This is a genomic window from Mycolicibacterium sp. 624, assembly GCF_040548615.1.
In the GTDB taxonomy this organism is placed as follows: Bacteria; Actinomycetota; Actinomycetes; order Mycobacteriales; family Mycobacteriaceae; genus Mycobacterium.
Genome location: NZ_JBEPRZ010000001.1, coordinates 228,975 through 286,645 on the forward strand (window position 1 = coordinate 228,975; position 57,671 = coordinate 286,645).

Genomic DNA, 57,671 nt, shown 5'->3' on the forward strand with positions numbered 1-57,671 from the left:
CGGCGCGACCGACGAGTGGGACCCGTTTCCCGAGTTCCTCGACGAGCTTCGCGCCGCAGGCGCCGAGGTGGTGCCGATCCGCGTGTACCGATGGCATCCGCCCGCGCGCAACGGCGACTTCGACCAGATGGTGCTCGACATCGCCGCCCGCAAGTTCGACGCCGTCAGCTTCACCTCGGCGCCCGCCGTGGCCTCGATGTTGATGCGCGCCGCCGAACTCGGCGTCGAGGAGCAGCTGCTGTCCGCGCTGCGGACCGATGTCCACGCCATGTGTGTGGGCCCCGTGACGGCGCGGCCGCTGGTGCGTCTCGGCGTGCCGACGTCGGCACCGGAGCGGATGCGTCTCGGCGCGCTGGCTCGGCACATCACAGACGAGCTTCCCGTGCTGCTGTCCCGCAGCCTTCGGGTCGCCGGCCACGAGATGGACATCCGTGGCACGTGCGTGCTGGTCGACGGGGTGGTCAAGGATCTCTCGCCTGCCGGTATGGCTGCCATACGGGCACTGGCCCTGCGGCCCGGCACCGTGGTCAGCCGCCACGATCTGCTCCGCGCGCTGCCCGGCGGCGGCACCGACACCCACGCCGTCGAGACAGCGGTACTGCGACTGCGAACTGCATTGGGCGACAAGCGAATGGTGTCGACCGTGGTGAAGCGCGGCTATCGACTCGCCGTCGACGACACCCCGCCGGGAGCCGAGTGATCCCGATCCTGGTCGCACACGGCACCCGCAAGGCCGAGGGTGTCGCGATGGTGGGCGACCTCGCCGAGCGTGTCGGCCACACCCTCGGGCGCCACGTGCGCACCGCCTTCGTCGACGTCCTCGGACCGTCACCGGCCGAGGTCCTGGGATCAGTCACCGGCACCGCCGTGGTCGTGCCGGCGTTTCTGGCCCACGGCTACCACGTGCGCGTTGACATTCCGTCCTTCGTGACCGCGAGCGGACATCCCGACGTCATCGTCACCGACGCGCTCGGACCGTCCCCGCAGATGGTGCGGGTGCTGACCGACCGGCTCGTCGAATGCGGCTGGCGGGTCGGTGATTCCGTCGTGATGGCCGCGGCCGGGACATCGGACCTCGGCGCTCAGCGGGACCTACGAATCGCCGCGGCGATGCTGTCGGCGGCCATCGGTGACCGTGTCGAGCTGGCGTTCGCCGCGACGGGGGAACCCAAGGTCGCCGACGCTGTCGCAGGACTGCGCGCCCGCGGTGCGCGTCGAGTGGTCGTCGCCTCGTACCTGTTGGCCGAGGGGCTGTTTCAGGAACGTCTGCGCGCGTCAGGTGCCGACGCCGTGACCGCACCACTGGGCCTGCATCCCGGGGTGGTGCGTCTGGTGGCGAGCCGCTTTCGACGCGCGCGGCTACCCATCGCGGCCTGACGCGGTCACCTACGCGCCCAAAGCCCCGTCAACTCACTCGTTTGTGAGTCTGACGACGTTTCAGGCCATTCTGCGTCGTGACGTTCACACTCGAGCCGCGGCGACCTCGACGATGCCGTCATCGGTGACGCGGGTGCGGTACACCGGCAGCGCGACGTCGGCGGCGTCCAGACACTGACCGTCATCCAAGGCGAAGGCCTGCTTCTTGATCGGGGTCTGCACGCACGCCCGGCCGGCACGGTCACCGACGATGCCACGCGATATCACCGCCGCACCCGAGAACGGGTCGACGTTGCCGACCGCGTGCAGTGACCCGTCGTCGAGCCGGAACAGTGCCACCTGAGCGCCATCGGGCAGCAGCACACCCACCCCGCGACAGGGGGTCAGCCGCGCGTAGTCACACGCCGTCGTCCACACCACAACGTCATTGCGGTCATCGGTCACTGTCATGAGAACTCCTGTCAGAGGCCGATCTTGGGCATGCCGATGGACACGGTGGAGGGGACCTTGCGGCCGGATCGCTGCTCGAACTCGACCGTGGGGTCGGCGACGCCGGGCGCGTTGACGAACGAGACGAACCGCGACAGCTTGTCCGGGTCGTCCAACACGCCCTTCCACTCGCAGGCGTAGCCGGTGACATGCCGCTCGATGGCGGCCTCGAACTCCTCCGCCAGACCCAGCGAGTCGTCGCAGACGACATCACGCAGATGGTCCAGGCCGCCGGGCAGGCCCTCAACCCAGGGTGCGGTGCGCTGCAACCGATCTGCCGTGCGGATGTAGAACATCAGGAAGCGGTCGATGTAGCGGATCAGCGTCTCGTCGTCGAGGTCGCCCGCCAGCAGCTCGGCGTGCCGCGGCGTCATGCCGCCGTTGCCTCCCACATAGAGATTCCAGCCGTTCTCGGTCGCGATGACACCGACGTCCTTGCCGCGGGCCTCCGCGCACTCGCGGGCGCAGCCCGACACACCCATCTTGATCTTGTGGGGAGCACGCAGCCCGCGGTAACGCAGTTCGAGGTCGATGGCCATCTGCACCGAGTCCTGCTGCCCGTAGCGGCACCAGTCACTGCCGACACAGCTCTTCACCGTGCGCAGCGACTTGCCGTAGGCGTGCCCGGACTCCATGCCGCCCTCGACCAGCCGGCGCCAGATCTCCGGCAGCTGGTCCACCCGAGCGCCGAACATATCGATGCGCTGACCGCCGGTGATCTTGGTGTACAGGTCGAAATCCCGTGCAATCTCGCCGATTAGGATCAGATGCTCGGGCGCGATGTCACCTCCGGGCACCCGCGGCACCACGGAGTAGCTGCCGTTGCGCTGAATGTTGGCCAGGAAGTGATCGTTGGAGTCCTGCAGGGATGCCGTCTCACCCTCGAGCACGTGATCGGAACTGGTGGACGCCAGGATCGACGCGACGGTGGGCTTGCAGATATCGCAGCCCTTGCCGGTGCCGAATCGCTCGATCAGCCCGGAGAAGGTGCGGATCTCGGTGGCACCGATGATCTCGAACAGCTCGGCGCGCGACTGGCCGAAGTGCTCACACAGCGCCTTGCTCTGCTGGACGCCCTCAGCCTCGAGCAGCTGCTTGAGCAGCGGAACACACGACCCGCACGACGTGCCAGCGAGCGTGCACTTCTTCAGACCGGGCACATCGGTGCAGCCCCCGCAGATGGCCTCCCGCAGATCGCCCTTCGTCACGTTGTTGCACGAGCAGATCTGTGCGATGTCCGGCAGCGCACCGACCCCCAGACCCGGTGCGGTTCCGTCCTGGACCGGTGCGATCAACGACAGCGGGTCACCGGGCAGCTCGCTGGCGACCATCGGGCGCAGCACCCCGTAGGCAGACGCGTCGCCGACCAGAATGCCGCCGAGTAGCGTCTTGGCGTCATCGGAGAGGACCAGTTTGGCGTAGGTCTGCTTCACCGGATCGTTGACGACGACATCCAGGCAGTTGGGCGTCCGCCCCTGGGCATCGCCGAAGCTGGCCACATCCACGCCGAGCAGCTTGAGCTTGGTGGACATATCGGCCTCACCGAACTCGGCCTCACCGCCGAGCAACCGGTCGGCGGCCACCTCGGCACTGGTGTAGCCGGGGCCGACCAGGCCGTAGCAACGACCCTCGATGGCGGCCACCTCGCCAATCGCATAGATGCTCGGATCGCTTGTGACGCAGGTCAAGTCGGTCAGCACGCCACCACGCTGCGCGATGTCAAGGCCGGCCTCACGCGCCAGTTCGTCGCGCGGACGCACACCCGCAGCGAAGACCACAACACCGGCGTCGATGCTGGTGCCGTCATTGAGCGACAGCCGCACCGAGTCGTCGTTGTCGGATTTCCGCAGCGGCTTGTTCTTCTGCGCCGGTTGGATTGTCTCGGTGCCGACTCCGGTGTGCACCTCGATGCCGAGACCCCGGACCATCCGGTTCAGCAGGGCGCCGCTGGCCCCGTCGAGCTGGGCAGCCATGAGATGCGGTGACATCTCCAGGACGTGGGTGCTCAACCCGAACGTGCGCAGCGCGTTGGCGGCTTCCAGGCCGAGCAGACCTCCGCCGATCACCACGCCGACCGGCGTCCTCGAGCCGACCGCGGCCAGCGCGCCGGCCCGGATGGCGTCTAGATCGTCGAGCGTGCGATAGACGTGACAGTGCGGCAGGTCGTGTCCCGGGACCGGCGGGACGAACGCGTACGAGCCGGTGGCCAGCACGAGGGCGTCGTAGGGGATGCGACGGCCAAGCGTCGTCGTGACGTGTTTCGCGGTGCGGTCGATGTGGGTCACGCTGTCGCGAAGGATGAGCTCGACATTGTCGTCACCGGCGTACTCGTTACCGGCCAGCGCCAACTGTGCGCGGTCCCAGTGCTCGGTGTAGCCGGTGAGCCCCACACGGTCGTAGGCGGCGTCGGCCTCCTCCCCGAGGACCACCACATACCAGGAGCCGTCGCCGTCGCGGGAGCGCAGCGCTTCGACGAAGCGGTGCCCGACCATGCCGTGTCCCACGACCACGACACGTTTCTGAGAGGACATGCGACGAAGGCTAGGGAGCCGATATTGCGGCCGTGTCGCGTCGTGTGAAGCGGTCATCACGGTGTCCTCACCGCCTCAGGACATGCGGTGTGAGCGCGCCTCCTGTAACAGCGGCCACTGCGGAAACGATGACACCGTCAATAACATGAACATCATCTGTCTCTAGGCCACGGAGGACTCATGCGTTGGAGAACCGCTGTCGGGGCGGCGGCACTCGCCTTTGCGATGCTCTTCAGTGACGCCCTACCTGCCGGTTGGACCTCGGTGGCTCACGCCGAGCCCGCGGTCGCAGGCAAGGACTTCAGCAAGCCGGCGATCGTGATCCTGGGTTACGGCCTGGAGCCGAGCGGCGCCATGCGTCCCATCCTGCGCCGCCGGGTGCTCACCGGGCTCACCGTCGCGCAGTTCTACCCGCAGTCACCGATCATCGTCACCGGCGGCAACCCGCGCAACGGTCGAACCGAGGCCGCCGCGATGCGAAACATGCTGATGCTGCTCGGATTCCCCGCCAACAGGATCATCCTGGAGGACCGCGCCAACAGCACCGTTCAGAACGCCGCGTTCTCCGTGCCGCTGGCCAAGAAGGCAGGCACGACGGGCATCATCCTGGTGACATCCTCAACCCATCAGGACAGAGCCGACGGCAACTTCGCTGACGCCGGTGGCAATGTGCTGGCCACGGTCAGCTTCCCCGACGGCGACCCGGCCACCAACATCGCGCAGCTGGTGCGCGATGTGATGAGCCCGGTCACCAACATCGGCTAGGCGGCGATCAGCTTGACCGGCAGCGATGAGTGCCGGCGGATGATGTTGTTCAGTGCCCAGACCGGGGTCGCCGTCAGTTCGATGCGGTCCACCCGCTCGACGAGTGCGCGCAGCATCGCCTGCGTCTCCAGGCGCGCGAGCCCCTGCCCGGCACACGCATGGGCGCCATTGCCGAAGCCGAGCTGACGGGTCGCGTCATTGCGGATGTCGAACACGTCCGGCTCATCCCATTCGAGTTCGTCGCGGTTCGCGGACGCGTAGATCACCAGCACCCTGGCTCCGCCCGGCACCACGACGCCGCCGACCTCGACGTCGCGACGTGCCTTTCGTGTGAACGCGCGTAGCGGAGACGAGTACCGGATGATCTCGTTGACCGCGTTCGGGAGCAGCTCGGGCTGACGCTTGAGTAGCTCGAACTGTTCGGGGTGGGTGGCGAACAGGTGTACGCCGTTGGCGATCGCGCTGATGGTGGTGTCCAGCGACGGGACGATGTAGTCGATCATCAGCGACGCGCAGTCGGCGTCCGACAGTTCACCGTTGTCGGCAGCGAGCAGGACGTCGTGCCCCAGGCTGCCGTCGAGGACCGAGCGGTTCTTGACGACTCGGCGAGCGAAGCGAAGCATCCGCGCGGAGTCCGGGAGAGCCCGCGCCGCACGCCGGTTGAAGGGCCCGAGTAGGTCGAAAGTGGCTCCTCCCCATGCCATCAGGTCGGCTCGCTGGGCCCGCGGCCAACCAACCAGGTCGGGGACGACCGCCAGCGGCAATGCCGACGCGATGTCGTCGATGCCGTCCACCGACCCCTTGGCGACGGCCCGGTCAACGATCTCGTCCGCCAAGCGGTCGACGTCGTCGGCCATCGAGCGCAGGGCGCGTGGGAGCAGGCGGTGGGCGACGAGCTTGCGGCGCTCGTCGTGGGCCACCCCATCGCTGGTGAGGGTGGTGCCCTTCGAGAAGGTGTTCGGGATCGGGTTCAGCGCGACCCCGTCGCCCGAGATGAAGGTCTTGTCATCGCGCAGGATCGACTTGCACTCGGCGTAGCGGGGGATTGCGTACGCCCGGTGCCGGGTGAGTCGCACGACGGGCCCGAGCGCGCGCAGCCGCGCGTAATGCGGGTAGGGATCGACGATCGCCGCGGTCGAGTAGATGTCGGAGCGGTAGTCGGGAATACGGTTGCCCGTCTGCGTCATTGGGGAGTTTTCACTTTCCGGATGGTTCCGCCGCAAGACCTGGGGAGGGCGTCGAACAGGGTGGCCAGATCCCGGCCCGCGCGCATGACGGTGCGGTCGGGCCGGATGATGGCGGCGTCGGCGCGACCGCGGCACAGCCAGCTCGCGAGTTCGGAACCCGGAGCGGCGAGGTGGACGACGGCGCCGCGCTCGTCGGCGACGGCGCGCTCGGCTGCACTTGGCGCGGTGCGGGTGATGACGGCGAAGCCGTTCCCGAGTTCGGTGTCGAGACGTGCCCCGCTCACCACCAACGGATTCGGGCAGAGTCTTCCGGCGAGTTGCCTGGGCACCCTGGTCTTGCGAACGAGCGCCGTTCGATGCAACGCCGGCGTTTCGCTGTCGACGAGATTGGTGCTCAGTCCCGGCAACCAGTGCAGTCGCGGCACCACCATCCGACGGATCAGGTTCCCGAACTCGCCGCCCGCCGTCATCGCTCGGCCGACCGCCAGGGCCAGCCGGATCATGTGCTGGGCATGCGGCTTCCGCTCCTGCTCATAGGTTTCCAGGACGTCGCTGGGCAAGGTCCCGGTCAGTACTCCGGCGAGCTTCCAGGCGAGGTTCATCGCGTCGCGCAGGCCGGCGCCCATGCCCTGTCCGATGAACGGCGGCGTGAGGTGGGCGGCGTCGCCGAGCAGGAAGATCCGGCCCCGCCGCCAACGGTCGGCAAGCTGTGCACGAAAGGTGTACTCGGTGACGCGCACCAGTTCCAGATCGGCACGCGAAACATGGTCAACCCAGGGACGAATCAGCGGTCCGAGTGCATCGAGAGTGGCGAAGTCGGCGGCGGTCTCGCCGGCCAGCAGTTGGAACTCCCACCGGTAGCGGGTCTCGCCGATCCGCATGTACGTGCCGGCCCGGTCTGGGTCGCAGACCTGGTCGACGCCCTCCCAGTGCGCCAGATCCGTCGCGGTGGCGACATCGACGACGAGCCAGCGTTGCTCGAATCCGAGATCCTCCATCCGGGAATCGATCCGGGACCGCACGATGCTGTTGGCGCCGTCGCAGCCGAGCACGTAATCCGCCTCGATGATGTGTTCGCTGCCGTCGGTGCGGTCGGCGTAGGTGACGCAGACCCGGCCGCGCGCATCGTCGGCGAGGTCGGTGACCTCGACGTCGCCGCGTAGTTCCGCGTGCGACTGACGTGCCAGGTTGGCCCGCAGCACGGCCTCGAACTCAGGCTGGTCGAACATGTTTGCCTGGGGAAACCCGTTGCGGCTCAGCGCGGTATCGCGTCTGAACTCGGCGAGCGTGTGCATCGATCGGTCGAGCAACCGCAGCCCCAGCGTGGGGCGCGAGATCGCCGCGAACTCGTCGGCGATGCCGAGCCGGGCCACGATGCGGAAGATCTCGTCGTCCAGGTGCACGGCCCGTGGTTGCGGATACACCTGCGCCCAGCGGTCGAGAACCAGGCAGTCGACGCCGAACTGCGCGAGCAGAGTGGCTGCCGTCACCCCGGTTGGCCCCGCCCCGATGACGACGACGGGGACGTGCGACACCGCTGTCATGCGAAGCGGACCACCGCGCGTTGGGTGCCCAGATCCACCACCTTGTCATCGGTTGCCACACTGGCCTCCACGACGTCGCCGTCCTGCAGGTACTTCGTGTTCTTGGCCTGGGCCTTGAAGAACGCCTTCCACTTCAGCACGGGCGGCAGCAGCGCGCCGATGATCTCGATCGGCTTGGGCGGTGCACTCAACGCGGTCCCGACGGGGGTACCCGTCAGCAGCAGATCGCCGACGTCCATCCGCTGGAATCGCGTCAGCTCCTGCAGGGCACGCAGCGGAAGGTAGATCATGTCGCCGGCCACCTTGGCGTCCTGTCGAAGATCGCCGTTGACCCGCAGCTGGAGGCGCAGGTCGCCGAAGCGCTTGAGTTCATCGGCGTCGAGCAGCACCAGCGCCGGTCCGACGGGCGTGAACGTTGGATACGACTTGGCTTCGTAGAACTGAGTTTTCGGCAGCTGGATGTCACGGGCCGACACGTCGTTGGTGACGACGAGCCCGGCGATGTAGGTGGGCAGGTCCGCCTCGGTGAGGATGGTGCCGACCGGGAGCTCGCGCCCGAACACCAGGCCGATCTCCACCTCGTAGTCCAAGAGGTTGACGTGCTTGGGCTTGACGATGTCGTCGGTCGGCCCGTTGATCGACCCGGATGCCTTGCGGAAGAACGCGAGTGGGAGTGTCTTGGGGTTCAGTCCCGCGTCCTTGGCATGCGATGCGAAGTTCGCCATCTGGGCGACGACGCGGCAAGGTGCGGTCACGGGTGAGACGAGGTCGAGGGTGTCGACCGGGACCGGGTCGCCGCCGGTGGCGGCCGCGGCCGCGTCGACGGCGGTCCGGTCGCCGAGGAGTTCGGCGGTGGTGGTGGCCGCGGTGTCGATTCGCACTGCGCCACGGTCGGTTTGGACGTACCAGGCGTCGGCGGTACGGAGGACCGTCGTGGTCATGAACTGGCTACTTTCAGCAGGCCGCGCAGGCGGGCGAGGGTGAATTCGTTGTCGTTGTCTCTGACGGCGGCGAGCATCGAGCGCAGCTCGTCGATCGACTCCCGGTTGGGGGCGATCCCGAGGAAGTCCTTGGTGACGGGCGGTCCCCACTGGGCCAGGCCGGACGCGGTGAACGGCGCCCAGCCGGGTTCGAGGGTGTTGTCGAACATGTCGCCGTCGGCGAAGTGCTCGACGAGGAAGCCGTCAGGATCGCGCCAGTAGTCGAAGAGTTGGCTGCCCTGGATGTGACGGCCGATGCCCCACGATCTGTGGTAGCCGCGTTCGCGCAGGTACTCGCCGCCGGCGGCCAGCGCATCGAGATCGGCCACCTGGTACGCGGAGTGCACGTACCGATTGCGCGGGCCGAGTGTCATCGCCAGCGTGTGGTGGTCGGCGGGTACGTCGCCGCGGTCGCAGCGGATGAAGCTGACCGTCGGGCCGCGGTCGCGCTGGCCGGGGAAGAACTGGAAGTCGCTGACGATCATGCCGAGGTTGTCCAGGTACCAGTTCAGCGCCTCGAGGTACTTGGTGCTCTGCAGCACGACGTGGCCGAGGCGTTGCACGCTGGCGGCAACCCGTGGCGGACGCTGGGTTGCGTTGGTGCGCAGTAGATCATGCCCACGGTTCACCACCAGCGGGGCCTGAGACGGCAGAGGCGCCAAGTCGTGGGTGCCGGCGATGACGTGAACTGGGACGCCGCTAGGGTCGATCAGGTCGACCGCGAGTCCGCCGATGCTCTCGGGGAGCGCGCGGGTTGGTGTGCCCGTCACGTCGGCCAGGCGCAACACGTCGGCTTCGTCGGCGGCGGCGAAGGCGATGCCAGCGAATCTCGACTTGGGACGCCGGCGCACGATCAGACACGGGGCACCGGCGTCGGTGCCGCGCAGTTGCAGCTCGTCGGACGTCCTTGCCACCGTGGCGAAGCCGAAGGCCGCCGCGAACGCCTCGGTGCGGATGAGGTCCGGCTTCTCGAACTCCAGCCAGGCGATATCGCGCACCTTGATGACCGGATTTCGGGACCGGCCAGGGTGCTCGCCCCGCCGTGCGCCCTGGTCACTGTGCAGGTCTTGATGCGCGCCTACGGCGTCGCTCATGGCCGACCTCCTCGGTTTCTGACGAAATCGTCACATACGCCGTTATCATCAGTCAAGCGCTTCTGACGAAATCCTCACAATTGAGGTGCCGGTTAGAATCAACTGAATTCTGGAAGGATCCGCGGCGAAGGGGCACCATCGCGATGACGACGCAGCCGCCTGAGCGGCATGGCGATCAGCCGAACCGATTGGCTCGGCGCAAACAGCGGACCCGGGCGGCGCTGATCGCCGCGGCGCAATCCTTCATCGCGGCCGGCAAGCTCAACGCGCCGGTTCTCGAGATCACCCAGGCCGCCGACGTCGGGATGGGATCGTTCTACAACCACTTCGACAGCAAGGAAGAGCTGTTCGACGCGGCCCTCACCGACGCGCTCGACGTGCACGCGGATCTACTGGACGCCTACACCAAGTCGCTCGACGACCCAGCCGAGGCGTTTTCGTGCAGCTTCCGCTTGACAGGGCGGATGTTCCGTCGACGCCCCCAGGAAAGTCGGGTACTGCTGTCGACTGGACTGTCCCTTCTGTCCTCGGACAGAGGTCTGGCACCGCGGGCACGGCGCGATATCAGCGCCGCCGTCGAGGCCGGTCGATTCCACGTCGCGGATGTCAGCCTGGCCCTTGCCATGGTCGGAGGGGCGCTGCTCGGGCTGGGTCAACTACTCCACGACGAACCGGATCGCGACGACTCCCAGGCCGCGGACACGGTGACGCAGAACGTTCTCACCCTGCTTGGCATGCCCGCCGACGAAGCCAGTCGCCTCTGCCAGCAGCCGCTGCCCGATCTCACCTTCATCGACCAACCGGGCCCGGCTGCCTGAGATCTCGTTGTCTCGCTACCGCCATCGCGCGAGGAGCTCACCCGCCCGGGCCGAGAGGGCGCCTTGCAGGAACGGTCCGAAGCTGATCCGACCGACGCCCAGCGGGCCGAACGATGCCGGGTCGTCCTGATCCGGTAGCGCGATGGCGTTGACCGGCAGCGGCAGCTCGGATGTCAGGCGGCGCAACGTGTCCGGATCGTGTCGACCCACGGGGTACAGGCTGTCGGCACCCGCGTCGGCGCACAGCTTGAGCCGAGACACCGCGCGCTCGAAGCGATCCGCCTCGTCACCGTCCTGCCGGAGGAACAGGTCGGTTCGGGCATTGATCACCACGTGCACGTCGGCATCATCAGCGGCCCTGCGCAATTCACCCACCAGCGCGGCGTGCTCCTCGGCGGTGCGGATTCGCTTGCCCTCCTTGTGCACCGTGTCCTCGATGTTGAACCCGACCGCGCCCACCGACAGCAGACCGTCGATGATCCGCTGCGGCGTCTCGCCGTAGCCCGATTCGATGTCCACCGAGATCGGCACGTCAACGGCGCCGGTGATCTGCGCGACGCGCGCGGTCAGCTCGTCGAACGACATGCCCTCACCGTCGGGCTTGCCGACGGACTCCGCGACGGGATGGCTGCCGACGGTCAGCGCAGCAAATCCCGCGTCGACCGCGAGCTTGGCCGACCACGCGTCCCAGACCGTCGGGAGCACCACCGGTGTGCCGGGCACGTGCAAGGCGAGCAGTGCGACGGCGCTTTTCTGAAGATCCTGCTTGGACAACTCTCCAACCTCCTGTTGAGAACGTGACCCGCGTCACGTCGATCCGGTGATGTGGCTAGCATCGTCTGTCGTAATGTGATTCGTGACACCCTTCAGCCCAAGGAGGTCGACTCGTTGTCCACTACTACTGAACTCGCCCAGCTACACGAACTGATCGGTGGCTTACGGCGTTGTGTGACCTCGCTGGCCTCACGCTACGGGGACACCCCCGAGATGCGGCGCATCGTCAACGACGCCGAACGCATCCTCAATGACATCGACCGTCTCGACATCGATGCCGAGGAACTGGAATTCAACCGCGGCGGAAGCCTGCACCACCACGTCGGGGAGAAGATCGGCATCCCAGACACCCAGTACGCCAGCGACTTCTGGCAGGACGTCGACGACGAGGGCCTCGGCGGAGTGCGGTGAGTTGGTGCCGCCGTGGGTCAACTGATCCACGGCGCTGCCGCGCGTCGCACCACCGTCGCACCATTACGACCGAAGTGAGGAAATATCCGTGAGCGCACCCACCGCCGACCGCCCCGGCACAGGTGTCTTCTCCCCGACGCGAGCGCAGATCAGCCAGCGCACGCTGCGTACCGACAATTGGTGGCGCTCGCCGCTGATCGTCGACCTCGGCTTCGCCGCGTTCGTCATCTATGCGACGGTGCGGGCATTCCTCCAGAACAACTACTTCGTGGCCGAGTACCACTACCTCACGCCGTTCTACTCCCCGTGCATCAGCAAGGGCTGCACGCCTGAGGCGAGCGGATTCTGGCCGCAGATCCTGCCCGACGTGTGGTGGCTGCCATACGCGGCCGCCTCACTGCCGTTCCTGCTCCTGTTCCGGCTGACCTGCTACTACTACCGCGGGGCCTACTACCGGTCGGTGTGGCAGTCGCCCACCGCCTGCGCCGTGGCCGAACCGCACGCGAAGTACACCGGCGAGACGCGGTTGCCGCTGATCATCCAGAACACGCACCGCTACTTCTTCTACATCGCCGCCGCCATCTCCGCGATCAACACCTACGACGCGATCGTGGCATTCCACTCGCCCACCGGGTTCGGCTTCGGCCTCGGCAACGTGATCCTCGTCGTCAACGTGACGATGTTGTGGGTCTACACGCTGTCGTGCCACTCCTGCCGCCACGTTGTCGGCGGCCGGCTCAAGCACTTCTCCAAGCACCCCATCCGGTACTGGATGTGGGGTCAGGTCAGCAAGCTCAACACCCGGCACAAGCAGTACGCCTGGATAACGCTCGGCACGCTGATGCTCACCGACTTCTACATCATGCTGGTGGCCAGCGGGACGATAAGCGACCTGCGATTCATCGGCTGATTCTTCTTGCCTAACAGCTCTATTCACGAACTAGCGAGGTTGAACGTAGATGGCTGAACTCGAACGGCACGAATACGACGTTGTCGTGATCGGAGCCGGCGGGGCTGGACTGCGCGCAGTGATCGAGGCCAGGGAACGCGGTCTACGCGTCGCCGTGGTGACCAAGTCGCTGTTCGGCAAGGCCCACACTGTGATGGCCGAGGGTGGCTGCGCGGCGGCGATGCGCAACGTCAACACCAAGGATTCCTGGCAGGTGCACTTCGGTGACACCATGCGCGGCGGCAAGTTCCTGAACAACTGGCGGATGGCCGAACTGCACGCACAGGAGGCCCCCGACCGGGTGTGGGAGCTGGAGTCCTACGGCGCGCTGTTCGACCGCACCAAGGACGGCAAAATCAGCCAGCGCAACTTCGGCGGGCACACCTACCCTCGGCTTGCGCACGTCGGTGACCGCACCGGGCTGGAGATCATCCGCACCCTGCAGCAGAAGATCGTCTCGCTGCAGCAGGAGGACAAGAAGGAACTCGGCGACTACGAGGCGCGGATCAAGGTCTTCCACGAGTGCTCCATCACCGACCTGATCAAGGACGGCGACAGGATCGCGGGCGCCTTCGGCTACTGGCGCGAGACCGGCAACTTCATCCTGTTCGAGGCCCCGGCCGTAGTCCTCGCGACCGGCGGCATCGGCAAGTCGTTCAAGGTGTCGTCGAACTCGTGGGAGTACACCGGCGACGGCCACGCCCTTGCTTTGAGGGCCGGGTCCAACCTGATCAACATGGAGTTCATCCAGTTCCACCCCACCGGGATGGTCTGGCCGCTGTCGGTCAAGGGCATTCTCGTCACCGAGGGTGTGCGCGGCGACGGCGGAGTGCTGAAGAACTCCGAGGGCAAGCGATTCATGTTCGACTACATCCCCGCGGTGTTCAAGGGGCAGTATGCCGAGACCGAGGAAGAGGCCGACCAGTGGCTCAAGGACAACGACTCGGCGCGCCGCACACCTGACCTGCTGCCCCGCGACGAGGTCGCCAGGGCCATCGTCGCGGAGGTCAAGGCGGGGCGCGGCACCCCGCACGGCGGCGTCTACCTCGACATCGCCTCGCGGATGCCCACCGAGGAGATCAAGCGCCGCCTGCCCTCGATGTACCACCAGTTCATCGAGCTGGCCGAGGTCGACATCACCAAGGACGAGATGGAGGTCGGCCCGACCTGTCACTACGTGATGGGCGGTATCGAGGTCGATCCCGACACCGGCGGCGCTGCGACCCCGGGCCTGTTCGCGGCCGGTGAGTGCTCCGGCGGCATGCACGGCTCCAACCGACTGGGCGGCAACTCGCTGTCCGACCTGCTGGTGTTCGGCCGTCGCGCCGGCCTCGGCGCCTCCGATTACGTACGGGCGCTGGCCGAACGGCCCAAGCCGCCGCAGGACGCCGTCGACGAGGCCACCAAGATGGCGTTGGCGCCGTATGAGGCACACGAGAATCCCGAGAACCCGTACACCCTGCACGCCGAACTCCAACAGTCGATGAACGACCTCGTCGGCATCATCCGCAAGGAAGACGAGATCGAGGAGGCGCTGGTAAAGCTCGACGAGCTCAGGGGCCGCCTGCAGAACGTCGCCGTCGAGGGTGGCCGGGTGTACAACCCGGGCTGGCACCTGGCGATCGATATGCGCAACATGCTGCTGGTCAGCGAGTGCGTCGCCAAGGCAGCGCTGCAGCGCACCGAGAGCCGCGGCGGGCACACCCGCGACGATCATCCCGATATGGATGCGAACTGGCGCAACACGCTGCTGGTCTGCAAGACCACCGAGGTCGCCACCAGCGAGGCGATGGTCCCGAGAGTCACCGTCGTCCCCGAGCGGCAGGCACAGATGCGGCCCGACCTGCTCGAGTGCTTCGAACTCTCCGAACTCGAGAAGTACTACACCGATGACGAACTGACCGAGCACCCCGAACGGAAGGCCTGACATGGCTGCCTACAACGCACGTCTGCGGGTCTGGCGCGGAGACGACGACGGCGGCGAGCTGAAGGACTACACCGTCGAGGTCAACGACGGCGAGGTGGTGCTCGACATCATCCACCGGCTGCAGGCCACCCAGGCCAACGACCTCGCGGTCCGCTGGAACTGCAAGGCAGGCAAGTGCGGCTCGTGCTCGGCGGAGATCAACGGCAAACCGAAGCTGCTGTGCATGACCCGGATGTCGACGTTCGATCCCGACGAGACCGTCACGGTCACCCCGCTGCGCACCTTCCCCGTGATGCGCGACCTCGTCACCGACGTGTCGTTCAACTACGAGAAGGCCCGTCAGATCCCGTCGTTCACCCCGCCGAAGGATCTGCAGCCGGGCGACTACCGGATGCAGCAGGAGGACGTTGAGCGCAGCCAGGAGTTTCGCAAGTGCATCGAGTGCTTCCTGTGCCAGAACGTCTGCCACGTGGTTCGTGATCACGAGGAGAACAAGGAGAACTTCGCCGGGCCGCGCTTCCACATGCGCATCGCCGAGCTGGACATGCATCCGCTCGACGTCGTCGACCGCAAGGACATGGCCCAGGACGAGTTCGGGCTGGGCTACTGCAACATCACCAAGTGCTGTACCGAGGTCTGCCCCGAGCACATCAAGATCACCGATAACGCCCTCATCCCGATGAAGGAGCGCGTCGCCGGCCGCAAGTACGACCCGGTCGTGTGGTTGGGCAACAAACTGTTCCGGCGGTAACCGGAGACGTTCCAAATACCTGCTACGCGACGTGGCGGCGAGAATCCTCGAGATTCCCGTCGCCACGTCTCATTGGCCCCGTAGCGGGTACCCAAGGCGCGTACGCTCGAGGAAGCTAGCCGATCAACGAGGGAGGTCAACCTCATGAGCTACGGAGAAACTAAGAGCGTCAACGATATTCGCACCGCCATCCGCGAACTCACCACTCGCGCGGAGCTGGCCCGCAAAGAGGGCCGACCCGACGACGCAGCGGAGATCGAGGGCCGCATCCAGGGCTACCGCGAGGCACTCAGCGCCAAGCCCTAGCGCCCGCAGCTAGGCGCCGAGGCGGCGGAACGCGCTGCGGTGGAACACGATGGGTGCGACGTCGTCGTGCACGGTGATCTCGTGCACCCGCAGGACGACAATGGTGTGATCGCCCGCCAGGACCTGCTGTTCGATGGCGCTCTCCAGCCACACGCTGGTCCCGTGAATGAACACCGCACCACCGTCGGTGGACTTGGTCTCCAGGCCGGCGAAGCGATCGCCCGTCTTGGCCGCGAGCCCCTTGGCCACCTGATCATGGGCCTCGCCCAGCACGCTGATGCCCAGCACCGGGAGATCCTTGAGCTTGGGCCACGTCGTCGATGAGTTCTGCACACAGAACGACACCAGCGGCGGATCAAGCGACACCGGGACGAACGTGCTGGCCGCAAGCCCGACGAGGGTGCCGTCGACCTCCGCGGCGATCGCGATCACGCCGGTGGGAAAGTGACCGAAGGCCTCGCGTAGGGAGGCTGGACTGAGATCAGTGCTGCTCATAGCAACTCCATCTTCACACAGAGGATCCGTAGCCGTGCGCGGCGGCCACATCGGGGTGTGCGCGCAGTCTGCTCTTCCATGCGTTTTGCCCGTAGACCGAGAAGATCCTCTCGTTCGACGGATCAGCCGTGACACCGCGGGCGTCGGCCGCGAGATCGGTGGGCAACCGCAATACGGGGAGCTGCGCGTCGAGGCGTGGATTGAAGAAGTAGGGCACCGAGATCCGCTCGCGGGCGCTCAGGGTCACCCGATGCTCGGTGGCACGTAGGTACCCGCCGCTGGCGATCTCGAGCATCTCGCCGATGTTCACGATGAACGCACCGGGCAGTGGGTCCACGTCGATCCACTCGCCGGATCCATCCCCCGTCGCTTCGCTCGCCTCGGCCCTGCGCACCTGCAGACCCCGACTTCCCGGCTCGGCGAGCAGCAGCGTCAGCACGCCGGCGTCACGGTGCGCACCGACGCCCTGCGGGGTCCGCGCCTGGGCCGGGTAACGCACGATCTTGATCAGCGTGGCCGGAGTGTCAGCGAACGCCTCGTCGAACACACCCTCGGGGCTGCCCAACGACGCCGCTAGATGCTGCAACAGCTTTCGTCCGATGCTGGCCAGCGCGGCGTCCCATTCGGCGATGACGTCGCGCAGCTCGGGCAGCCCGGCCGGCCACTGGTTGGGGCCCTGCAACCGCAGATAGGTCTCGGCGGTATCGCTCAAGCTCACCCGCTCGGGCCCGATGTCGATCTGCTCGCGCCAGTCCACCACGCCGCCGGTGAACTCCCCGCCCATGCGCGTGTACCCACGAAAGTGCGGGCTGTTGACCATCGCGACCGCGTCCTTGGCGGCCTGCGGCAGCGCGAACAGCCCGCGCGCCGCCGCCAGCACCCGCTCGGACAACTCGGCGGGCACGCCGTGGCCCGTCAGGTGGAAGAACCCGATGTCGTGGGCGACCGTCCGGAGGCCGGTACGCAGCTCTGCGGGCTCGGCCCGGAGGTCGACGACCGGCAGGTTCGTACGCACGGAAGTCACCGGTCCATCATTGCCGGGCAGCGCGGCGTCGGCCAGGGTCTGGATCGCCGTGAATGCAAGCCCGGTAACGTGACGCCATCATGTGGATCCCGCTCCTGGTGATGGCCGTTGCGGTCAGTCTGGAGCCGTTCCGGATCGGTATGACGGTCCTGATGATCAACCGGCCGCGACCGGGCCTGCAGCTACTCGCCTTCCTCGCTGGCGGTTTCGCGATGGGCACCGCGGTGGGCGTGATCGTGCTGTTCGTTCTGCGGCCCGCCCTGGGGTCTGCGCATTTCACTCTGCCGAGGGTGCAGATCGTGGTTGGCGCGGTGGTGCTGGCCAATGCGGCGTTGGTGGCCACCGGCCTGCTGGGAGGCAAGCGCGCCGACGGATCACCAGGCCTCGTCGCGCGACGATTCGGAGCGCTCGCGACCCGCACCCGACCACTGCTCAATGGCCGCTCGCTGTGGGCGGCCGGGGTCGCGGGCCTCGGCATCGCACTGCCGTCGATCGACTATGTCGCCGCGCTGGCACTCATCGTCGCCTCCGGCGCCGCGGCCACCACTCAGTTCGGCGCCTTGATGGCATTCAACGTCGTGGCGTTCGGGCTGGTGGAGATCCCGTTGCTCTGCTACCTGGTGGCACCGGAGCGCACCCGCGCTGCGCTGTTGGCACTCAACGACTGGCTACGGCTGCGGGGCCGGCTCGGGGTCGCAGCCCTACTGGCCGTGATCGGGGTCGTGTTGGTCGGCGTGGGGTTCGCCGGGCTGTAGCGGCTACTTGGGTGCCGGCGGGTTGTTCAGCACGTACTGCGCCCCGGAGAGCAGCTGCGAGATCGGATCGGTGCCGCCGCTGCCCCCGAACGAGGCATCCGTGGACGGTGCGGTGACCTCCGCCGGGTCGTAACCGTTCACCGGGTCCACCGTGATCGGCGCCGTCGCCGGATCGCTGTTGCGTGAGTAGCCCGCGTCCACCATGGGCAGCAGCACCGCGTCGAGCTTGTTCAGCGTGGCCTCGTCGACGCCGAGATACTTGAATCCCATCACGATCGGTAGATGCTGCTCGGGGATCATGTACGTCGTCGTCTTCGCGCCCTTGGAATTGACCGTCGTGCGGATGTTCCGGGCGGGCACGTTGCTGGGGTCGGTGAACGCGACCGCGGTGTGGCCGGTCGCGAGACCCACCACCGCGTTGACGACGCTCATCCAGCTGTTGTCCGCCTGGTCCGGCCAGTCGGCGATGCTGTCGTAGGGCGAGATGAATTGATAGGTGTCGTACTGGCTTTCGACCGGGGCCGGGATGCGGTAGTCGAGCGACGGCACGACAGCGCCGACGGGGAACATCTGGCTCAGGAAGCCCTCGCCGAACGCGTGCTTGCCGATCGGGTCGCCGAACATCGCGAAGCTCAACTGATCCGGTGGCGGCGCGGCCGGGTCGTACGCGAGCCGCGTCTGCACCTCGTTGAGCACCATCGCGCCCTCGGAGAGGCCCATCACGGTGCCGGGTCCGCCGGCCTTGATCGTCTCGATGGTCTGCGGTGCGCCCTCGTCGACGGACTCGCCGACGCTGGGACCGTCGAGGCCCAGCCCCGGCAGGATCTGCTCCCCGACGGCGCCGATACCAGGAAAGAGGCGTTCGAGCGTGTGCCCCTGCACCTGACCGGCGGGATAGCGGACGATCTGCTTCTGTGGCTGGTTCTCGGGGAACCAGTACTTGCCGGTGTCGATGATGTACTGGTCGTAGGGAATGCCCAGCACGTGTGCACCACCGAGCGCGTACGCCCGGCCCGGCGTCCCCAGCGGTGGAGGCGTCCCATTGGCCGAGGGGTTCGGTGGCGGCGGGGCCGGCGGATCATCGGCCACAGCGCTGCCGGCACCGAAACATCCTGCGGCGCCGACGGTTACCAACGCGGTGACCGATGCCACGAGTCTCCGCATTCACACTCCCCTTGCTCGACGCATCTGTCCTGACCTCAAAGCCTACTAGGCGTCCAGCCGAGCAAACTGTTGCTGCTGGTACTGCTCGGCACACGCGGCACGCCGGATTTTGCCGCTCGTCGTGGTGGGAATCGACCCCGGCGATACGAGAACGACGTCGCCGATATTCAGGCCGTGCGCATTGGAAATCGCGGAGGTGATGTCACTCTTGACCTCGCTGAGCCAGTGCATGGCGTCACCGTTGTGGTCGGTGCGCTTCTTGAGTTCGATGACCGTGACCAGCTCTTCAGTGCTGTTCACCGGAACCGCCAGCGCCGCGACGCGACCGCCTGTTATCCCCTGGACCGTCGCCTCGATGTCCTCGGGATAGTGATTGCGCCCGCGAACGATGAGCATGTCCTTGATGCGACCGACAATGAACAACTCGCCGTCGTGGATGAAGCCGAGATCACCCGTGCGCAGCCAGGGCCCGTCAGGTGTGCCGGGCGAGGGGTCGACAAGCGTGGCGCCGAAGCACTGCTGCTCCTCCGGTGTCCGACTCCAGTAGCCGGCCGAGACGTTCTCACCATGCGCCCAGATCTCACCCACCACGTCGTGCGCGCACTGCCGGTTCGTATCGACGTCCACGATCCGCAACAGGGGTGACGCCGGCAGTTCGTACTTGATCAGCGCGGTGCCCTTGCCTGCTGCGGGCGGCCGAACACGGCCTGCACCCAGTTCGTCGACATCGAAGCGAACCGACGGCGAGGACTCACTCCAGGTACTCGCGGCCAGGAAGACCACAGCCTCCGCCAAGCCGTAGGAGGGGCGCAGCATGTGGTCCCGAAAATTGAAGTGAGCAAACCGATCTGCGAAGCGTTCCAAGGTGACGGGCTCGACACGTTCGGCGCCGTTGATGATCCCACGCACCCCGCCGAGGTCGAGCCCGGCAAGATCCTTGTCGGTGGTTTTGCGGGCAGCCAGGTCAAAGGCGAAATTGGGTGCCGCGGAGAACGCGTGTGGGTTCTCCGCCAACGCTCGCATCCATCTGGCCGGCCGCTCCAAGAACGCCATCGGGCTCGTCAACGCGACGGGATGGCCGCTCAGGATGGGCGCACAGATGCCCAGCACCAAACCCATGTCGTGATAGAAGGGCAACCACGACACGAACGTGACATCTGACGGGGATTTGAGCTGCACACCCGCGAAGAAGGTGCGCATGATCTGCTCGAAATTCGACTGGAGGTTCTGATGCGAGATCATGACACCGGTCGGCAGACGCGTGGATCCCGAGCTGTACTGCAGGTACGCGACGCTCGGCAGCTCAGCCTGCGCAGGGCCCGGTCCGTCCGGCCCGATGCTCTCCGGTGGGAGCGAATCGATCTCGACGAACTTCGGTGCGGCGTCCAGACGTGACTGGTCGACGTAGTCGCCGACATCTCCGGCGACGGCAGACGTCGTCAGCACGACAGCTGGCGACGTGTCTTCGAAGACGCTGCTGACACGATCGTGAGCCGAGCCGCGGTGCGGCAACGGGAGCGGAACCGCGATCAGGCCTGCCTGCATCGAGCCCAGGAACGCCGTGACGTAGTCCAGGCTCTGCGGCGCCAGAATCACCGCTCTGTCACCGACCGTCGCGTGGTGGCTGAGTTCGCGCGCGACATTCATCGTCCGACGAGACAGCTGCGACCAGGTGAGGCTCTCGACGACACCCGCCGGGTCGTGCGTGTAATCGGTGAAGGTCATCGCCACGTCATCGGGTCGCATACTGGCCCGCCCATGCAGCATGGACAGGACAGATGACCGAGCAGTAGATGTCATTGCTATATCCGCACTCACTCGTCGAATCTGTCGGCGCGGAGTCTCATCAACCTGCGCCGTGGAAGGGCGGCTTCATCGGAGCCCATGACCCCTCCGCTCCGGTCTCAGTGTCACATACATCACTTGGGTGTGCTCATCCCTGCGCGGTGGCCGACGCCCGCGACGTCGACTCCCCCGGCCCCACACGTGAGGGCCACCAGTTTGCTCGGCCGACCAGTGTCGCGATCGCCGGCACCATGATGGTCCGCACCACGAAGGTGTCCAGCAAAATGCCAACACCGATCACGAAACCGCTCTGGATCACGAGGCCGATGCTGGAGAACATGAGACCGGCCATCGAGGCGGCGAAGATCAGGCCGGCCGCGGTGATGACGCCGCCCGTGGAACTCAGGGTACGGATGACGCCGTAGCGCACGCTGCGCGCGGACTCGTCGCGCATTCGCGATGCGAAGAGCATGTTGTAGTCGGAGCCCACCGCGACGAGCACCACGAATGCCAATGGCGGCACGCTCCAATGAAGCTGCTGGCCGAGGATGAATTGGAACATCAGAACGCCGACGCCGATTGCCGCGAAGTATGAGATCACCACGGAGCCGACGAGATAGAGCGGCGCGATCAACGATCGCAGTACCACCGTCAACGTCAGCAGGACAACGATGAGTGTCGCCGCGATGATGAATCGGATGTCCTTCTCGTAATAGTCACGCGTGTCCCGCAGCGCGGCGGGGAAGCCGCCCATCGATATCGTGGCATCGGACAGCGTGGTGTTCGGCTGGGCTCCCCGCGCTACGTCACCGATTTCGTTGACCTGATCCATCGCCTCTGAGCTGAACGGGCTCAGTTTGGTTTGCACCAGGTACCGCACCGAATGCCCGTCTGGCGAAATATATGCCGCGGATGCCTTCTTGAAATCGGCAAGACCAAGCACTTCTGGCGGAATATTGAACCCCGCCATCGACGGGTCCGCCGCCTGGCTTCTCATGTTCAGCAGGAAACCCGACGCCTGGTTGAGTCCGTCGGCCATCACCTTGACCTGCTCGACGAGCTGATCGACTCCGCCCGCCACCTCTCGGCTGCCACCTGCCAGGCGGTTGGCGCCCTGTTGCAGCTGAGTCAGGCTGCTCTGAGGGCCGCCGGGGCCGTCGAGCCCGGCGGCCTTCGCCGCCTTCGAGATGCTCGCCATCGCACCGTTGAGCTTGTTCACCGTCGCCGACAGCGTCTCCTTGTCGCCGGAACTCGACAACTGCTTCGCGGCGGCGTTGATCTCGTCCAGGGCTCCGGCGTCCCGCGCCGCGGCGAGCCGCTCGAACTGATTGCGCGTGTCGCTGCACGAGGGATCGGCGTTGCAGACCGGGTTGCCCTGCAGCGCCACCAGGACCGGGCCGATCCAGGCGAACATGTCTCGAACCGTGGCGAAGTTGATGCCCATGGCGTTGCCGAGCCGGTTGGCGGCCTGCACGAGCCTGGCGGCGGCCTCCACGTCTCGCACCAGCTTGTCGCCGCCCTGCTCGGTCTTCATGGAGGAGGCCGCGTCGAGCAGACCTTGAATGCTGGGCGCCATCTGATTGACCTGGGCGCGTACGTCACTGAGGCTTTTGGCCAGTGTGTTGGCGCCGTCCGCCAGCCGGTTGAGGTCGCCGGTGCGCTGGTCGATCTCGGCCGAGCCACTGGCCAGCCGGTCACCCACGATGCCAGCCTGAAATGTGGCCCTGAACTCCTGCGGGACCTCACCCACGGGCCGAGTGATGCCGCTGACCAAGCCGACGTTCGGCAGTTGAGCGACGCGTGAGGCCATCTGCTCCAGATCCGCGAGGGCCTGCGGTGAGCGCAGATCGCGCGGTGACTGCACGAGGATGTACTCCGGAATGGCCTGACTGATCGGGAAGTGTCGATCCAGTGCGGCGTAGCCGACCGAACTAGGCGCCGACGACGCCACCACCTTGCGGTCGTCGTAGTTGAAGTGCGCGAAGGTCGCGAGGCCGGCCAGAATGCCCAACACGAGCGCGCTTGCCACCAGATGTGGCACCGGCCGGCGCACGATGCGAATCCCGGATCGCCGCCAGAACCGAGCGGTCAGCTCGCGCCGCGGTTTGACCCAGCCGCGCGGGCCCGCGAGCACCAGAATCGCGGGCAGCAGGGTCACACCGGCGAGATAGGCGACGCCGATCCCGATCGCCGATGACACGCCGACGGTTTGGAACACTCCCATCTGGGCGAAGCTCAGACACAGGAATGTGAGACCCACCGTGGCGGCAGAGGCGGTGATCACCTTTCCGACCGAGATCATTGCCGACTTGATGGCCCGTTCGGAATCCGCGCCCGATCGCACGTAGTCGTGATAGCGGCTGATGAGGAACACCGCGTAGTCGGTTCCGGCGCCCGCCATGATCGCGCTCAGGAAGACGATGGACTGATTCGACACACCTGAGCCCGTGAGTTGGGAGTAGCCCGCTACGAGCGCCTGCGCGATCACCAGGGACGACCCGATCGTCATCAACGGCAGCAGCATCGTGACCGCGCTGCGGTAGACCAGCAGCAGTACGAGCAGGACTAGGACGGCGATCGCCAGCTCGATCGGCAGCCGATCCTTCTCACCCGCGACGGTGAGGTCGGCGACCGTGGCCGCGGGACCGGTGACGTGGACGGTGAGTGCGCCGTCGCTCGTCGGGCTGTTGTGCTTGACGATGTCGGCGACGCGGTTGAAGGACTCATAGGCACGCGGCGTGCCCAACTCACCCTCGAGGCTGACCGGCAACACCCAGGTCGTCTTGTCGTCGCTCGTCAGGAACGTCCGCAGCTGCGGCGTGCTGACGAAGTCCTGCACCGACACGACATCCCTGTCGTCGTCGCGTATCGCGTCCACCAGCTTGCGGTAGGTCGCCTCGTCGGCGGGCCTGAGCCCTGTTTCGTTGATGAGGGCGATGACGAGGAGATTGTCCGAACCCGGCTCCTGGAACGCCTCCTTCATCTTCAGCGCGGTGACACTCGACGGCGCGTCCGCGGGCAGGATGACGAGCGGATGCTTTGCGGCCATCTCGCCCAGCGACGGGAACGCCAGCGGGAGGGCGATCGCCATCGCGATCCAGACCCCTATCACCGCTAGGGGCCACCGCACCACCAGATCGGCTAGCCGTCGCATATCGCCCTCACACTCGCACAGCACCTGCACTGTGCGGAAAAGCCCTTGCCATCCATTCGCTCCAAGCTATGCGACGCGTCCCCAGTGCCCGCTGTCAGCGACCCGCACGGCGACGGAACTCATCGCCTCCATGTAGCGAGTGGCCGACTTCTTGGCCACCGGGTTGTCGGGATGCATGATCGCCATGACCGTGCCCTCCCCGTACCGGAATATGTAGATGGTCAGCTGATACGAGAACCGACCATCAGGGTAGATCCCGATGTTGTTCGCGAGCCCCATGGCGCCCGCCGCGAGGATGGCGTTCAGCGGCGCGGCCCCACCGTGCAGGAAGTTCGACACCGGAAAGTTCGGCTGCGGCCAGTTCAACCACGGCGCCAACTCCAACACGCGGTAATACGGCACCCTGACCATGTCCAGGCTCGAGTCGAAGCACGCCTGCGCCGCCGCTGCGGCTTCGCTGAAGGAGGTCGCCGCAACCGGGACGACGATAGGGATCAGACCTGTGAACCAACCCTGCGTCATGAAATTGTCGCCGGCTGTCCGGGAATCCCTTGGCGTGAGTCCGTAGTAGGTGAGAGCACCGGTGAACTCGTGTTCCACCAGGCCCAGGCACGCGAACAACCCCCCGACGAAGCGCGCGCCTGCATCCGAGCAGGCCGCTTCGAAGCGTTCCGTCTGCGCCGCGTCCATCAGAACGTACGACGTCATGTCACTGCTGGTCGAATCGTTCGGGTTGCCGAGCGGGAGCGGAAACTCCGGAAAGCCATCCCCGTTGTTCTCGGCGAATTCGATCCACCTGCGCACACCCGGTGAGTCCTCCGTCAACGCCGACGTGTACTCGCCCTCTCGGATACAGAAGTCGTCGAAGCTACCGGCATCGGGCAGCGTGAGAGCCTCACCGCCCGCGCTCAGCGCCGAGTACATCCCGTTGGCTTCCATCATCGTCGTGCCGATCAGCGTCGCGTCCCCGTGCACGTGATCCATGGCGGCGAAGAACGTGAAGTGGTTCTCGTTCTGGATGATCCCGAAAGTGAAACAACCCCATTCCAACGGATTCGGTATAGCCACGGCGTGTGCACGGATCTCATCGGCCGTCATATGACCCTGATCGACGGGCACGAACTCGATGTCGGCCGGATCGTCGAGGGCACGGCGGGTGAAATCGCCGTCATCGGTGCGTTCGAACCAACTCCGGAAGGTGTCATGTCGACGCAGATACGCGTTGACGGCGTGATCCATGGCCTCGATATCGCACTGCCCGGCCACCTCACAGCTGGCGATGATCTGCCGGGAGAAGTTCAGTCCCGCTTCCGTGCGGTCGCAGTAGTTGCGCAGGTGTTGGCTCTGCATATAGCTGACTGGCACCGAGCTGACCTCTGCTCGGCGAGCCTTCTCCTTCGCCGCCTCGGTCGGATGCCACGACGTCACCGCGCCCGCATTCATCGACCACTCATGAAGCGCGCCAATTGTAATTTCGCCGATGCGCAAGAAAAATCCTCCCAGGTCACCCGGCACCTGGTCCGGCATCACACGTTGCGGCGATCAACTTACCCTCGCATCGGCCGCCATCGCATGGGCATCGCCGAACCTCTCAAGGCAACGCCTCCCATGTCAAGGACCCGTGCAATAGTGTGCGTCGAAGTTGGCGCCCGGGCGGTACAGATTGCGCGCCCGGTGGCATTGTGGCCACCGAGAACGTTTGATCGGACCGCCGATCGGGAGGGACACCGACATGGGATTTGCCGACCGTTCAATGGAGCCGGCCCCGCGTTTTGCGATCGTCGGCTACGCCGCCCGTTTTCCGGGTGCAACGGATGCAGATGAGTTCTGGGATGTGCTGCGCGAGGGCCGCGACGCGATCTCGGAAGTGCCGAACGATCGCTGGAATGCCGACGACTTCTTCGACCCGGAACCAGGGGCGCCCGGCAAGGTCGTCACCCGTCGCGCGGGGTTCGTCGATGATGTGACCGGGTTCGACGCGCCATTCTTCGGCATGTCGACCCGCGAGGTCCGGCTGATGGACCCGCAGCATCGCATCCTGCTGGAGACGGCCTGGCGCGCGGTGGAGCATTCAGGCACGGCACCAACAGCTTTGGCCGGAACCAACACCGGCGTATTCGTCGGTTTGGCCACGCACGACTACCTGGGCATGGCCTCCGACGAGCTGACCTACCCCGAGATCGAGGCCTATCTGGCCATCGGGACGTCGAGCGCCGCGGCAGCGGGCCGGATCAGCTACCGGTTGGGCCTCCAGGGCCCCTCGGTGGCGGTCGACACGGCGTGCAGCTCGTCCCTGGTGGCGATCCATCAGGCCTGCCAGGCGCTGCGCTTGGGGGAATGCGACCTCGCGCTGGCCGGCGGGGCGAACGTCCTGCTGTCTCCGGCGACCATGATCACGTTCTCCAGCGCGCACATGCTCTCGCCCGATGGCCGGTGCAAGACGTTCGACGCGGCCGCCGATGGCTATGTTCGCGGCGAGGGTTGCGGCGTCATCGTGATCAAGCGCCTCGAGGACGCGATTGCTGACGGCGACCGGATTCGAGCCGTGATCCGGGGCAGCGCGATCAACCAGGACGGCGCATCGGGCGGCTTGACAGTACCGAATGGTGTTGCCCAGCAACGGGTTATCGCCGATGCACTGTTGCGTGCCGACCTCGAACCCCGCGAGGTCAACTACCTGGAGGCACACGGCACCGGGACGTCGCTCGGCGACCCGATCGAGGCCCAGGCCGCAGGGGCCGTGCTCGGCGCTGGACGCGAGGCCGACCAGCCACTGTTGATCGGCTCGGCGAAGACGAACATCGGGCACCTGGAAGCCGCCGCGGGAATCGCGGGTGTCATCAAGGTCATCTTGTCGCTGGAGCACGAGGCTCTGCCGAAGCACCTCAACTTCGAGAACCCGTCGCCACACATTCCCTGGGACCGCCTTGCCGTCGAGGTGGTGCGGGAGACCATCCCGTGGAAGCGCGGCGATCGGCCCCGCATCGCCGGGGTCAGCTCGTTCGGGTTCGCCGGCTCCAACGCGCACGTCATCCTCGAAGAGGCACCGCTAGCCGCCGAGCAGGCAAATGAGCCCGCCACCGCACCCGGTCCGGGCGAGCAGGCCAAGGACAAGTTCAGCGTTCTTCCGCTCTCGGCGCGGACACCCGCCGCGCTCATGCAGCTCGCCGAGCATTACCGCGGCTGGCTGAGTGCGCACCCGGAGGCCACCCTCGCCGATGCCTGCTTCACCGCAGGCACCGGACGAGCACACCTGGAGCACCGGGCCGCGCTGGTGGTCGATTCGAGAGAGTCCGCCATCGAGCTTCTCGGCGCGCTCGCGGACGACCGCCCGGCACCGGGATTGGTCCGCGGAGAATCTCACGACACTCCGAAGACGGCGTGGCTGTTCACCGGTCAAGGCAGCCAGTACGCCGGCATGGCCAGGGAGTTGTACGACACCGAGCCGGTGTTCGCCGAGACGCTGAACCGGTGCGCGGCCACCGTCGCCGACGTTCTCGAAAAGCCGTTGCTCGACGTGATTTTCGACCTCAACGGTCCAGTCGCCGACGAGACGCTGCGGCAGACCTCCTACGCGCAGCCCGCGCTGTTCGCGCTGGAGCTTGGTCTGGCCCGGCTCTGGCAGTCGTGGGGTTTCGAACCGGACGTGGTGCTGGGCCACAGCGTCGGCCAGTACGCCGCGGCCTGTGTCGCGGGCGTGCTCACCCTTGAGGACGGCGCGCGGCTGATGGCAGAACGCGGCCGACTCTTCGGCAGCCTGCCGACGGGTGGCCGGATGGTAGCCGTGTTCACGGCCGCCGAGCGTGTCGAGAGCCTCACCGACGACTTCCCCAGCCTGTCGGTCGCCGCCTACAACGGTGCCAACACCGTCCTGTCCGGACCCGCTGCGGAGTTGGAGCGGGCGGTGGCCGGGTTGACTGCCGACGGTGTCCGGTGCGACTGGCTGGAAACCAGCCACGCGTTCCACTCGGCGCTGCTGGACCCGATCCTCGACGAGTTCGAGGCGTACGCACAGCAATTCGATTACGCAGCGCCACAACGGGTTCTGATCGACAATCGCACCGGCGCCCAGCTGGGCTGGAGCGTGAAGATCGACGGCGCATACTGGCGTCGGCACGCGCGCCAACCGGTGGAGTTCGCCAAGAGCGTGCAGACGCTTGCCGATCTCAACTGCAAGGTGTTGCTCGAGATCGGCCCGCAGCCGGTGCTCACCGCCACGGCACTGCGAGCGTGGCCCGAGCCGGCCACCGCGCCTCGGGCGATCGCGACCCTGCGGCGAAACACCGCCGACCACAGGCAGATCACCGAAGCCGTTGCCGATGCCTACGTCCTGGGCCACCTGCCCGACTTCGGCGCATTTGCCCAAGCACACGCGCGAAAGCTTGACCTGCCCACCTATCCGTTCGAACACCGCCAGTACTGGTTCCGAGATGACCGGGAGCGCCCCGAGGCGCAGCAGCTCCTCAGCGTCCCGCGCACCAGGGCCGTCGGCCTGCTCGAGGACGACCGGATCGAGGAGCTCGCGAACCTGCTCGGCGGTGCGGGCGACGATCCAGTAGCCCTGCAGGTGCTGACCGAGCTTGCGGCACAACACAACCAACAACGCAGTACCCAGTCCATCGCTGACGACCGCTACGAGATCCGGTGGGCGAAGTCCCCCACTCCGCTCGCCAGCGCGGATGACGGCGCGGGGACCACCTGGCTTCTCGTCGGTGCGAACTCCCCCGCGGTTGCGCCGTTGGTCGACGCGCTCGCCGCACGCGGGTATCAGCATCGGTTCATCGAGTTGCCTGCGTCCGACACCGACGAGGAGAAGCTCGCGGATGCGCTGCGCGCAGCGGCAGCGGACGCTTCGACGTTGCGCATCGTGAACATCGCGGCGGTGGATGCGGGCTCGACCACGCCATCGATGCAGTCACTGCTGCGGATGCAACACCGGATCCTGAGCGGAACCCGGCGATTGTTCCGCGCTGCGAGCACCGCCGACCTGCGCACGCCCATCTGGGTGGTAACCCGTGCGGCACAGCGCGTCACCGACGCGGACACCGTTGCGCCTGAGCAGAGTTCGCTGTGGGGATTCGGTCGTGCCGCGGCGCTGGAGCTTCCGCAGGTATGGGGTGGCCTTGCGGATCTGTCGACGGGCACTGACACCGAATGGTCCGCGCTCCTCAATCGGATCATGACACCGTCCGACCCGGCCCTGCGAGAAGACCAGATCGCGCTGCGCGATGACACGGTCTACGTGCCCCGGCTGGTTCGGCAGACTGAGCAGCCGAGCGGTAAGCCACTGGAACTGCGTAGCGACGCAACGTATCTGGTGACCGGCGGGCTGGGCTCGATAGGCCTGGAGATCGGCGGCTACCTGGCGGCGCACGGCGCAAGGCATCTGGTCCTGACCAGTCGACGCACTCCCAGCGATGCCGCGCAGCAGCGCATCGACGCGCTGATCGCGCAGCACGGCTGCGAGATCCGCGTGGTCACCGCGGACGTAGCCGATGCGCACGACGTCGCACGCCTGCTGGCAGGTGTGCAGGCCGAACTACCGCCGTTGGCCGGCATCGTGCACGCTGCGGGCGAGATCGGCACCACCCCGCTGAGCAATCTCGACGACGCCGAGGTGGATCGCGTGTTCGCCGGGAAGGTCTGGGGTGCTTGGCATCTGAGTGAAGCAGCGACCGATCTTGCGCTCGACTTCTTCATCAGCATCTCCTCGATCGCCTCGGTGTGGGGCGGATTCGGTCAGACCGCCTACGGCGCGGCCAACGCCTTCCTCGACGGCCTGGCCGCACGCCTGCGCGAGCAGGGGGTCGCCGCGACCAGTGTCAACTTCGGCCCCTGGTCGGCGGGCATGGCCGACGCGGAGTCCCGTGCGCGACTGGATCAGCGCGGGGTCAAGACACTGTCACCCGCCGATGCACTTGCGGGTCTGGTCGATGTCGTGACGGCCTCCTCGACACCGGGTCTCGCACAAGGGGTCGTGGCCCGGATCGACTGGGCCCGGTTCCTGCCGCTCTACCAGCAGGCGGGCAGGCGGGCATTCCTGGCGGAGTTGGAGCGCGAGGTGCCGTCGGAGCTGACTGCTGTGGCGTCGACGGCGACCGCCTCCGGGCTGACCCCGTTGGTCGAGCGGCTCACAGGAGCTCCCGTGCAGCAGCGCAGGAGGCTTCTGATCGATTACCTGCGCGACGCGGTGGCAGAGGTGACGCGCGTCGATACCTCCGAGATCCGCGAGGACGCGGGATTCTTCGACCTCGGCATGGATTCGCTTATGGCCGTGGAGATGCGGCGCCGCATTGAGGCGGGAGTCGGCAAGGAGGTACCCATCACCCTGGTGATGGATCACCCACGGCTGTCCGATGTGGCGGACTACCTGCTCGGCGAGGTGCTCGGACTGAGCGAGGCACGCGCCGATTCCGGGCCTGCGCTGGCATCCGCGGCGGCGACGCGTACGGACGAGCCAATCGCCATCGTCGCGGTGTCGTGCCGCTTTCCCGGTGCGCCCGATCCGGAGGCATTCTGGGAGGTGCTAGCCGGCGGTGTCGACGCGATCCGTGAGGTCCCCGAGGACCGCTTCGACATCGACGAGTTCTACGACCCGGATCCGGACAGTCCAGGCAAGACGTATACGCGTTTCGGCGGATTCCTTGACGGCATCGACGGATTCGACCCCGAGTTCTTCGGCATCTCCCCGCGCGAGGCGGTCTGGATCGAGCCGCAGCAGCGCCTGACCCTCGAAACGGTGTGGGAGGGCTTGGAGCGGGCCGGGTACGCGCCTGCGACGCTGCGCGGTAGCCGCACCGGCATCTTCATGGGCGTCGCCGCCAACGAGTACGCGCATCTGCTGTCGGCGCAGTCGGTCGACAAGATCGAACCCCACTTCATCACCGGTAATGCGCTCAACGCCATATCCGGTCGGGTCGCCTTCGCGCTGGGTCTCGAGGGACCGTCGGTGGCGCTCGACACGGCATGCAGTTCAGCTCTCGTGGCGGTCCATCAGGCCTGCCAGGCATTGCGCTTCGGCGATTGCGATATGGCGTTGGCCGGCGGCGTGAACGTCCTGCTGAGCCCGGTCACCATGATCGCCGCATCCCGTGCGCGGATGCTCTCCCCCGTCGGGCGATGCAAGACCTTCGATGCCTCCGCCGACGGTTACGTGCGCAGTGAGGGCTGCGGCGTTCTCGTGCTCAAGAGGCTCAGCGACGCGGAGCGCGACGGGGATCGGATCTGCGCCGTCATCTCCAGCAGCGCGGTGAACCAGGACGGCGCCTCAAGTGGCTTGACTGTCCCCAATGGCGGCGCCCAGCAACGACTCATCGGGACGGTGCTGGCTCGCGCCGGTCTGAATGGCGGCGACGTCGACTACCTCGAGGCGCACGGCACGGGTACCCCGCTGGGGGATCCGATCGAGGTGCAGGCGGCGGCCGCCGCATACGGCGGCTCGCGTGACGCCGACCGACCACTGCTGATGGGATCGGTGAAGACCAATATCGGTCACACCGAGTCCGCATCCGGGGCAGCGGGTCTGATCAAGGTCGTGTTGTCACTACAGCACGATGAGCTCCCGCAGAGCCTGCACTTCGATAACCCGTCACCCCACATTCCGTGGGACTCCCTTCCTGTGCGGGTCGTGGACAAGGCGACTCCGTGGCACGCCAACGGCAGGCTGCGGCGCGCGGGCGTGAGTTCCTTCGGCTTCACCGGGACCAACGCTCACGTGCTGATCGAGGAGGCGCCGCCGCGTGCGACACCGGCCGAGCCTGCTCCCGACGCGCTGGAGACGCAGGTAAGCGTCCTCCCGCTGTCCGCACGGTCACCGGAGGCGCTGGTGGCGTTGGCGCAGAGTTACGAGACCTGGTTGAGCGCCCACCCGGATGTCGACCTCGCCGAGGTGTGCCTCACCGCCGGGTCGGGTCGGTCGCATTTCGAGCATCGCGCAGCGCTGGTCGTGGACTCGGTCGCGACCGCACGCGACGGTCTGGTCGCACTGGCTGATAACCGCCTGCGACCCGGTGTCGTGCGCGGCGAGCACATGAACCATCCAACGACCGCGTGGCTGTTCACCGGGCAGGGTAGCCAGCATCCGGGGATGGCGCGCGAATTGTTCGACACCGAACCGGTTTTCGCCGACACCGTGAAGCGCTGTGCGGATGCGGTCAAGGACATCGTTTCGCGTCCGTTGCTCGAGGTGATGTTCGCCACCGATCGTGAGACGGGCGGTAAGGCTGGTGAGGCCTTGCGGCACACGTCGTTCGCGCAGCCTGCGCTCTTCGCCGTCGAGATGGGCCTGGCCCGGCTGTGGCAGTCGTGGGGTATCGAACCCGACGTGGTGCTCGGGCACAGCGTGGGCCAGTACGCGGCGGCATGCGTGGCCGGGGTGTTCAGCCTCGAGGACGGCGCACGACTGATCGCCGAGCGCGGCAGGCTGTTCGGCAGCCTGCCCGAAGGCGGGCGAATGGTGGCGGTTTTCACCGACGCCAAGCGCGTCGAGGAGCTCGCCGGCGAGTTCCCGCGGGTGTCGGTCGGCGCCTACAACGGACCCAACACCGTGCTCTCAGGCCCCGTCGAGGATCTGGAACGGCTCGTCCCCCGATTCGAGGACGACGGGATCCGCTGCACGTGGCTTGAGACGAGCCACGCCTTCCACTCGGAACTGCTGGATCCGGTGCTCGACGAGTTCGAGTCGTACGCAGCGCAGGTGCAGTTCGCCGCGCCTGAGTTGCCGCTGGTCTGCAACCGCACCGGTGCCGTGCTCACGGCCCAGACTCCTCTCGACGCGCAGTACTGGCGGCGGCATTCCCGCCAACCGGTGCAGTTCGCCGAGAGTGTGCGCACCGTGGCGGCACTGGGCTGCTCGGTGCTGATGGAGATCGGTCCGCAACCGGTGTTGACCGGGGCCGCGGTACAGGTCTGGCCGGAGCACCTGGCCGCACCGCGGGCTGTCATCTCGCTACGCAAGGGCGTTGCCGACCGGCGTCAGATCGCCGACGCACTGGCCGCGGCCTACGTCGGCGGCCACCGACCCGACTTCGCCGCACTGCATCATGGGCCCCGCCTGGGCGCACTCGAACTGCCCACCTACCCGTTCCAGCGCCGCCGGTTCTGGCCCAAGTCGTCCGGGCTCGCCGGTTCCGACGTCAACGGCGCTTCGGTGTCCGGAATCCTCGGCAGTGCAAAGGATCTCGCGTCCGGAGACTGCGTCTACACCAGCAGACTGTCGGTGAAGTCGCAGCCGTGGCTCTCCGACCACGTCATCTACGGCACCGTCGTCGTCCCCGGCGCGACGTACGCCGCGATGGCATTGGCCGCGGTGGGTACCCCGGCGCGGGCCAAGGAGGTCTTCTTCTACGAGCCGATCATTCTGCCCGAGAAGGCCTCTCGCGAGGTACAGCTGACGTTGCACCCGCTGGAGCAGGACGGCGAGTCGCGTTTCCAGGTGCACAGTCGCTCGTACGGTGAGCGCGGCGCCGAATGGTCGTTGAACGCCGAGGGCATCGTGGTCTCCGGCGTCAGCGACACCGCTGGCGAGCCGGCCGACGAACAGTCGGAACCCGTCGACGAGGCGATCGAGCGCCTGGACCGCATGCGGCCCCAGGACCTGTTCGAGACCTTCGCCGACCTGGAGCTTGCGTGGGGGCCGACGTGGTCCGGTTCGCTGAAGTCGTTGTGGCTCGGTGAGGGCGAGGCGATCGGCGACATCCTCGTCGGCGAGGAACTCGCCGAACATCTCAGCACCGAGCCGATGCACCCGGTGCTGATGGACCTGTGCACCGGAGTCGCCTTCCCGGCGTTCCCCGCGCTCTTGGCGGCCGAGCAGGGTGTCAACGATCTGTTCCTGCCGCTGCGGTACGGACAGGTGACGCTGCGGGAGAAGATGCCGCGACGGTTCTACTGCCGCGCGCGGTGGCACAACAGCGGTCTCGACAGCGAAACCCAGGTCTTCGATCTCGACTTCCTCGATCGAGATGGTCGCCAGCTGGGCGGGATTCAAGACTTCACCGTGAAACGCGCACCCCGCGAGGCGTTGCTGCGCGGCCTCGGTGGCGATGCCACCCGGCTGCTCTACACCCTCGGCTGGCACGAAGTGCCGATGGCCAGCGCCGACAGCGAGAGCGTCGGAAGCACCAACGGCACCTGGCTGATCGCCGGATTCGACGATCTGGCCGCCAAGGTGCCGGGCTGTGTGCCGCTCGATCGGAACACCAACTCCGAGCTCCTGGGTCAGGTGTTGGCGCAGGCGCACGAGCGCGGTGCCGGGTTCTCCGGCGTCGTCTGGCGCGCGACCGCGTCCCACCCAGAGGGTTCGGGCACAGTCGAGTCGAGCGCCGAGGTTGCCGCGCGGATCGAGACCGAGATCGCCAACCTGCTCAGCGCCGTGCACACCGTGCAGGGCGGCGAGGTGAAGCTGCCCGCGGGGCTGTGGATCGTCACCGAGCAGGCGATCGCAAGCGAATCCGGTGAGCCTGTCGACCCGGTGCAAGCGGCGCTGTGGGGATTCGGGCGCACCACGATCAACGAGGAACCAGTGCTGCGCGCCAGACTGGTCGACTGCGATGGCTCGGATCAGGCCGTGCAGACACTGGCGAACCTGATGGCCAATCCCGTCGACGAGCCGGAACTGGCTCTGCGACAGGGCAAGCTGCTGGCCTCGAGGTTGTTGCCGTGGGCCCGCAGCGGCCATCTCACGGTGCCACGCGGAGGCGACTACGTCCTAGCACCCACCGAACGGGGTGCGATCGACAACCTGCGGCTGACCGAAACGGACGTGCTGCCGCCGGATGAGGGCTACGTGCAGGTCCGAGTGGAGGCCGCAGGCCTCAACTTCCGCGATGTGCTCAACGTCCTCGGCCTCTATCCCGGTGATCCGGGAGCGATCGGCGGCGACTTCGCCGGCGTCGTCACGCAGTTGGGCGACGGTGTGACAGGGCTCGAGGTGGGCCAGCGCGTCTACGGCTCGATGCAGGGCGCGTTCGCCAGCCGGTTCAACGTGCCTGCCCAGTTCCTGGCGCCGATCCCCGACGGGGTGAGCGCGGTGGAAGCCGCGACGATTCCCGCCGCCGCGCTCACGGTGCGGTTGTCGTTCGACTGGGCACAACTCAAGCCGGGCGACAAGGTCCTCATCCACGCCGCCAGCGGTGGCGTGGGGCTGGCGGCCGTCCAGATGGCCCAGCGGTTCGGTGCCGAGGTGTTCGCCACGGCCAGCACGTTCAAGCGTGCGACGCTGCGCAAGCTGGGCGTGAAGTACGTCTACGACTCGCGCACAACGGATTTCGCCGACCAGATCCTGGCGGATACCGACGGTGCAGGCGTCGACGTGGTGCTCAACAGCCTGACCAGCGAAGGGTTCATCGAGGCAACGCTGCGTGCCACCGCCCAGAACGGCCGCTTCGCCGAGATCGCCAAGCGCGACATCTGGACGCATGCGCAGATGGCCGAGGCCCGATCCGACATCGCCTACGAGATCGTCGCGTTGGACACGGTGATGTTCACCGAACCCGATCGCATTCGCGACTTGCTCACCGAGGTGTCGCAGGGTCTTGCCAATGGCGAGTGGACACCACTGCCCGCCGAGATCTACCCGCTGACCGAGGCGAGGGCCGCATTCCGCCGGATGCAGCAGGCACGCCACATCGGGAAGATCGTGTGCCAGATTCCGAATCCGCTCACACCACGGGCGGACCGGAGCTACCTGATCACGGGCGGTCTCGGCGCGATCGGTCTGCACACGGCGTCGTACCTGGCCCAACTCGGCGCCGGTGACATCGTGCTGAGCAGCCGGCGCGCGCCCGACGCGGACGCACAACGGACGATCGAGGAGATCGCCGAGCGCCACAAGTGCCGCGTCCACGTGTTCACGGCCGATGTGGGCGATGAGTCCGAGGTCGCGAAGCTGCTGGAGCGAATCCGCGCGGAGTTGTCGCCTCTGGCCGGAGTGGTACATCTGGCGGGCGTGCTCGACGATGCCCTGCTATCGCAGCAGAGCCTGGAGCGATTCCGAACGACCCTGGCACCCAAGGCGTTCGGCGCGTGCCACCTGGACCGGTTGACCAAGGGCGACGAGCTGGACTTCTTCATCGTGTCGTCCTCGGTGTCCAGCCTGTTCGGGTCACCGGGGCAGTCCAACTACGCGACTGCCAACGCACTGCTCGACGGCCTGGTCGCACAGCGACGGGCACAGGGTCTGCCCGCCACCGGCGTCAACTTCGGCCCCTGGGCGCAGGGCGGCATGGCCTCCTCGGAGGCCGCGAGCGCCAATATCGGTGCGCAGGGCCTGATTCCGCTCGACCCCTCGGCTGCGCTGAGCGCACTCGCCGAGGTCGTCGCCAACGGAACCGGCCAGGCCGCAGTCATCAAGGCCAACTGGGCGCGTGCCGCGAAGGTGCTGGGCAGCTCGCGGCCACCGATTCTGGACCTCGTGTTGCCGAGTGCCGTTGGCGAGGTGACCGGGGACAGCGAGCTGCTCAAGCAGCTGCAGGAGATCCCGGTCTCGCAGCGCGCCGGCTTCGTCACCGAGTTCCTCGCGCGAGAGGTGCAGAACTTCCTGCGGTTGGCATCACCGCCCGCCGCAACCAGTCGGTTCCTGGACCTCGGCACGGATTCCCTGATGGCGATCGAACTCCGCAACCGGCTGCACAGTCAGTTCGGCGGCGCGTTCACGATCAATGCGACCGCGGTGTTCGACTATCCGACCATCGGTGGGCTCGCCGAGTATCTGGTGGGTCAGCTGCCCGACACCGAGCCGCCGGCCGCGGAGGGGGCCTCCTAGGCCCAGCGGGTGGCTTCGACCTCGTCGGGCAGCGGGGTGTGCAGCGGGACGTCGAGACCGTCGTAGATACCGGGCTTCTGGGTGGCCAGCCACTCGATGGCGCCGAGGAGGCGGTTGGCGGCGGTGGTGTTACCGCCGTCGGCGCGCGTGCCGCCGGGGACGTCGGCGCGGCTGAGGATCGTCAGCTGCGGGTCGCCGTCGATGATGACGCGGTGGTCGCCGACGCCCTCGTCGGGCTGCGGCCATTCCGGCGCACACGCCGGGTCGATGCGGGTGATGTGCTCGATGATGACGCGCTGCTTGCCGCCTGACCATCCGATGACCTTCAGGAAGAAGGCACCCTGGGTGCCCTTCTCGAAGTGACCCATGACGTTGTCGACCGACTCCTCAAGGGGCAGCCGCTCGACCTCCTCGGTGATCTCGTCGATCTCCATGCCCAGCCCACGGCCGATGAGGCGGACGTTGCCGCCCCACACCATGGTCGGGATGGACGGCAGCAGCATCATCGGCACCTCGTCCATGGAGCCGCCGAACCCGCACGACACCCGAACCGCGTAGGGCTGGTCGTAGGTGGAGTAGTCGAAGATCTCCTGGCAGCGGATGGTCTGGATCCGGGTGCACAGGCCCGCGGCCATCACGGCCAGCGCGTCATTGCCCCAGCCGGGGTCGACACCACTGACCAGCAGCGTGGACCCGCCCTCCTCGGCAGCGGCGGTGAGTCGGTCGACCCACTCCTGCGGCGCCGAGCGCGGATCGTAGAGCGAGTAGAGAGACGGCGTCACGACGAGCGCGCCCGCGCGCAGGCACCTCTCGATGTCGGTGATCGCGTCATCGGGGCGGATGTCACCGGACGCCATGTAGGCGACGGCGTCAGCATTGGCCAGTGCGGCGTCGACGTCGGTTGTGGCCGTGACTCCCGTTGGCGAGTCGAGGCCGGCGAACGTCGCGGCGTCCTTGCCCTCCTTGTCAGGCGACGAGGTGATGACACCCGTCAACTCCAGGCCCGGAAAAGCCACCGCCGACCGGATTGCAGTCGACCCCATATTGCCCGTACCCCACACCGCCACACGTCGCATTCGGTCACAATAACGGGCGTGCCACAGGCCTTCGTGGCGGACATCACATTCCGGCGAATCCGCAGCTCAAGGCGGTCATTTGACGGTCCCGCCAGCCCCCATCAACCACTTGGTTAGTTAGCTGGCAGAAATTTGCTCGAGATCACTTTGCGCGGAAGTTACTCGGCGGTATAGTTGAGCACAGTTACTGGTGGGTAACTTAGCCCAAGTACCCAACCACATACGGCATTCTCAACGAGGAGACAGAGTGAGCCACTACAAGAGCAACGTCCGTGACCAGGTGTTCAACCTTTTCGAGGTCTTCGGCGTCGACAAGGCACTCGGCCAGGGCGAGTACACCGATCTGGACGCCGACACGGCCCGCGAGATGATCAACGAGATGGCCCGCCTCGCCGAGGGCCCGATCGCCGCGTCGTTCGCCGATGGTGACCGCAACCCGCCGATCTTCGATCCCGCGACGCACACCGTCAAGCTGCCCGAGTCGTTCAAGAAGTCGGTACGCGCGGCGATCGACGGCGGCTGGGACAAGGTCGGGCTCGACGAGGAGCTCGGCGGCGTGCCCGCCCCCAAGGCGCTGCTGTGGGCGCTCAACGAGCACATCCTTGGCGCCAACCCCGCGGTCTGGATGTACGCCGGTGGCGCGGGCTTCGCGCAGATCTTCGCGCACAACGGAACCGAGGAGCAGAAGAAGTGGGCCGCCATCGCCGCGAACAGCGGTTGGGGCGCCACCATGGTGCTGACCGAGCCCGACGCGGGCTCCGACGTCGGCGCCGGGCGGACCAAGGCGATCAAGCAGGAGGACGGCTCCTGGCACATCGACGGCGTGAAGCGGTTCATCACCTCGGCCGAGGCCGACGACATGTTCGAGAACATCTTCCACCTCGTGCTCGCCCGCCCCGAGGGCGCTGGCCCGGGCACCAAGGGTCTGTCACTGTTCTTCGTGCCGAAGTTCCACTTCGACTTCGAGACAGGCGAACTCGGCGAGCGCAACGGCGTTTACGTGACCAACGTCGAGCACAAGATGGGCCTCAAGGTCTCGACCACGTGTGAGCTGACCTTCGGCCAGCACGACAAGCCCGCCAAGGGCTGGCTGGTCGGCGAGGTGCACAACGGCATCGCGCAGATGTTCGACGTCATCGAGCAGGCCCGAATGATGGTGGGCACCAAGGCCATCGCCACCCTGTCGACCGGTTACCTCAACGCGCTGGCGTACGCCAAGGAACGCGTGCAGGGCGCCGATCTGACCCAGATGACCGACAAGGCCGCGCCGCGCGTGACCATCACCCACCACCCCGACGTGCGTCGTTCGCTGATGACGCAGAAGGCCTACGCCGAGGGACTGCGCGCGCTGTACCTCTACACCTCGACGTTCCAGGACGCGGCGGTCGCCAAGGCTGTCCACGACGTGGATCCCGAGTTGGCGGTCAAGGTCAACGATCTGCTGCTGCCGATCGTCAAGGGTGTCGGCTCCGAGCAGGCCTACGCCAAGCTCACCGAGAGCCTGCAGACCTTCGGTGGATCGGGCTTCCTGCAGGACTACCCGATCGAGCAGTACATCCGCGACGCCAAGATCGACTCGCTGTACGAGGGCACCACCGCCATCCAGGCGCAGGACTTCTTCTTCCGGAAGATCGTGCGCGACAAGGGTGTTGCGCTGGGCTACGTGGCGAACGAGATCGAGCAGTTCGTCAAGAGTGAGACCGGTAACGGCCGACTCAAGGCCGAGCGCGAGCTGCTGGCCACTGCTCTGGCCGACGTCCAGGGCATGGCGGCGACGCTGACCGGCTACCTCATGGACGCGCAGACCAACCCCACCAGCATCTACAAGGTGGGCCTGGGCTCGGTGCGCTTCCTGATGAGCGTCGGTGACCTGATGCTCGGCTGGCTCCTGGCGAAGCAGGCCGCCGTCGCCATCACCGCCCTGGATGCGGGCGTCAGCGGTGACGACAAGGCCTTCTACGACGGCAAAGTCGCGGTCGCGTCGTTCTTCGCGAAGAACTTCCTGCCCCAGCTCACCAGCACCAAGCTGGTTCTGGAGAACCTCGACACCGAGGTCATGGAGCTGGACGAGGCAAGCTTCTAAGCCAAGCCTCGACGCTCAAGGCCCTCGCTTCGGCGGGGGCCTTGCGCGTTGTTCAGTCCTTCGCCTTGGCGAGCACCGCGCGGGTGTAGAGCAGGTGAAAGCCCTTGCTCTGCACGTTCTTCTGCGACGTCGAGCCGGGATCGGTCGTCACGACCGCGATATCGCATCCCGCCTTCGCGGCGTCGCGCAGCCGGACCGTCATCAGGGCGGACTGCACACCACGGCGCCGAAACGCCGGGGCCGTGGCCGTGGCGGCGAGCTGAGCGACGCCGTTGGTCACGCATAGACCACCGCCGCCCGCGATGACGCCGTCACAAAACGCCACGTATGCGGTGAGGCCCGCCGCCTCCAAATCCCGTTCGACGCGGGCGACGATGTCCCGCGGAAAGTCCTCATGGCTGGGCACCCCTGCGCCGTCGGGATGGGCGAATCCCTCCACCACCACCTCGACCCATGCGTCGAGTTCGTCGTCGGTGCTCATGCGCGCTTCGATCGCGCTCGACGCAGCAGGCTCCAGCCCTGGCTGCAGGCTTCGGCCCAGCACGTTCTTGAAGCCCGCCAGCTGGTAGCCGCGACCGGAGAGCAGTGCGGCCACACTCGGATCGGCGAGACTGGACAGCTCCACCTGGACGGAGACCCCGTGGCCGAACAGCGTGCGTTCGACCTCGTCCATCGCGGCGCCGGCGGGAACCCCGTCGAATCCGAGCCCCACCACCTTGTTCATGGGCGAGCCATTGTCGGCGAAACACGCGAAGCCACCGGCCACGGGCATCACCAGCCCGGCGGCACCTCTGCTGCGTACACCCTCGGTCGCCGCCACGATGAGCTGGGCCTCAGCGGATTCGATGCGCCGAGCCAGGGCCGTACCGCAGAACAGGGGCGCGTCATTCACGCGGCGATTCTGCACGAACGGCGAGTGCGGAGGGAACTGATTTTCTGGCCGTCGACCTCCCACCTCGATGGCCCATTTGTGAATCTGACGACGTCTGAGGCGATTTCGAGTCGTCAGGTTCACAAACGGCGGGTACGGGCGCGACTGCCCGCGACTTCCAGCCGGCGCTAGGAGTCCAGCTGGCGCAGCAGCGCACGGGTGCGGGCGCGGCCCTCGGGCGATGCGTCGAACGTCGCGCCGACGTACTCGTCCACGCCGGCCTCGCGAAGCTCGTTGAGCCGCCCCGTCACCTCTGCCTCATCGCCGATGATGGCGGCGTCCTCCGGACCTGCGTAACCCTCGCGGTCGAGCATCGCGCGGTACGACGGCAGGTACCCGTACATCGAGAACTGCTCGGCGGCCTGCTTGCGTACGCCGGCCACGTCGTCGGTGACGCTGATCGGCAGTGCGGCGACCACCCGGACGGAGCCCTCGGGGCGACCCGCGTCGGCCGCCGCCTGGCGCAGCGCCGGAGAGACGTGCCCCGACAACGTCTTCGGCCCCGTCATCCAGGTACAGGTGCCCGAGGTGCGCCTGCCCGCGATCTTGAGCAGTTGGGGACCGAGCGCCGCGATGTAGACGTCGACGGGCGGCGCGTCGATCATCAGCGCACCGCACGTGGTGACCGTCTCGCCCCTCGCCTCGGCGGGCTGACCGGCCAGCAGGGGCAGCAGCCCGTCGAGGTACTCGTTGAGCCTGCGCACCGGCTTGTCCCACGGGATACCCCACATCCCCTCCGTGACGGCCTGGTGCGTCATCCCGAGGCCGAGCACGAACCTGCCCGAGGACACCAGGCTGACGGTGAGCGCGCGCTGCGCCATCTGCATCGGATGCTGGTTCTGGATCGGCACCACACCGCTGGCGACCTCGATGGTGTCGACCTCGCGCAACGCGACGGCCAGGACCGTGAGAAGGTCTGGCTCGTAGGGCATTTGGCTCATCCACACCCGTTTGAAGCCCTCGTCCCGATACAGCGTGAGATTGGCAATAGTTGAGTCGATCGGCGATCCGATTCCCGCGCCGCTGAGTTGCCCGAACATACTGAACTGCATGATCCACACACTCCCACAAGTCGCCAACTGCCAAGCGCTATTCGACATCGAGCGATGACCACCGAGGTGGAGCGGTTGAGGCACTTCGGCCCGAACTGGTTCGCGTCGGTGATGGGCACGGGAATCGTGGCGACGGCGGGAGCGACGCTGCCGTTGCACGTGCCCGGGCTGCGTGCCTTCTCCCAGGTCGTGTGGGTCATCGCCGCGACGCTGCTCGTCGTGCTGATCGTGGCGGTGACGGTGCAGTGGTCGCGGCATCCGACCGTGGCCCGCGGCCACGCGAGGAATCCGCAGATGGCGCACTTCTACGGCGCCGCACCCATGGCATTCATGACGGTCGGGGCAGGCGCGGTGCTGGTGGGCAAGGACCTCATCGGCGAACGCCTGGCCGTCGATCTGGCCTGGATCCTGTGGACGACGGGCACCCTCGGCGGTCTGTTCACCGCGATGACCATCCCGTACCTGATGTTCACTCAGCTCAATGTCGGGCCCGATGCGGCGTTCGGCGGGTGGCTGATGCCCGTGGTGCCGCCGATGGTGTCCGCGGCGGGTGGTGCCCTGCTCATCCCGCATATGGCACCGGGCACGGGGCGCACCACGATGCTCTACGGCTGCTACGCCATGTTCGGGCTGTCGCTGATCGCCGCGCTGATCATCATCTCGATGATCTGGAGCAGGCTCGCGCACTACGGGACATCGGGCACGGCGCGCGTTCCGACGCTGTGGATTGTGCTTGGCCCGTTGGGGCAGGGCATGACGGCCGCGGGTCTGCTCGGCGCACACGCGGCGCTGGCCGTGCCAGCCGACCTGGCGTCGGGCATGGCGGTCTTCGCGATCCTCTTCGGCGTGCCGGTGTGGGGGTTCGCCGTGCTGTGGATCGCACTGGCCACGGCCCTGACGGCACGCACGATGCGCCGCGGCATGCCGTTCGCGCTGACGTGGTGGAGTCTGACGTTCCCGGTCGGCACCTTCGTCACCGGCACCACACAGTTGGCGGTGCACACCGGGCTTCCCGCGTTCAAGGTCGCGGCCGTAGTCGCGTATGCCTGCCTGCTGTGTACATGGGCTCTGGTGGCCGTCCGCACGACAGGCGGCAGCTTCGCCGGCAGCCTTTTCCAGCCACCGGCGGCCACCGGGCCGATCACCGCGTCCAAGGACCAGCCCACTAACGGCTGACGCGATGGGGCCGGAAAAAAGTTAGTGCCCCGTGTTGCCGTCGGGTCGGGGGGTCAGACGGCAACACGGAGCTAATGGATGTATCGCCGGGCCCTTCGGGAGCGTTACACCGCCCGCAGAAGTTTTTTGGCCCGAATTCCGCTAGGCCTCCAGGATGGCCGTGACACCCTGCCCACCTGCGGCGCAGATGGAGATCAGACCGCGTGCCGGCTGCCCCGTCGCAGCCTTCTTCTCGGCGAGCTGCTTGGCCAGCTGGGCCACGATGCGCCCGCCGGTCGCGGCGAACGGATGCCCGGCGGCCAGCGAGGACCCGTTGACGTTGAGCTTGGTGCGGTCAATGGACCCGAGCGCGGCGTCCAGGCCGAGCCGTTCCTTGCAGTACTCGTCGGACTCCCACGCGGCCAGTGTCGCGAGCACCACCGAGGCGAATGCCTCGTGAATCTCGTAGAAGTCGAAGTCGCCCAGTGTCAGGCCGTTGCGGGCCAACAGCCGCGGAACGGCGTACGTCGGCGCCATCAACAGGCCGTCGTCACCGTTGACGTAGTCGACCGCCGCGGTCTCGCCGTCGACGAAGTAGGCCAGCACGGGAAGGTTGCGCTCGGCGGCCCACTCCTCGGTCGCCAGCAGCGACACCGACGCCCCGTCGGTGAGCGGCGTGGAGTTGCCTGCCGTCATGGTCGCGTCGCCCGATTTGGCGCCGAACACCGGCTTGAGCGTGGCCAGCTTCTCCGCCGACGAGTCCGGGCGCAGGTTGTTGTCGCGGTACAGCCCAAGGAACGGGGTGACCAGATCGTCGAAGAAGCCGCGGTCATAGGCGGCGGCCATATTGCGGTGGCTGGCGGCGGCGAGTTCGTCCTGATCGACGCGCTTGACGCCCATCTTCTTGGCGGTGATCGCGGCGTGATCGCCCATCGACAGCCCGGTGCGGGGTTCGCCGTTGGTCGGAATCTCGACGCCGACCGCTGCCGGCAGCTTGCCGACGAGCTTGAGCCTGTCGAGGTTGGACTTGGACCGGCGCAGCCCAAGCAGGACGCGACGCAGATCGTCACCAAACGCGATCGGCGCGTCCGATGTGGTGTCCACACCACCGGCGGCACCGGAGTCGTACTGACCAAGCGCGATGGCGTTGGCCACCGCGATCGTCGACTGCAGACCCGTACCGCAGGCCTGCTGAAGGTCATAGGCGGGCGTGTACGGGGACAGCGCACTGCCGAGCACGCACTCACGCATCAGGTTGAAGTCGCGGCTGTGCTTGAGCACGGCGCCGCCCACCACCGCTCCGAGCCGCTCGCCCTCGAGGTGGAACCGCTCGATGAGACCGCCCAGCGCTGCGGTGAACATGTCCTGGTTCGACGCGTTGGCGTAGGCGCCGTCCGAGCGCGCGAAGGGGATCCTGTTGCCGCCGATGATCGCCACGCGGCGGGCCGTCCTGTTCTCAGCCACTTCTACCTCTTCGGTGTCTAGGGGTGTCGAGCGTCATACTACCCACCGTTCTTACTCTGGAGTAAGTTCGTGATGGACACGACAGTGTGGGTACACAAATGTCTGTACCCCCTGCTCGAAACGACACACCAGGTTCTTCTCCGAAAGGCAGCGACGTGGCTACCGATTTCCTGTCCCAAGTGGTCAACTCCGGGCCCGGCTCATTTCTGGCCAAACAGCTCGGCATCCCCCAGCCCCAGGAACTGCGCCGGTACCGAGCGGGCGAGCCGCCCCTGGCCGGATCGCTGCTGATAGGCGGTGACGGTCGCATCGCCGAGCCGCTGCGAAGCGCGCTGGCCGACGACTACGAACTGGTCCGCAACAACATCGGTGGACGCTGGGCGGACACGTTCGGTGGCCTGCTCTTCGACGCCACCGGCATCACCACACCCGAGGGCCTCAAGGCGCTGCACCAGTTCTTCACCCCGGTGCTGCGCAACCTCGGCGCCTCGGGGCGCGTGGTCGTCGTCGGCACCACCCCCGATGAGATCACCGACGTCGACGAGCGCATCGCCCAGCGGGCGCTGGAGGGTTTCACGCGTTCACTCGGCAAGGAGTTGCAGCGCGGCGCGACGATCGGCCTGGTGTACGTCACCGCTGACGCCAAGCCCGCCGCGACCGGGCTCGAGTCGACCGTGCGCTTCCTGCTGTCGGCGAAGTCGGCCTACGTCGACGGGCAGGTGTTCTACGTGGGATCCGCCGACTCGCAGCCGCCCGCCGACTGGGACAAACCACTGGACGGCAAGGTCGCCCTGGTCACCGGCGCTGCCCGTGGCATCGGCGCCAAGATCGCCGAGGTGTTCGCCCGGGACGGCGCGAAGGTCGTGGCGATCGACGTCGATCAGGCTGCCGAGGCGCTCGCCGAGACGGCGACCAAGGTCGGCGGCACCGCGCTGACACTCGACGTCACCGCCCCCGACGCCGTCGACCGCATCACCGAGCACCTGCGCGAGCACTACGACGGCCACGCCGACGTCCTGGTCAACAACGCGGGCATAACCCGTGACAAGCTGCTGGCCAATATGGACGACGCCCGATGGGACTCCGTCGTCGCCGTCAACCTCCTTGCCCCGCAACGCCTTGCCCAGGGCCTGGTGGACAACGGCACGATCGGCGCGGGCGGCCGGATCGTCGGCCTGTCGTCGATGGCGGGTATCGCGGGCAATCGCGGCCAGACCAACTACGCCGCCACCAAGGCCGGCATGATCGGCATGACACAGGCGCTGGCACCCGTGTTCGCCGCGAAGGACATCACCATCAACGCCGTCGCGCCGGGCTTCATCGAGACCAAGATGACCGACGCGATCCCGCTGGCCACGCGCGAGGTGGGCCGCCGGCTCAACTCGCTGTTCCAGGGCGGTAAGCCCGTCGACGTCGCCGAGGCCATCGCCTACTTCGCGAGCCCCGCGTCGAATGCCGTGACCGGCAACACGATCCGGGTGTGCGGCCAGGCGATGTTGGGCGCATGAGCAACACCAGCGAACAGCCCAGTGGGCTCATGAACATGGTGCGGGCCGCCGCGGGTGCCGTGCCGTTCGTCTCGCGCGCCTTCGGCTCGCGCGGCAGCGGTGTGCCCGATCGCACCGTCACGGTCGAGGGTCTCGCGATCGATCCGGCCAACGTCGCCGAGTACGCCGCCGTGACCGGTCTGCGGTTCGGCGACACCGTGCCACTGACCTACCCGTTCACACTGACCTTTCCGTCGGTGATGTCACTGGTCAGCGGATTCGACTTCCCCTTCGCCGCCATGGGTTCGGTGCACGTCGAGAACAAGATCACTCAGTACCGGCCGATCCGGGTCACCGACGTCGTCGACATCGAGGTGCACGCGGAGAATCTCCGCGAGCATCGCAAGGGCCTGCTGGTCGATGTGATCACCGAGGTGTCGGTGGGCAACGACCTCGTCTGGCAACAGGTCACCACCTTCCTGCATCAGCAGCGCACCAGCCTGTCCGACGAGCCCAAGCCCGAGCCCAAGAGACAGCCCAAGCTGGGGCCACCGAACTCGACTCTGAGGATCACGCCCAGCCAGATCCGGCACTACGCGTCAGTCGGTGGCGACCACAACCCCATCCACACCAACCCACTGGGCGCCAAGCTGTTCGGCTTCCCGACGGTCATCGCACACGGCATGTTCAGTGCCGCCGCGGTGCTCGCCAACATCGAGGGCCGGCTACCCGACGCGGTCGAGTACTCCGTGCGCTTCGGTAAGCCCGTGCTGCTCCCCGCGCGCACCGGCCTGTACGTCGAGCGCACCGGTGACGGCTGGAATCTGGTGCTGCGCAACCTGTCGAAGGGCTACCCGCACCTGACGGCGACGCTGCGTCCGCTCTAGCGCTGCCTCTGGGCTTCGTACAGACGCTTGTACAGGCCGCCCTCGGCCAACAGCGTGCGATGGTCACCTTGCTGCGTGACGCGGCCGTCCTCGAGGACGAGGATCCGGTCCGCCACCGCGGCAATGAAGTCCATGTCGTGGCTGATCACGAGGCAGGTGCGATCCCGCGCGTAGTCGCGGATCACGCCGGTCAGTCGCGTCCGCTGGTCGGCGTCCACGTTCTCCGTCGGCTCGTCGAGCAGCAGCACCTCGGGCTGGCGTAACAGGCAGCGCGCCAAGGCGATCAACCGCTTCTGCCCGCCCGACGGCACCTGAACGTCGACCACCGTGTCGTAGCCGGCCTGCATCTTGGTCGGGTCGACGATGATCGAGTGGACGTTAGCGTGTTTGCACGCTGCCTCGACGTCGGCGTCACCGGCGCTCGGCCGAGCCAGCCGGACGTTCTCGCGGATGGTGTCCCTGACGAAGAACGGAAACTGGGAGAGCTTCGAGACGTTCTCGCGCAGCGAGGCTCTGGTGACGTCGCCGATATCGTGACCGTCGAGGAGGATTCGGCCGCGCTGTGGATCGAAGAAGCGCAGCAGCAGGTTGAACACCGTCGACTTACCCGATCCGATACCGCCGACGAGCGCCACCGTCTCGCCCTCCGCGATGGAGAACGACAGTCCGTCGAGGACCTTCTGCCCGGGCGTGTAGCCGAAGGTCACGTCGTCGAACACGACATTCCCGTGGACCTCACCGAGCACGACCGCGTTGGGTCGGTCCCGCACCGACGGCTGGGTGTCAAGCAGCTCGTACGTCGACGCCACGGCGGGCGACACGGACTGATAGGTGGTGTAGGCACCCAGAACCCGTTGCGCCGCCCCGAACATCGTGGGGACCATCCCGGCGAAGACCAGCAACCCCGCGAACGTCAGGCCGAAGCTCGAGCTGAACCCGATGCCGACCAGCAGCACCACGACGGAGCTGATCGCCACGAACAACTGAGACACGTTCGCCGTGGCCTGCATCCACACCGCGCTCAATGCCGAGTTCTTTGCGGCTGTGTCCGACACCTCGTGAAACCGACTGCTGCGCAGGGGCTGTGCGTTGAACATCTGAATCTCGGCGATACCGTTCACCGTCTGCTCAAGTTCGGCACCCATCGCCCGATCAGCGATCAGCGTCCGCTGCATCACCAGCTGGACGTTGCGCCCGGCGAACCGCAGCATCACCATGGCCAGCGGCGTGAGGATCAACGCGGCGACGGTCATCTGCCACGAGATGGCGATCAGATAGGCGACCGCGACCGCCACCACGACCACGTCGATGAGCGGCGGCAACAGGCAGTCCGTGAGAAGCCTTTGCACACCTGCGGACTCGGACATCACCCGCTGCATCAGCGCACCGACGTGCGATTTGGAGAAGAAGTCCAGCGACAGCGTCTGGAGGTGATCGTGCACTCGCTGCCGAATGTCGGTGACGAGAACCCTTTCCACCTTCGCACCCACAAGCGCGGTGACGAAGTACATCAGCTGAGCCAGCAGCACCGACGCCCCCCACGTCGCCAGGAGCACCGCGAACGGCACCGCGCCTGCCACTTCGGCGAGCAGACCGTCGGATCGCGCGACCAGCGGGCCCCGCAAATCCCACACCCCAGCCAGGTTTCCGCTCATCGCCGCATCGGCGACGACCTGCATCATGGGCCCGAAGACCGCGACCGTGACATACGGCAGCGCCGACGCGATAACGCCGAGCACCAGCAGCGCCACGATGGGGCCGCGCACCGCCTTGAGCATGCTCAGACTGCGCACTATCAGCGTGGCGGCCTTCGGTTGCGCTGCCGTGACCTCGGCCACCCCGCTCACCCCGTTCGTCGCTAGCCCGCCGAGATCGAGGGCGAGTCCTTGTCCGTGGGCCGCCCCTTGAGGCCCCGCCAGAACAGGTTGATCATCAGCTCCGCGGCGTCGTTGACGTCGGTGTCACCCGTACTCACCCGATTGGCGACGGCCTCGCCCGCGCCGACGAGCGCCACGGCCATCATGTCGAAGTCGGTGTCCGGTTCCGGGTTTCGCGTACCGGTCAGCAGGAGTCTGCCGACCAGGTCGACGATGCGCTCGCGACCCTCGCGAACGGTGTGGGCGAAGGCCTGCGAGCTGGTCGCCTGGGTGTAGAGCACGATCCACGACGACCGGTTCTCATCGATGTAGCTCAGGAACGACACCACCGCAGTGCGTAGCAGATCTCTTGGCGCCTGGGCGAAGTCGATGTTCGCGCGCACTGAGTCGACGAACCTGGCCAGCTCGCGGTCCAGGCAGGCGCCGAACAACTCCTCCTTGGAGCCGTAGTAGAGATACAGCATCGGCTTGGAGATCTCCGCCTGCGCGGCGATCGCGTCCATCGACGTCTCGTGGTAGCCGTTCACCGAGAACATCTGGACGGCGGCGTCGAGCATCTGTTGCTCGCGCACCGCGCGCGGCAACCGCTTCGTTCCACCTGCCATCAGCTCAGGGTATTCAATCGGCGGCCGATCAGGACCCGCACCGAGGAGAGCGGCCCTTCATGCCGGCCACCTTCAGCACCGAGCCATCCACCCGGCCCATGTCCAACTCGCCGCCCTCGACCGCGCTCTCGAGCCGATCGAGCACCGCGGGAACCTCACCCGTGCTCACCCACAGTGCGACGTCTGCACCGGCCTGCAGTGACCGCAGCACCGCCTCGGCCACGCCGTAGCGCTGGTTGATCGCACCCATGCTGGACAGATCATCGGTGTACACCAGGCCACCGAACGGCGGGCCGCCGTAGCCGCCGGACCGAAGCAGATCGTAGGCTGCGGGGCTCAGGCTGGCCGGGTCCGAACCTGTGAGCCCAGGAACCTGCATGTGCCCGACCATCACCGCGACCGGGCCTGCCGTGGTGAGCGGGCCGTAGGGCACCAGATCATTGGCCTTCAGATCGGCAAGGGGCGGCGTGACGACACCACCGTCATGTGAGTCGCCCGAGGAGTTGCCGTGGCCGGGGAAGTGCTTGAGCACCGGAAGCAGACCCGCGTCACGCAGTCCCTGCGCGTAGGCGCCTGCGTACTCGATGACCTTGCCCGGGTCGGAGCCGAACGACCGGTCACCGATGACGTCGTCGTCGGACTCGCTGGTGACGTCCACGACGGGCGCGAAGTCGACGTTGATGCCGAGGTTGCGCATCGCCGCTCCGCGCTGCAGGGCAATGTCGTGGACCTCCTGCGGGGTGCGGGTCTGGGCCAGCACGCGCGGGGAGGGCTGCGACCCGATGAGACCCGACAGCCGCTGCACGCGACCGCCCTCCTCATCGACGCTGACGGCGGGCGGCAGCGGCGCCGCGGTATCGGCCAGCTTGGGCACCGTGCCGTCGGACAGCATCGACAGGTCAGTCCAGCTCCCGATGAAGATGCCGCCGACGTGATGGTCGTTGACCACCGATCGAGCGTCGGCGGCGTCGGTCACCCCCACCATCAGCAGCTGAGCGAGCTTGTCGCGCGTCGACAGCGCCGCGAGCAGCTCCTGTCCGGCACCGCACGCGGGCACACCCGGTGTCGGTGGAAGCGACGTCGACGTCGACAGCGGCGTTGCCGATGCCGTTGCCCCTGACGGCTCAGATTCGGGCGCCTGCGCCGAGCGGACCTCCGACGAACACGCCGTCAGAGCCGACACGGCAACCAGTGCGAGTAATGCGCGGGTCCCTCCCAGTGACACAGCCATGGACACCGAGGTTAACGGTCACCGTGCTAGTTTGGCCGGGTGGATCGGTTCGTCTTGCCCGCAGCGGCCAGCATCGTGGTCGGCTTGCTCCTTGGTGCGGCGGCCATCTTCGGGTTGACCCTGATGGTCCAGCAGGACACCAAGCCCCCCGTGCAGGCAGGCGATCCCGCATCGTCGGTGCTCAACAGGGTCGAGTACGGCGAACGTACCTAGTACCCGGGTTGCGCAGCTCCTGCCCGCCCCATCTGACTCTCCGCCCCTAGCCCGTCGCTGGTTGTGGGCGGTCTGCGCCGTCGCGCTGGCCCTGAGTTTCGCGCAGTCTCCCGGGCAGATATCACCCGACACCAAGCTCGACCTCACAGCCAATCCCCTGCGTTTCCTGGCCCGCGCCGCGAATCTCTGGAATAGCGATCTGCCGTTCGGGCAGGCCCAGAACCAGGCCTACGGGTACCTGTTCCCGCATGGTGCGTTCTTCCTCGCCGGCGACGTGCTCGGCCTCCCCGGCTGGGTGACACAACGGCTGTGGTGGGCGCTGCTCCTGGTCGTGGGCTACTGGGGGCTGCTGCGGGTCGCCGAGGCGCTCGGCATCGGGACGACGAGTTCACGGGTCATCGCGGCCGTCGCGTTCACCCTGTCTCCCCGAGTGCTGACGACGCTCGGGGCGATCTCATCGGAGGCACTGCCGATGATGCTCGCCCCGTGGGTGCTGCTTCCTGTGATCCTGGCCCTGCGCGGTTCGGGGGACGTCCGGGTACTCGCGGCCCGATCCGCCGTCGCGGTCGCTCTCATGGGCGCGGTCAATGCAGTCGCCACCCTGACCGGGTGCCTGGCCGCGGTGATCTGGTGGGCCGCGCATCGCCCGAACCGGCTGTGGTGGCGCTTCACCGCGTGGTGGGCGCTGTGCACCGCGCTCGCCGTGACGTGGTGGGTCATCGCCCTGTTCATGCTCGGCCGGATCAGCCCGCCGTTCCTCGACTTCATCGAATCCTCCGGTGTCACCACCCAGTGGCTGTCGTTGACCGAGATGCTGCGCGGCACCTTCAGCTGGACGCCCTTCGTCGCGCCCAGCGCCACCGCAGGCGCCTCGCTGGTGACGGGATCCGTCGCGGTGCTCGCGACCACGTTGGTGGCGGCCGCGGGCCTGGCCGGACTGGCGATGCGGTCCATGCCCGCGCGGGGCAGGCTCATCGCGATCCTGTTCGTCGGACTGGTCGTGCTGGCGGCGGGTTACTCCGGCCAGTTGGGCTCACCGATCGCCGCCCAGGTGCAGGCGTTCCTCGACGGCTCCGGGACGCCGCTGCGCAATGTCGCCAAGCTGGAACCGCTGCTACGGCTGCCGATAGCGCTTGGTCTCGCGCATCTCCTTGGCCGAATCCCGCTGCCGGGAAGCAGCCCTGCCAGCGTGTGGTTGCCCGCGTTCACCCACCCCGAGCGGGACAAGCGGGTGGCCGTCGGCGTCGTCGTTCTTGTCGCCCTGACGGCGGGCACATCGCTGGCCTGGACGGGCCGCCTCACCCCGCCCGGCGGGTTCACGGAGATCCCCGACCACTGGCATGCCGCAGCGGCGTGGCTGGACGACAACAACTTCCCCGATCCCGGCCGGGTGCTCGTGGTGCCGGGTGCGCCATTCGCCACCCAGGTGTGGGGCAACAGCCGTGACGAGCCCCTGCAGGTCCTGGGCTCCAGTCCGTGGGGTGTGCGCGACTCCATCCCCTTGACCCCGCCGCAGACGATCCGTGCGCTGGACTCGGTCCAGCGACTGTTCGCCGCGGGGCGCCCATCCGACGGACTGGCCGAAACGCTGGCACGTCAAGGCATTTCGTACGTGGTCCTGCGCAACGATCTCGATCCCGACACATCACGCTCGGCGCGGCCGCTGCTGGTGCACCGCGCCATCGACGGATCGCCGGGTCTGGAGCGAGTCGCCGAGTTCGGCGACCCCGTCGGTCCGGGAACACTGGACGGGTTCATCACCGACAGCGGTCTGCGGCCGAGCTACCCCGCGGTGGAGATCTACCGCGTGACCGGATCGGTGCCCGTGCGGCCCTACCTCGCCGACGTCGGTGCGATGGCCCGCGTCGACGGCGCCCCCGAGGCGTTGCTGCGCCTCGACGAACGACGGCGTCTACTCGGCCAGCCACCGCTGGGGCCCATGCTGCTGACGTCGGACGCCGAGCGTGCCGGGCTGCCCGTTCCGCTGGTCACGGTCACCGACACCCCGGCCGCGCGGGAGACCGACTACGGCCGCGTCGATGACCACTCGTCGGCAATCCGCACGCCCGATGACGCCCGCCGCACCTTCAACCGCGTCCGGGACTATCCCGCACCCGGCGCCGACGAGGTGTACGCGAAGTGGCCCGGTGGGCGGATCACGGTGTCGAGTTCGGCGGCGGACTCGACGGCGCTGCCCAACGTGGCGCCCGCGACGGGGCCCGCCGCGGCCATCGACGGCGACACCTCGACGAGCTGGGTGTCGAACTCACTGCAGTCGGCTCTGGGGCAGTGGCTCCAGGTCGACTTCGACCGCCCCATCGCCAACGCGACGGTCACCATCACGCCCAGCGCCACCGCCGTGGGAGCACAGGTCCGCCGCATCGAGGTGTCGACGGCCAACGGCACGAGCACGCTGCGCTTCGAGGAGCCGGGTAAGCCGCTGGCCGCAGCCCTGCCGTACGGCGAGACGCCATGGGTGCGTTTCACCGCTGTCGGCACCGATGACGGCTCCCCGGGCGTTCAGTTCGGCATCACCGACTTCACGGTCACCCAATACGACGCGTCGGGCTACGCGCAGCCGGTGAACCTGCGCCACACCGTCGAGGTGCCCGGCCCGCCAGCGGGATCCAAAGTGGCCCAATGGGATCTGGGCTCAGAGCTGCTCGGCCGCCCCGGCTGCGCCGACGGACCCGTCGGCGTGCTGTGCGCGGCGTCCATGGCGCTGTCACCGGAGGAGCCGGTGAACATGAGCCGGACACTGACGGTGCCCGAGCCGACGTCGGTGACACCGACGGTGTGGGTGCGCGCGCGACAGAGCCCCAACCTCGCCGATCTGATCCGTGAGCCGGGCACGACCCGCGCGGTGGGTGACGCCGACCCGATCGACGTGCTCGGCTCGGCGTATGCCGCCACCGATGGTGACCCGCGTACCGCCTGGACGGCGCCGCAGCACACGGTGCAGAACCGCAACGGCGCCAATCTCGAACTGCGCCTGCCGAAGCCGACCGATGTCACGGCGCTGCGCCTGACCCCGAGCGCCACTCCCCTGCCCGCGCATCCAACGCTGGTGGCCGTCGATCTCGGGGACGGCCCGCAGGTGCGCACGCTCGATCCCCGCGGCGGCACCCAGACGGTGCAGCTGCACCCGCGACGAACCGACGTGGTGAAACTGTCGATCCTCGGCTGGGACGACGTCATCGACCGCACCGCACTCGGATTCGATCAGGTGAAGCCGCCGGGCCTCGCCGAGGTCGCCGTCCTCGACGGTCGCGGTGCACCGGTCGCCGCGGCCGATGCCGCGCGCAACCGCGGACGCGTGATCAGCCTGCCGTGCGGCAAGGGACCCATCATCGGCATGGCCGGACAGTTCCTTCAGACCTCGGTTGAGACACGCGTCGGTGATCTCCTCGACGGGCGCCCGATCGCTGCGAAGCCGTGCCTGTCGGGACCCATCGAACTGCCCGCGGGACAACAGGAACTGCTGGTCAGCCCTGGCCCGGCCTTCTTCGTCGACGGCGTCCAACTCGCAACACCCCTGGCCGCGGACGTGACCACTGCGCCGACGACACCTGCTGATGTGACGCGCTGGAGCAACGACCGCCGCGAACTCAACGTCACCGCAGCCGACTCCGAACGCGTGCTGGTGGTGCCCGAGAGCGTCAACCCGGGATGGATCGCGCGGGGCCCCGACGGTAGCGCCCTGTCCCCGGTGACCGTGAACGGTTGGCAGCAGGGCTGGGTGCTGCCCGCGGGGACCTCGGGCGCGGTGACGCTCGAGTTCGCGTCGAACGCGCTCTACCGCGCCGGACTGTTCGGCGGGCTCGCGCTGTTGCCGGTCCTGCTGTTGTTGGCATTGCTGCCGGCACGCCGACGCGGGGAACCCGAGCCCGCCGCGCAGACGTGGCACCCGACGGCGCTGGTCGCAGGCGCGGCGGTGCTCGGCGTCGGGTTCGTGATCGCCGGGGCCGCAGGCCTGGTGGTGGCCGCCGCATGCGTTGGCGCCCGGTACGCGCTGCGCGGGTGGGCAGCCCTGGACCGGGCGACGGTTTTCGTCACGGCGGGTGGTCTGACGCTGGCGGGTGCGGTGCTGAGCCAGGACCCGTGGCGCTCCGTCGACGGCTACATCGGACACTGGTGGGGCGTGCAGTTGCTGGCCCTGATCAGTGTCAGCACACTCGCGGCCTCGACCATCCCGCTGCACAGGAACGATGAACTACCGGCCGAGGAAACGACTTTCGATGATGTCGGCTCCTCGGCAGACACCACCGGCGGCACGGAACCCGTTGGCGACCCGTCGCGCACCGCTGGTCAGTGACCGCGCCCGCACGATACTGGCCCTCAGCCGCGAAGGTGCGAGCCTGCGCGCCGGAAGTCGGGTGCCGCACCGCGCCACCTCGACATGGCGGGCGACTTCGAACTGGTCCCGGCCAAAGGGAACGACACAGACGGGTACGCCGCGCGCCAGCGCCTTCTGAGTGGCGCCCATCCCGCCGTGCGTGACTGCGCAGACGGCGTGCTCCAACACCGCTGCGTGCGAGACGAACTCGACAGCAGTGGCGTTCGCCGGCAACGTGAGGGAATCCGGCACACCGCACGGGAACGTCGCGACAACGTGCACTGGCTCATCGGCCATGGCCTCGATCGCCGCGAGCCCGAGCGCCGAGTCACCCTGTCGCTCTGACGATGTCGTCACCAGCACCACCGGACGCTCGATCGCGCGCAGCCAGCCCGGTGGCGGCCCGGGATCGTTGAGTTCGCACGGCCCGATCATGTACAACCGTCCACCGTCGTCCGATCTCGGGTAGTCGAACGGCGGCGCGCTGGCGACCAGAGCCAGCGGCGCTCGGCGGAACAGATCGTCAGTGGTTCCGACCGCCGGTAGCGACAGCGCCGACCGGAGCGCTCTGACGGCCGGCAGCATCGCCTTCGACACCGGCCGACCGACCACGGGATCGAGCAGTCGGTCGCGAAGCCTCCCCGGCCAGCCCGGCCACGGCCGCAAGCCCGGCCCGAACGGAGGGATGCCGGGTGAGCGCGGGAGCGGAAAGTACGGCCAGAAGGTCAGCCATGGCAGGCCGGACGCCTCGGCAGCCGCCGCGGCCCCCCAACAGTTGCAGTCGATGACGAGCGCGTCGGGATCGGTGTCGCCGATCGCGGCGCGTAGATCGTCGACCTCGAGCGGCGCCCGGCGACCAAACACCTCGAGCGCAACCCGCAGTGCCGCGCGCCCCGAGGACTGGGTCCAGTCGGTCATCTCGACTGCCTCGATGCGGGCGTCCACCGGTGCCGCGGCCATGCCGGCGCGACGGACGACGGGCACCCCGCTCGCCGCCGTTCGCACCTCGACGCGGTGGCCTCGACGTGCCAGCTCGGCCAGGAGCGCGGACATCGGCAGCAGGTTTCCCAGTGCCGGTGACGTGTAGGCCAAAAACGTCGCCATCACACCGCTCCCCACGACGGTGTCAGGCCCGATCTGGCCTGTACAGGGCACATGATGCTCCTCGCGGGGCACCCGTATCGGATTTCCGCTCGGTTGGTCTCAGCACGTTAGTCTTGAACCGCTGGTCGCGTACAGCAGGACATCGGATGGCGCCGGAGCAGACTTCGTGTGCAACATGTGGAACCGAGCCTCGGCCCGGCGCTCGATTCTGCGACGCGTGCGGGGCGCCCATCTCGCGCCTGGCCGCCCCAACGGAACACAAACAGGTCACCGTCCTGTTCGCCGACGTCGTGCGGTCAATGGACCTCGCCGTGACGCTCGACGCCGAGGCGCTCCGCGACGTGATGAGCGAGTTGTTCAGTCACTGCGGTGCGGTGGTCGAGCGGCTCGGCGGCACCGTCGACAAGTTCACCGGCGATGGCATCATGGCGCTCTTCGGTGCGCCGATCGCGATGGAGGATCACGCGGTTCGGGCCTGTCTGGCCGCATTGGAGGTTCAGCGGGAGGCCCGGCGGCTGTCCGAGGGCGTCCTGCGCCGTGACGGTGTCGGCTATGACCTGAGGGTCGGGCTCAACTCTGGTGACGTCATAACCGGCCAGATCGGCTCCGGCCCAACCAGTTACACCGCGGTCGGGGTGCATGTCGGGATGGCACAGCGGATGGAGTCGGCGGCGCAGCCGGGTGCCGTGATGATCAGCGAGTCGACGGCCCGGTTGGTCGAACGCATCGCCGACCTCGGCGAACCCGAGCTGGTCACGATCAAGGGCCGGCAGGAGCCGGTGCTGGCCAGGCGGTTACTGGCCGTCGGTGTCAGGCACGAACCGTCCGATCGTCGGCCCTCCACGCTCATCGGACGTCAACGCGAGGCCGATGCGCTGGAGACGCTTCTCGACGGTGCCGCGGCGGGGTCGGGTTGCGTCGTCGGTATCGCCGGTCCTGCGGGTATGGGAAAGAGCCGCATCGCATCGGAGGTCACGTCCGCGGCACTACGGCGTGGCATCCGGACGGCCACGACGTTCTGCGAGTCACATGCCAGTGAGGTCCCGTTCTATGTCGTGGCACGTCTGCTGCGCAATGCGCTCGCCGCCGGGAACGGGCAGCGGCCGCACGCCGCAGAACCGGGAGAC

At 67.3% G+C, this 57,671-nt stretch carries 39 protein-coding genes (2 of these 39 cut by a window edge); 18 read left to right on the plus strand and 21 right to left on the minus strand.

The window, feature by feature from the left end; genetic code table 11:
- Together ABIA65_RS01055 and ABIA65_RS01060 are read left to right on the plus strand one after the other, a co-directional pair.
- On the plus strand, nucleotides 1–700 hold the 3' portion of the coding sequence (locus ABIA65_RS01055) for a uroporphyrinogen-III synthase (protein ID WP_241401648.1). It extends 449 nt beyond the left edge of the window; the window shows 700 of its 1,149 coding nt (coding positions 450–1,149); its start codon lies beyond the left edge, outside the window; its stop codon occupies nucleotides 698–700.
- A complete protein-coding gene (locus ABIA65_RS01060; RefSeq protein WP_354522334.1) occupies nucleotides 697–1,377 on the plus strand; it encodes a sirohydrochlorin chelatase in 681 nt (226 codons plus the stop codon). The genes ABIA65_RS01055 and ABIA65_RS01060 overlap by 4 nt, the downstream gene beginning before the upstream one ends.
- An 84-nt stretch (nucleotides 1,378–1,461) precedes the next feature.
- On the opposite strand, the gene nirD is transcribed toward ABIA65_RS01060, so the two are convergent.
- Nucleotides 1,462–1,827, minus strand: a complete 366-nt coding sequence (gene nirD / locus ABIA65_RS01065; RefSeq protein WP_354522335.1) for a nitrite reductase small subunit NirD — start codon at nucleotides 1,825–1,827, stop codon at nucleotides 1,462–1,464.
- An 11-nt stretch (nucleotides 1,828–1,838) separates the two neighbouring features.
- Complete coding sequence (nirB, locus tag ABIA65_RS01070) at nucleotides 1,839–4,397, minus strand: nitrite reductase large subunit NirB (protein ID WP_354522336.1); 2,559 nt, start codon at nucleotides 4,395–4,397, stop codon at nucleotides 1,839–1,841.
- 225 nt (nucleotides 4,398–4,622) lie between these two features.
- On the opposite strand from nirB, the gene ABIA65_RS01075 reads away from it, so the two are divergent.
- Entirely contained in the window at nucleotides 4,623–5,162 is a 540-nt protein-coding gene (locus ABIA65_RS01075) for a YdcF family protein (protein ID WP_371747150.1), read from the plus strand.
- On the opposite strand, the gene ABIA65_RS01080 is transcribed toward ABIA65_RS01075, so the two are convergent.
- The 4 genes from ABIA65_RS01080 to ABIA65_RS01095 are packed head-to-tail and all read right to left on the minus strand — an operon-like array spanning nucleotide 5,159 to nucleotide 9,967.
- On the minus strand, nucleotides 5,159–6,349 hold the full coding sequence (locus ABIA65_RS01080; protein ID WP_354522338.1) for a cytochrome P450: 1,191 nt from the start codon (nucleotides 6,347–6,349) through the stop codon (nucleotides 5,159–5,161). The genes ABIA65_RS01075 and ABIA65_RS01080 overlap by 4 nt on opposite strands.
- On the minus strand, nucleotides 6,346–7,893 hold the full coding sequence (mhpA, locus tag ABIA65_RS01085; protein WP_354522339.1) for a bifunctional 3-(3-hydroxy-phenyl)propionate/3-hydroxycinnamic acid hydroxylase MhpA: 1,548 nt from the start codon (nucleotides 7,891–7,893) through the stop codon (nucleotides 6,346–6,348). The genes ABIA65_RS01080 and mhpA overlap by 4 nt, the downstream gene beginning before the upstream one ends.
- On the minus strand, nucleotides 7,890–8,834 hold the full coding sequence (locus tag ABIA65_RS01090) for a fumarylacetoacetate hydrolase family protein (RefSeq protein ID WP_354522340.1): 945 nt from the start codon (nucleotides 8,832–8,834) through the stop codon (nucleotides 7,890–7,892). Before ABIA65_RS01090 ends, mhpA begins: the two co-directional genes overlap by 4 nt.
- Complete coding sequence (locus tag ABIA65_RS01095; RefSeq protein ID WP_354522341.1) at nucleotides 8,831–9,967, minus strand: VOC family protein; 1,137 nt, start codon at nucleotides 9,965–9,967, stop codon at nucleotides 8,831–8,833. The genes ABIA65_RS01090 and ABIA65_RS01095 overlap by 4 nt, the downstream gene beginning before the upstream one ends.
- A 143-nt stretch (nucleotides 9,968–10,110) precedes the next feature.
- On the opposite strand from ABIA65_RS01095, the gene ABIA65_RS01100 reads away from it, so the two are divergent.
- Nucleotides 10,111–10,785, plus strand: coding sequence for a TetR/AcrR family transcriptional regulator (locus ABIA65_RS01100; protein ID WP_354522342.1), 675 nt, complete (start codon nucleotides 10,111–10,113; stop codon nucleotides 10,783–10,785).
- A gap of 15 nt (nucleotides 10,786–10,800) precedes the next feature.
- Here ABIA65_RS01100 and ABIA65_RS01105 read toward each other — a convergent pair whose 3' ends face one another.
- Nucleotides 10,801–11,559 carry an isocitrate lyase/PEP mutase family protein gene (locus tag ABIA65_RS01105; protein ID WP_354522343.1) on the minus strand — a complete coding sequence of 253 codons (759 nt, stop codon included), beginning with the start codon at nucleotides 11,557–11,559 and terminating at the stop codon, nucleotides 10,801–10,803.
- A 114-nt stretch (nucleotides 11,560–11,673) separates the two neighbouring features.
- Between ABIA65_RS01105 and ABIA65_RS01110 the strand changes: the two genes are divergently transcribed.
- From ABIA65_RS01110 to ABIA65_RS01130, 5 genes are all read left to right on the plus strand, one after another.
- Nucleotides 11,674–11,970, plus strand: a complete 297-nt coding sequence (locus tag ABIA65_RS01110; RefSeq protein ID WP_241405896.1) for an Rv0250c family protein — start codon at nucleotides 11,674–11,676, stop codon at nucleotides 11,968–11,970.
- Between the two features lie 88 nt (nucleotides 11,971–12,058).
- Nucleotides 12,059–12,880, plus strand: coding sequence for a succinate dehydrogenase subunit SdhC (gene sdhC / locus ABIA65_RS01115; protein ID WP_241401659.1), 822 nt, complete (start codon nucleotides 12,059–12,061; stop codon nucleotides 12,878–12,880).
- 49 nt (nucleotides 12,881–12,929) lie between these two features.
- Nucleotides 12,930–14,846, plus strand: a complete 1,917-nt coding sequence (locus ABIA65_RS01120) for a fumarate reductase/succinate dehydrogenase flavoprotein subunit (RefSeq protein WP_241401660.1) — start codon at nucleotides 12,930–12,932, stop codon at nucleotides 14,844–14,846.
- Between the two features lies 1 nt (nucleotide 14,847).
- Nucleotides 14,848–15,597 (plus strand): succinate dehydrogenase/fumarate reductase iron-sulfur subunit, encoded by a 750-nt coding sequence (locus tag ABIA65_RS01125; RefSeq protein WP_354522344.1) that lies wholly within the window; start codon nucleotides 14,848–14,850, stop codon nucleotides 15,595–15,597.
- 144 nt (nucleotides 15,598–15,741) lie between these two features.
- Nucleotides 15,742–15,903, plus strand: a complete 162-nt coding sequence (locus tag ABIA65_RS01130; RefSeq protein WP_241401662.1) for a hypothetical protein — start codon at nucleotides 15,742–15,744, stop codon at nucleotides 15,901–15,903.
- A gap of 9 nt (nucleotides 15,904–15,912) precedes the next feature.
- On the opposite strand, the gene ABIA65_RS01135 is transcribed toward ABIA65_RS01130, so the two are convergent.
- Both ABIA65_RS01135 and ABIA65_RS01140 read right to left on the minus strand, forming a co-directional pair.
- Nucleotides 15,913–16,398 carry a flavin reductase family protein gene (locus tag ABIA65_RS01135; RefSeq protein ID WP_241401663.1) on the minus strand — a complete coding sequence of 162 codons (486 nt, stop codon included), beginning with the start codon at nucleotides 16,396–16,398 and terminating at the stop codon, nucleotides 15,913–15,915.
- 13 nt (nucleotides 16,399–16,411) lie between these two features.
- Entirely contained in the window at nucleotides 16,412–17,443 is a 1,032-nt protein-coding gene (locus ABIA65_RS01140; protein ID WP_502919530.1) for an isopenicillin N synthase family dioxygenase, read from the minus strand.
- Nucleotides 17,444–17,502: 59 nt separating this feature from the next.
- On the opposite strand from ABIA65_RS01140, the gene ABIA65_RS01145 reads away from it, so the two are divergent.
- Nucleotides 17,503–18,177, plus strand: a complete 675-nt coding sequence (locus ABIA65_RS01145) for a GAP family protein (protein ID WP_241401665.1) — start codon at nucleotides 17,503–17,505, stop codon at nucleotides 18,175–18,177.
- Nucleotides 18,178–18,180: 3 nt separating this feature from the next.
- On the opposite strand, the gene pe is transcribed toward ABIA65_RS01145, so the two are convergent.
- The 4 genes from pe to ABIA65_RS01165 all read right to left on the minus strand — a co-directional run bounded on the left by pe (nucleotide 18,181) and on the right by ABIA65_RS01165 (nucleotide 25,768).
- A complete protein-coding gene (gene pe, locus ABIA65_RS01150) occupies nucleotides 18,181–19,341 on the minus strand; it encodes an acyltransferase PE (protein WP_241401666.1) in 1,161 nt (386 codons plus the stop codon).
- 45 nt (nucleotides 19,342–19,386) lie between these two features.
- Nucleotides 19,387–21,141 carry an AMP-binding protein gene (locus tag ABIA65_RS01155; RefSeq protein ID WP_354522346.1) on the minus strand — a complete coding sequence of 585 codons (1,755 nt, stop codon included), beginning with the start codon at nucleotides 21,139–21,141 and terminating at the stop codon, nucleotides 19,387–19,389.
- Between the two features lie 133 nt (nucleotides 21,142–21,274).
- A complete protein-coding gene (locus ABIA65_RS01160) occupies nucleotides 21,275–24,280 on the minus strand; it encodes an MMPL/RND family transporter (protein WP_354522347.1) in 3,006 nt (1,001 codons plus the stop codon).
- Nucleotides 24,281–24,346: 66 nt separating this feature from the next.
- The gene (locus ABIA65_RS01165) at nucleotides 24,347–25,768 is read right to left on the minus strand and encodes a condensation domain-containing protein (RefSeq protein ID WP_241401669.1); all 1,422 of its coding nucleotides are present in this window, start codon (nucleotides 25,766–25,768) and stop codon (nucleotides 24,347–24,349) included.
- Nucleotides 25,769–26,012: 244 nt separating this feature from the next.
- On the opposite strand from ABIA65_RS01165, the gene ABIA65_RS01170 reads away from it, so the two are divergent.
- Complete coding sequence (locus ABIA65_RS01170; protein WP_354522348.1) at nucleotides 26,013–37,043, plus strand: type I polyketide synthase; 11,031 nt, start codon at nucleotides 26,013–26,015, stop codon at nucleotides 37,041–37,043.
- Here ABIA65_RS01170 and ABIA65_RS01175 read toward each other — a convergent pair.
- Nucleotides 37,040–38,119: an NAD(P)H-dependent amine dehydrogenase family protein gene (locus tag ABIA65_RS01175; RefSeq protein WP_241401671.1), complete on the minus strand. Its 1,080-nt coding sequence runs from the start codon at nucleotides 38,117–38,119 to the stop codon at nucleotides 37,040–37,042. The two genes, ABIA65_RS01170 and ABIA65_RS01175, sit on opposite strands and share 4 nt — an antisense overlap.
- A 247-nt stretch (nucleotides 38,120–38,366) precedes the next feature.
- Between ABIA65_RS01175 and ABIA65_RS01180 the strand changes: the two genes are divergently transcribed.
- Nucleotides 38,367–40,202: an acyl-CoA dehydrogenase gene (locus ABIA65_RS01180; protein WP_241401672.1), complete on the plus strand. Its 1,836-nt coding sequence runs from the start codon at nucleotides 38,367–38,369 to the stop codon at nucleotides 40,200–40,202.
- Nucleotides 40,203–40,254: 52 nt separating this feature from the next.
- Here ABIA65_RS01180 and ABIA65_RS01185 read toward each other — a convergent pair whose 3' ends face one another.
- Together ABIA65_RS01185 and ABIA65_RS01190 are read right to left on the minus strand one after the other, a co-directional pair.
- Nucleotides 40,255–41,094, minus strand: a complete 840-nt coding sequence (locus ABIA65_RS01185; RefSeq protein WP_241401673.1) for a GNAT family N-acetyltransferase — start codon at nucleotides 41,092–41,094, stop codon at nucleotides 40,255–40,257.
- A 167-nt stretch (nucleotides 41,095–41,261) separates the two neighbouring features.
- Nucleotides 41,262–42,185 (minus strand): TIGR03564 family F420-dependent LLM class oxidoreductase, encoded by a 924-nt coding sequence (locus tag ABIA65_RS01190; RefSeq protein ID WP_354522349.1) that lies wholly within the window; start codon nucleotides 42,183–42,185, stop codon nucleotides 41,262–41,264.
- 54 nt (nucleotides 42,186–42,239) lie between these two features.
- Here ABIA65_RS01190 and ABIA65_RS01195 point away from each other — a divergent pair, with 54 nt between their 5' ends.
- Nucleotides 42,240–43,361 (plus strand): TDT family transporter, encoded by a 1,122-nt coding sequence (locus tag ABIA65_RS01195; protein ID WP_241401675.1) that lies wholly within the window; start codon nucleotides 42,240–42,242, stop codon nucleotides 43,359–43,361.
- A 141-nt stretch (nucleotides 43,362–43,502) separates the two neighbouring features.
- On the opposite strand, the gene ABIA65_RS01200 is transcribed toward ABIA65_RS01195, so the two are convergent.
- On the minus strand, nucleotides 43,503–44,804 hold the full coding sequence (locus ABIA65_RS01200) for an acetyl-CoA C-acetyltransferase (RefSeq protein WP_241401676.1): 1,302 nt from the start codon (nucleotides 44,802–44,804) through the stop codon (nucleotides 43,503–43,505).
- A gap of 98 nt (nucleotides 44,805–44,902) precedes the next feature.
- Here ABIA65_RS01200 and ABIA65_RS01205 point away from each other — a divergent pair, with 98 nt between their 5' ends.
- Nucleotides 44,903–46,312, plus strand: coding sequence for a 3-oxoacyl-ACP reductase (locus tag ABIA65_RS01205; protein WP_241401677.1), 1,410 nt, complete (start codon nucleotides 44,903–44,905; stop codon nucleotides 46,310–46,312).
- Complete coding sequence (locus tag ABIA65_RS01210; RefSeq protein WP_354522350.1) at nucleotides 46,309–47,178, plus strand: MaoC/PaaZ C-terminal domain-containing protein; 870 nt, start codon at nucleotides 46,309–46,311, stop codon at nucleotides 47,176–47,178. The genes ABIA65_RS01205 and ABIA65_RS01210 overlap by 4 nt, the downstream gene beginning before the upstream one ends.
- Here ABIA65_RS01210 and ABIA65_RS01215 read toward each other — a convergent pair.
- Genes ABIA65_RS01215 through ABIA65_RS01225 form a run of 3 tightly spaced genes read right to left on the minus strand, consistent with a single transcriptional unit; the run spans nucleotide 47,175 to nucleotide 50,891 of the window.
- Nucleotides 47,175–49,025: an ABC transporter ATP-binding protein gene (locus ABIA65_RS01215; protein ID WP_354522351.1), complete on the minus strand. Its 1,851-nt coding sequence runs from the start codon at nucleotides 49,023–49,025 to the stop codon at nucleotides 47,175–47,177. The genes ABIA65_RS01210 and ABIA65_RS01215 overlap by 4 nt on opposite strands.
- Before the next feature lie 11 nt (nucleotides 49,026–49,036).
- The gene (locus tag ABIA65_RS01220; protein ID WP_241401680.1) at nucleotides 49,037–49,660 is read right to left on the minus strand and encodes a TetR/AcrR family transcriptional regulator; all 624 of its coding nucleotides are present in this window, start codon (nucleotides 49,658–49,660) and stop codon (nucleotides 49,037–49,039) included.
- A 28-nt stretch (nucleotides 49,661–49,688) separates the two neighbouring features.
- Nucleotides 49,689–50,891, minus strand: a complete 1,203-nt coding sequence (locus ABIA65_RS01225) for a glycoside hydrolase family 3 N-terminal domain-containing protein (protein ID WP_354522352.1) — start codon at nucleotides 50,889–50,891, stop codon at nucleotides 49,689–49,691.
- Nucleotides 50,892–50,930: 39 nt separating this feature from the next.
- On the opposite strand from ABIA65_RS01225, the gene ABIA65_RS01230 reads away from it, so the two are divergent.
- Both ABIA65_RS01230 and ABIA65_RS01235 read left to right on the plus strand, forming a co-directional pair.
- A complete protein-coding gene (locus ABIA65_RS01230; protein ID WP_241401682.1) occupies nucleotides 50,931–51,104 on the plus strand; it encodes a DUF2613 domain-containing protein in 174 nt (57 codons plus the stop codon).
- Nucleotides 51,105–51,165: 61 nt separating this feature from the next.
- Nucleotides 51,166–55,419 carry an alpha-(1->3)-arabinofuranosyltransferase gene (locus ABIA65_RS01235; protein ID WP_354522353.1) on the plus strand — a complete coding sequence of 1,418 codons (4,254 nt, stop codon included), beginning with the start codon at nucleotides 51,166–51,168 and terminating at the stop codon, nucleotides 55,417–55,419.
- Here the strand turns inward: ABIA65_RS01235 and ABIA65_RS01240 are convergent.
- Nucleotides 55,318–56,544: a nucleotide disphospho-sugar-binding domain-containing protein gene (locus ABIA65_RS01240; protein ID WP_354522354.1), complete on the minus strand. Its 1,227-nt coding sequence runs from the start codon at nucleotides 56,542–56,544 to the stop codon at nucleotides 55,318–55,320. The two genes, ABIA65_RS01235 and ABIA65_RS01240, sit on opposite strands and share 102 nt — an antisense overlap.
- A 146-nt stretch (nucleotides 56,545–56,690) precedes the next feature.
- Between ABIA65_RS01240 and ABIA65_RS01245 the strand changes: the two genes are divergently transcribed.
- Nucleotides 56,691–57,671 carry the 5' portion of an ATP-binding protein gene (locus tag ABIA65_RS01245; protein WP_354522355.1) on the plus strand. Its footprint extends 2,178 nt past the window's final position, so 981 of the gene's 3,159 nt are visible here — the first part of the coding sequence; it begins with the start codon at nucleotides 56,691–56,693; its stop codon lies beyond the right edge, outside the window.

Coding starts and splice junctions, on each gene's coding strand:
- nirD (WP_354522335.1), bottom strand. CDS start 1,827: ATGACAGTGACCGATGACCGCAATGACGTTGTGGTGTGGACGACGGCG.
- nirB (WP_354522336.1), bottom strand. CDS start 4,397: ATGTCCTCTCAGAAACGTGTCGTGGTCGTGGGACACGGCATGGTCGGG.
- ABIA65_RS01075 (WP_371747150.1), top strand. CDS start 4,623: ATGCTCTTCAGTGACGCCCTACCTGCCGGTTGGACCTCGGTGGCTCAC.
- ABIA65_RS01080 (WP_354522338.1), bottom strand. CDS start 6,349: ATGACGCAGACGGGCAACCGTATTCCCGACTACCGCTCCGACATCTAC.
- mhpA (WP_354522339.1), bottom strand. CDS start 7,893: ATGACAGCGGTGTCGCACGTCCCCGTCGTCGTCATCGGGGCGGGGCCA.
- ABIA65_RS01090 (WP_354522340.1), bottom strand. CDS start 8,834: ATGACCACGACGGTCCTCCGTACCGCCGACGCCTGGTACGTCCAAACC.
- ABIA65_RS01095 (WP_354522341.1), bottom strand. CDS start 9,967: ATGAGCGACGCCGTAGGCGCGCATCAAGACCTGCACAGTGACCAGGGC.
- ABIA65_RS01100 (WP_354522342.1), top strand. CDS start 10,111: ATGACGACGCAGCCGCCTGAGCGGCATGGCGATCAGCCGAACCGATTG.
- ABIA65_RS01120 (WP_241401660.1), top strand. CDS start 12,930: ATGGCTGAACTCGAACGGCACGAATACGACGTTGTCGTGATCGGAGCC.
- ABIA65_RS01125 (WP_354522344.1), top strand. CDS start 14,848: ATGGCTGCCTACAACGCACGTCTGCGGGTCTGGCGCGGAGACGACGAC.
- ABIA65_RS01130 (WP_241401662.1), top strand. CDS start 15,742: ATGAGCTACGGAGAAACTAAGAGCGTCAACGATATTCGCACCGCCATC.
- ABIA65_RS01135 (WP_241401663.1), bottom strand. CDS start 16,398: ATGAGCAGCACTGATCTCAGTCCAGCCTCCCTACGCGAGGCCTTCGGT.
- ABIA65_RS01145 (WP_241401665.1), top strand. CDS start 17,503: ATGTGGATCCCGCTCCTGGTGATGGCCGTTGCGGTCAGTCTGGAGCCG.
- pe (WP_241401666.1), bottom strand. CDS start 19,341: ATGCGGAGACTCGTGGCATCGGTCACCGCGTTGGTAACCGTCGGCGCC.
- ABIA65_RS01155 (WP_354522346.1), bottom strand. CDS start 21,141: ATGACATCTACTGCTCGGTCATCTGTCCTGTCCATGCTGCATGGGCGG.
- ABIA65_RS01160 (WP_354522347.1), bottom strand. CDS start 24,280: ATGCGACGGCTAGCCGATCTGGTGGTGCGGTGGCCCCTAGCGGTGATA.
- ABIA65_RS01170 (WP_354522348.1), top strand. CDS start 26,013: ATGGGATTTGCCGACCGTTCAATGGAGCCGGCCCCGCGTTTTGCGATC.
- ABIA65_RS01175 (WP_241401671.1), bottom strand. CDS start 38,119: ATGCGACGTGTGGCGGTGTGGGGTACGGGCAATATGGGGTCGACTGCA.
- ABIA65_RS01190 (WP_354522349.1), bottom strand. CDS start 42,185: ATGCAGTTCAGTATGTTCGGGCAACTCAGCGGCGCGGGAATCGGATCG.
- ABIA65_RS01195 (WP_241401675.1), top strand. CDS start 42,240: ATGACCACCGAGGTGGAGCGGTTGAGGCACTTCGGCCCGAACTGGTTC.
- ABIA65_RS01205 (WP_241401677.1), top strand. CDS start 44,903: ATGTCTGTACCCCCTGCTCGAAACGACACACCAGGTTCTTCTCCGAAA.
- ABIA65_RS01210 (WP_354522350.1), top strand. CDS start 46,309: ATGAGCAACACCAGCGAACAGCCCAGTGGGCTCATGAACATGGTGCGG.
- ABIA65_RS01220 (WP_241401680.1), bottom strand. CDS start 49,660: ATGGCAGGTGGAACGAAGCGGTTGCCGCGCGCGGTGCGCGAGCAACAG.
- ABIA65_RS01225 (WP_354522352.1), bottom strand. CDS start 50,891: ATGGCTGTGTCACTGGGAGGGACCCGCGCATTACTCGCACTGGTTGCC.
- ABIA65_RS01240 (WP_354522354.1), bottom strand. CDS start 56,544: ATGGCGACGTTTTTGGCCTACACGTCACCGGCACTGGGAAACCTGCTG.